The sequence below is a fragment of the Pseudomonas vlassakiae genome (assembly GCF_014269035.2).
Taxonomy (GTDB): domain Bacteria; phylum Pseudomonadota; class Gammaproteobacteria; order Pseudomonadales; family Pseudomonadaceae; genus Aquipseudomonas; species Aquipseudomonas vlassakiae.
In genome coordinates, this window is sequence record NZ_JABWRP020000006.1 from 1 (window position 1) to 56,481 (window position 56,481).

General features: G+C 59.6%; 60 protein-coding genes and 5 tRNA genes (1 of these 65 only partly in view). 62 read left to right on the forward strand and 3 right to left on the reverse strand.

The features are described 5' to 3' along the window. The first annotated feature begins 104 nt into the window (after positions 1-104). The 50 genes from birA to bfr all read left to right on the forward strand — a co-directional run bounded on the left by birA (position 105) and on the right by bfr (position 36,613). Positions 105-1,064: a bifunctional biotin--[acetyl-CoA-carboxylase] ligase/biotin operon repressor BirA gene (gene birA, locus HU738_RS09540; RefSeq protein ID WP_186603313.1), complete on the forward strand. Its 960-nt coding sequence runs from the start codon at positions 105-107 to the stop codon at positions 1,062-1,064. Beyond that, a complete protein-coding gene (locus HU738_RS09545) occupies positions 1,054-1,803 on the forward strand; it encodes a pantothenate kinase (RefSeq protein WP_186603315.1) in 750 nt (249 codons plus the stop codon). Before birA ends, HU738_RS09545 begins: the two co-directional genes overlap by 11 nt. Before the next feature lie 7 nt (positions 1,804-1,810). Further along, complete coding sequence (locus tag HU738_RS09550) at positions 1,811-2,236, forward strand: hypothetical protein (protein WP_186603317.1); 426 nt, start codon at positions 1,811-1,813, stop codon at positions 2,234-2,236. Positions 2,237-2,389: 153 nt separating this feature from the next. After that, positions 2,390-2,473 (forward strand) — tRNA-Tyr (locus tag HU738_RS09555). A gap of 24 nt (positions 2,474-2,497) precedes the next feature. Then, positions 2,498-2,571, forward strand: a tRNA-Gly gene (locus HU738_RS09560). Positions 2,572-2,600: 29 nt separating this feature from the next. Then, positions 2,601-2,676: transfer RNA gene (locus HU738_RS09565), tRNA-Thr, on the forward strand. A gap of 79 nt (positions 2,677-2,755) precedes the next feature. Further along, a complete protein-coding gene (tuf, locus tag HU738_RS09570) occupies positions 2,756-3,949 on the forward strand; it encodes an elongation factor Tu (protein WP_054881963.1) in 1,194 nt (397 codons plus the stop codon). A 54-nt stretch (positions 3,950-4,003) separates the two neighbouring features. Next, positions 4,004-4,079 (forward strand) — tRNA-Trp (locus HU738_RS09575). 44 nt (positions 4,080-4,123) lie between these two features. Further along, complete coding sequence (secE, locus tag HU738_RS09580; RefSeq protein ID WP_008089117.1) at positions 4,124-4,492, forward strand: preprotein translocase subunit SecE; 369 nt, start codon at positions 4,124-4,126, stop codon at positions 4,490-4,492. 9 nt (positions 4,493-4,501) lie between these two features. Beyond that, entirely contained in the window at positions 4,502-5,035 is a 534-nt protein-coding gene (nusG, locus tag HU738_RS09585; RefSeq protein WP_003255501.1) for a transcription termination/antitermination protein NusG, read from the forward strand. Positions 5,036-5,154: 119 nt separating this feature from the next. Then, positions 5,155-5,586 carry a 50S ribosomal protein L11 gene (gene rplK / locus HU738_RS09590; protein ID WP_003255500.1) on the forward strand — a complete coding sequence of 144 codons (432 nt, stop codon included), beginning with the start codon at positions 5,155-5,157 and terminating at the stop codon, positions 5,584-5,586. Continuing rightward, on the forward strand, positions 5,586-6,281 hold the full coding sequence (gene rplA, locus HU738_RS09595) for a 50S ribosomal protein L1 (protein ID WP_027919361.1): 696 nt from the start codon (positions 5,586-5,588) through the stop codon (positions 6,279-6,281). Before rplK ends, rplA begins: the two co-directional genes overlap by 1 nt. A gap of 198 nt (positions 6,282-6,479) precedes the next feature. Next, positions 6,480-6,980, forward strand: coding sequence for a 50S ribosomal protein L10 (gene rplJ / locus HU738_RS09600; protein ID WP_003257082.1), 501 nt, complete (start codon positions 6,480-6,482; stop codon positions 6,978-6,980). A 78-nt stretch (positions 6,981-7,058) separates the two neighbouring features. Continuing rightward, positions 7,059-7,427 carry a 50S ribosomal protein L7/L12 gene (gene rplL / locus HU738_RS09605; protein ID WP_054887147.1) on the forward strand — a complete coding sequence of 123 codons (369 nt, stop codon included), beginning with the start codon at positions 7,059-7,061 and terminating at the stop codon, positions 7,425-7,427. A 219-nt stretch (positions 7,428-7,646) separates the two neighbouring features. Beyond that, positions 7,647-11,720 carry a DNA-directed RNA polymerase subunit beta gene (gene rpoB, locus HU738_RS09610; RefSeq protein WP_054887146.1) on the forward strand — a complete coding sequence of 1,358 codons (4,074 nt, stop codon included), beginning with the start codon at positions 7,647-7,649 and terminating at the stop codon, positions 11,718-11,720. A gap of 64 nt (positions 11,721-11,784) precedes the next feature. Next, positions 11,785-15,984, forward strand: a complete 4,200-nt coding sequence (gene rpoC / locus HU738_RS09615; protein WP_176510300.1) for a DNA-directed RNA polymerase subunit beta' — start codon at positions 11,785-11,787, stop codon at positions 15,982-15,984. Positions 15,985-16,195: 211 nt separating this feature from the next. Then, the gene (rpsL, locus tag HU738_RS09620; protein ID WP_003255492.1) at positions 16,196-16,567 is read left to right on the forward strand and encodes a 30S ribosomal protein S12; all 372 of its coding nucleotides are present in this window, start codon (positions 16,196-16,198) and stop codon (positions 16,565-16,567) included. Positions 16,568-16,673: 106 nt separating this feature from the next. Continuing rightward, positions 16,674-17,144, forward strand: coding sequence for a 30S ribosomal protein S7 (gene rpsG / locus HU738_RS09625; RefSeq protein ID WP_003246741.1), 471 nt, complete (start codon positions 16,674-16,676; stop codon positions 17,142-17,144). Positions 17,145-17,174: 30 nt separating this feature from the next. Beyond that, positions 17,175-19,322, forward strand: a complete 2,148-nt coding sequence (gene fusA / locus HU738_RS09630) for an elongation factor G (protein WP_176510301.1) — start codon at positions 17,175-17,177, stop codon at positions 19,320-19,322. Between the two features lie 27 nt (positions 19,323-19,349). Continuing rightward, a complete protein-coding gene (tuf, locus tag HU738_RS09635) occupies positions 19,350-20,543 on the forward strand; it encodes an elongation factor Tu (RefSeq protein ID WP_054881963.1) in 1,194 nt (397 codons plus the stop codon). A 141-nt stretch (positions 20,544-20,684) separates the two neighbouring features. After that, positions 20,685-20,996, forward strand: coding sequence for a 30S ribosomal protein S10 (rpsJ, locus tag HU738_RS09640; RefSeq protein WP_003186070.1), 312 nt, complete (start codon positions 20,685-20,687; stop codon positions 20,994-20,996). 80 nt (positions 20,997-21,076) lie between these two features. Further along, on the forward strand, positions 21,077-21,712 hold the full coding sequence (gene rplC / locus HU738_RS09645; RefSeq protein WP_027917847.1) for a 50S ribosomal protein L3: 636 nt from the start codon (positions 21,077-21,079) through the stop codon (positions 21,710-21,712). Between the two features lie 12 nt (positions 21,713-21,724). After that, positions 21,725-22,327 carry a 50S ribosomal protein L4 gene (rplD, locus tag HU738_RS09650; RefSeq protein WP_027917846.1) on the forward strand — a complete coding sequence of 201 codons (603 nt, stop codon included), beginning with the start codon at positions 21,725-21,727 and terminating at the stop codon, positions 22,325-22,327. Beyond that, positions 22,324-22,623, forward strand: coding sequence for a 50S ribosomal protein L23 (rplW, locus tag HU738_RS09655; RefSeq protein ID WP_003255484.1), 300 nt, complete (start codon positions 22,324-22,326; stop codon positions 22,621-22,623). Before rplD ends, rplW begins: the two co-directional genes overlap by 4 nt. Positions 22,624-22,637: 14 nt before the next feature. After that, on the forward strand, positions 22,638-23,462 hold the full coding sequence (rplB, locus tag HU738_RS09660) for a 50S ribosomal protein L2 (protein WP_003255483.1): 825 nt from the start codon (positions 22,638-22,640) through the stop codon (positions 23,460-23,462). 16 nt (positions 23,463-23,478) lie between these two features. Further along, positions 23,479-23,754 carry a 30S ribosomal protein S19 gene (gene rpsS, locus HU738_RS09665; protein WP_003255482.1) on the forward strand — a complete coding sequence of 92 codons (276 nt, stop codon included), beginning with the start codon at positions 23,479-23,481 and terminating at the stop codon, positions 23,752-23,754. An 11-nt stretch (positions 23,755-23,765) separates the two neighbouring features. Further along, entirely contained in the window at positions 23,766-24,098 is a 333-nt protein-coding gene (gene rplV, locus HU738_RS09670; RefSeq protein ID WP_003103908.1) for a 50S ribosomal protein L22, read from the forward strand. A 13-nt stretch (positions 24,099-24,111) separates the two neighbouring features. Further along, positions 24,112-24,798: a 30S ribosomal protein S3 gene (gene rpsC / locus HU738_RS09675; protein WP_003255481.1), complete on the forward strand. Its 687-nt coding sequence runs from the start codon at positions 24,112-24,114 to the stop codon at positions 24,796-24,798. 12 nt (positions 24,799-24,810) lie between these two features. Continuing rightward, positions 24,811-25,224 (forward strand): 50S ribosomal protein L16, encoded by a 414-nt coding sequence (rplP, locus tag HU738_RS09680; protein WP_003255479.1) that lies wholly within the window; start codon positions 24,811-24,813, stop codon positions 25,222-25,224. Further along, positions 25,224-25,415: a 50S ribosomal protein L29 gene (rpmC, locus tag HU738_RS09685; RefSeq protein WP_002555481.1), complete on the forward strand. Its 192-nt coding sequence runs from the start codon at positions 25,224-25,226 to the stop codon at positions 25,413-25,415. Before rplP ends, rpmC begins: the two co-directional genes overlap by 1 nt. A gap of 2 nt (positions 25,416-25,417) precedes the next feature. Then, on the forward strand, positions 25,418-25,684 hold the full coding sequence (gene rpsQ / locus HU738_RS09690) for a 30S ribosomal protein S17 (RefSeq protein WP_008089812.1): 267 nt from the start codon (positions 25,418-25,420) through the stop codon (positions 25,682-25,684). A 23-nt stretch (positions 25,685-25,707) separates the two neighbouring features. Beyond that, positions 25,708-26,076: a 50S ribosomal protein L14 gene (gene rplN, locus HU738_RS09695; RefSeq protein ID WP_008089810.1), complete on the forward strand. Its 369-nt coding sequence runs from the start codon at positions 25,708-25,710 to the stop codon at positions 26,074-26,076. An 11-nt stretch (positions 26,077-26,087) separates the two neighbouring features. Continuing rightward, on the forward strand, positions 26,088-26,402 hold the full coding sequence (gene rplX, locus HU738_RS09700) for a 50S ribosomal protein L24 (protein WP_016715319.1): 315 nt from the start codon (positions 26,088-26,090) through the stop codon (positions 26,400-26,402). A gap of 20 nt (positions 26,403-26,422) precedes the next feature. Then, positions 26,423-26,962: a 50S ribosomal protein L5 gene (gene rplE / locus HU738_RS09705; RefSeq protein ID WP_003255474.1), complete on the forward strand. Its 540-nt coding sequence runs from the start codon at positions 26,423-26,425 to the stop codon at positions 26,960-26,962. A 13-nt stretch (positions 26,963-26,975) separates the two neighbouring features. Further along, complete coding sequence (gene rpsN, locus HU738_RS09710) at positions 26,976-27,281, forward strand: 30S ribosomal protein S14 (RefSeq protein ID WP_012316516.1); 306 nt, start codon at positions 26,976-26,978, stop codon at positions 27,279-27,281. Positions 27,282-27,490: 209 nt separating this feature from the next. Continuing rightward, positions 27,491-27,883 (forward strand): 30S ribosomal protein S8, encoded by a 393-nt coding sequence (gene rpsH, locus HU738_RS09715; RefSeq protein ID WP_009681971.1) that lies wholly within the window; start codon positions 27,491-27,493, stop codon positions 27,881-27,883. 12 nt (positions 27,884-27,895) lie between these two features. Beyond that, the gene (gene rplF / locus HU738_RS09720) at positions 27,896-28,429 is read left to right on the forward strand and encodes a 50S ribosomal protein L6 (protein WP_186603319.1); all 534 of its coding nucleotides are present in this window, start codon (positions 27,896-27,898) and stop codon (positions 28,427-28,429) included. Positions 28,430-28,439: 10 nt separating this feature from the next. Then, positions 28,440-28,790 (forward strand): 50S ribosomal protein L18, encoded by a 351-nt coding sequence (gene rplR, locus HU738_RS09725; protein WP_003255467.1) that lies wholly within the window; start codon positions 28,440-28,442, stop codon positions 28,788-28,790. Positions 28,791-28,793: 3 nt separating this feature from the next. Beyond that, positions 28,794-29,294, forward strand: coding sequence for a 30S ribosomal protein S5 (rpsE, locus tag HU738_RS09730; RefSeq protein ID WP_003255465.1), 501 nt, complete (start codon positions 28,794-28,796; stop codon positions 29,292-29,294). 2 nt (positions 29,295-29,296) lie between these two features. Beyond that, entirely contained in the window at positions 29,297-29,473 is a 177-nt protein-coding gene (rpmD, locus tag HU738_RS09735; RefSeq protein WP_003255463.1) for a 50S ribosomal protein L30, read from the forward strand. Positions 29,474-29,476: 3 nt separating this feature from the next. Then, positions 29,477-29,911, forward strand: a complete 435-nt coding sequence (rplO, locus tag HU738_RS09740) for a 50S ribosomal protein L15 (RefSeq protein ID WP_023382625.1) — start codon at positions 29,477-29,479, stop codon at positions 29,909-29,911. Next, entirely contained in the window at positions 29,912-31,243 is a 1,332-nt protein-coding gene (gene secY, locus HU738_RS09745) for a preprotein translocase subunit SecY (RefSeq protein ID WP_016393394.1), read from the forward strand. Between the two features lie 28 nt (positions 31,244-31,271). After that, positions 31,272-31,388 (forward strand): 50S ribosomal protein L36, encoded by a 117-nt coding sequence (rpmJ, locus tag HU738_RS09750; protein WP_002555468.1) that lies wholly within the window; start codon positions 31,272-31,274, stop codon positions 31,386-31,388. Positions 31,389-31,519: 131 nt separating this feature from the next. Beyond that, on the forward strand, positions 31,520-31,876 hold the full coding sequence (gene rpsM, locus HU738_RS09755; RefSeq protein ID WP_003255457.1) for a 30S ribosomal protein S13: 357 nt from the start codon (positions 31,520-31,522) through the stop codon (positions 31,874-31,876). A gap of 18 nt (positions 31,877-31,894) precedes the next feature. After that, the gene (gene rpsK / locus HU738_RS09760) at positions 31,895-32,284 is read left to right on the forward strand and encodes a 30S ribosomal protein S11 (protein ID WP_003255454.1); all 390 of its coding nucleotides are present in this window, start codon (positions 31,895-31,897) and stop codon (positions 32,282-32,284) included. A 15-nt stretch (positions 32,285-32,299) separates the two neighbouring features. Further along, positions 32,300-32,920 (forward strand): 30S ribosomal protein S4, encoded by a 621-nt coding sequence (rpsD, locus tag HU738_RS09765; RefSeq protein ID WP_176506975.1) that lies wholly within the window; start codon positions 32,300-32,302, stop codon positions 32,918-32,920. 22 nt (positions 32,921-32,942) lie between these two features. Beyond that, on the forward strand, positions 32,943-33,944 hold the full coding sequence (locus tag HU738_RS09770) for a DNA-directed RNA polymerase subunit alpha (protein WP_003255452.1): 1,002 nt from the start codon (positions 32,943-32,945) through the stop codon (positions 33,942-33,944). 42 nt (positions 33,945-33,986) lie between these two features. Further along, positions 33,987-34,373, forward strand: a complete 387-nt coding sequence (rplQ, locus tag HU738_RS09775; protein WP_003255451.1) for a 50S ribosomal protein L17 — start codon at positions 33,987-33,989, stop codon at positions 34,371-34,373. Positions 34,374-34,545: 172 nt separating this feature from the next. Continuing rightward, positions 34,546-35,985, forward strand: coding sequence for a catalase (locus HU738_RS09780; protein ID WP_186603320.1), 1,440 nt, complete (start codon positions 34,546-34,548; stop codon positions 35,983-35,985). Positions 35,986-36,148: 163 nt separating this feature from the next. Next, the gene (gene bfr / locus HU738_RS09785) at positions 36,149-36,613 is read left to right on the forward strand and encodes a bacterioferritin (protein WP_016715322.1); all 465 of its coding nucleotides are present in this window, start codon (positions 36,149-36,151) and stop codon (positions 36,611-36,613) included. Between the two features lie 72 nt (positions 36,614-36,685). On the opposite strand, the gene uvrA is transcribed toward bfr, so the two are convergent. Further along, positions 36,686-39,520 (reverse strand): excinuclease ABC subunit UvrA, encoded by a 2,835-nt coding sequence (uvrA, locus tag HU738_RS09790; RefSeq protein ID WP_186603327.1) that lies wholly within the window; start codon positions 39,518-39,520, stop codon positions 36,686-36,688. Positions 39,521-39,649: 129 nt separating this feature from the next. On the opposite strand from uvrA, the gene HU738_RS09795 reads away from it, so the two are divergent. Continuing rightward, positions 39,650-41,044: an MFS transporter gene (locus tag HU738_RS09795; protein ID WP_186603329.1), complete on the forward strand. Its 1,395-nt coding sequence runs from the start codon at positions 39,650-39,652 to the stop codon at positions 41,042-41,044. Positions 41,045-41,053: 9 nt separating this feature from the next. Then, on the forward strand, positions 41,054-41,596 hold the full coding sequence (locus HU738_RS09800; protein ID WP_085677073.1) for a single-stranded DNA-binding protein: 543 nt from the start codon (positions 41,054-41,056) through the stop codon (positions 41,594-41,596). A gap of 90 nt (positions 41,597-41,686) precedes the next feature. On the opposite strand, the gene HU738_RS09805 is transcribed toward HU738_RS09800, so the two are convergent. Then, the gene (locus tag HU738_RS09805) at positions 41,687-43,081 is read right to left on the reverse strand and encodes an aminotransferase-like domain-containing protein (protein ID WP_186603331.1); all 1,395 of its coding nucleotides are present in this window, start codon (positions 43,079-43,081) and stop codon (positions 41,687-41,689) included. 421 nt (positions 43,082-43,502) lie between these two features. Here HU738_RS09805 and HU738_RS09810 point away from each other — a divergent pair, with 421 nt between their 5' ends. The 10 genes from HU738_RS09810 (at position 43,503) to HU738_RS09855 (ending at position 55,942) form a co-directional block, all read left to right on the forward strand. Next, positions 43,503-44,528, forward strand: a complete 1,026-nt coding sequence (locus HU738_RS09810) for a TauD/TfdA family dioxygenase (protein WP_186603339.1) — start codon at positions 43,503-43,505, stop codon at positions 44,526-44,528. A gap of 29 nt (positions 44,529-44,557) precedes the next feature. Then, positions 44,558-45,343 carry a sulfite exporter TauE/SafE family protein gene (locus HU738_RS09815; RefSeq protein WP_186603340.1) on the forward strand — a complete coding sequence of 262 codons (786 nt, stop codon included), beginning with the start codon at positions 44,558-44,560 and terminating at the stop codon, positions 45,341-45,343. A gap of 20 nt (positions 45,344-45,363) precedes the next feature. Beyond that, on the forward strand, positions 45,364-46,125 hold the full coding sequence (locus HU738_RS09820) for an SDR family NAD(P)-dependent oxidoreductase (RefSeq protein ID WP_186603341.1): 762 nt from the start codon (positions 45,364-45,366) through the stop codon (positions 46,123-46,125). Positions 46,126-46,743: 618 nt separating this feature from the next. Next, positions 46,744-49,812 (forward strand): formate dehydrogenase-N subunit alpha, encoded by a 3,069-nt coding sequence (gene fdnG / locus HU738_RS09825; protein ID WP_186603345.1) that lies wholly within the window; start codon positions 46,744-46,746, stop codon positions 49,810-49,812. Then, complete coding sequence (fdxH, locus tag HU738_RS09830; protein ID WP_186603347.1) at positions 49,812-50,762, forward strand: formate dehydrogenase subunit beta; 951 nt, start codon at positions 49,812-49,814, stop codon at positions 50,760-50,762. Before fdnG ends, fdxH begins: the two co-directional genes overlap by 1 nt. Further along, a complete protein-coding gene (locus HU738_RS09835; protein ID WP_176506996.1) occupies positions 50,759-51,415 on the forward strand; it encodes a formate dehydrogenase subunit gamma in 657 nt (218 codons plus the stop codon). The genes fdxH and HU738_RS09835 overlap by 4 nt, the downstream gene beginning before the upstream one ends. 4 nt (positions 51,416-51,419) lie before the next feature. Further along, positions 51,420-52,340 (forward strand): formate dehydrogenase accessory protein FdhE, encoded by a 921-nt coding sequence (gene fdhE / locus HU738_RS09840; RefSeq protein WP_186603350.1) that lies wholly within the window; start codon positions 51,420-51,422, stop codon positions 52,338-52,340. A 153-nt stretch (positions 52,341-52,493) separates the two neighbouring features. Next, positions 52,494-53,921, forward strand: coding sequence for an L-seryl-tRNA(Sec) selenium transferase (gene selA, locus HU738_RS09845; RefSeq protein WP_186603351.1), 1,428 nt, complete (start codon positions 52,494-52,496; stop codon positions 53,919-53,921). Further along, entirely contained in the window at positions 53,918-55,840 is a 1,923-nt protein-coding gene (selB, locus tag HU738_RS09850; protein ID WP_186603352.1) for a selenocysteine-specific translation elongation factor, read from the forward strand. The genes selA and selB overlap by 4 nt, the downstream gene beginning before the upstream one ends. Positions 55,841-55,846: 6 nt before the next feature. Continuing rightward, a tRNA-Sec gene (locus tag HU738_RS09855) sits at positions 55,847-55,942 on the forward strand. A gap of 10 nt (positions 55,943-55,952) precedes the next feature. On the opposite strand, the gene HU738_RS09860 is transcribed toward HU738_RS09855, so the two are convergent. Beyond that, on the reverse strand, positions 55,953-56,481 hold the 3' portion of the coding sequence (locus tag HU738_RS09860; protein ID WP_176507002.1) for an asparaginase. The gene runs 458 nt beyond the window's last position; only the last 529 of its 987 coding nucleotides appear in the window; its start codon lies off the right edge, out of view — the gene reads right to left on this strand; it ends in the stop codon at positions 55,953-55,955.

Here is a 56,481-nt window from a genome sequence, read left to right on the forward strand (position 1 = left end):
CTGGGCTCAATACAGGCCTTTGTCGCAGCCATGCGCAGCCCTTTTCCTATGCAAGCCAACGACCCCTAGCTATCATGCCAGCCTTATTCCAAGTTGAGACTGGCATGCTGAAGTTGTTGAATCTCCTCAAGGATGGCCGGTTCCATTCCGGAGAAGCCTTGGGGGCAGCCCTCGGGGTGAGTCGCAGCGCCGTTTGGAAGCAGCTGCAACACCTGGAAAGTGAGCTGAACCTCACCATTCATAAAGTTCGAGGGCGTGGTTACCAGTTGGTTGCGCCGCTGAGCTTGCTTGATGCGCAGGCGATCGCTGAGCTTACCGAGGGTGAGCGCTGGCCCGTTTTCATCCACGAAACAATCGATTCGACCAACGCCGAAGGCCTGCGGCTTGCCAGTGAAGGACAGCCAGCGCCATTCCTGGTCCTGGCCGAGCGTCAAAGCGCTGGGCGTGGCCGGCGAGGGCGCATGTGGATAAGTCCATTCGCAGAAAACCTCTATTACAGCCTGGTTTTGCGCGTAGATGGTGGCATGCGTCAGTTGGAGGGGCTCAGTCTGGTGGTCGGATTGGCCGTGATGCGCACGCTGCAGGCGTTTGGTGTAAAGGACGTGGGGTTGAAGTGGCCCAACGATGTCCTGGTTCGCGGGCAGAAGATCACCGGTATTCTTCTTGAGCTAGTGGGCGATCCAGCAGACGTCTGCCATGTGGTACTTGGCATCGGCGTCAACGTGAACATGCAGGTCAATGAGCAGGTCGATCAACAGTGGACCTCGATGCGACGTGAGGTTGGAGTGACAATTGATCGCAATCGCCTGGTGGCCATGCTCAGCCGGCAACTGCAACATGAATTGGCCCGTCATCGGCGCTACGGTTTTGCGGCATTCCAGGAAGAGTGGGAGCAGTCGCACCTGTGGCAGGGGCGTAATGTATCGCTGATCGCCGGTGCCACCCGTATCGATGGTGTCGTGCTGGGGGTGGACGGGCAGGGCGGATTGCGCCTTGAAGTCGACGGTGTGGAAAAGAGCTTCAGTGGTGGTGAGCTCAGTTTGAGGTTGCGTGATGATTCTTGAGCTCGATTGCGGTAACAGCTTCATCAAGTGGCGTGTCATTCATGCTGCCGACGCCACCATTGTCGGTGGTGGCATTGTCGATTCGGACCAGGCGCTGGTAGACGAGGTTGCGGCCCTGCAATCATTGCGTCTTACCGGTTGTCGAATCGTCAGTGTGCGTAGCGAGGATGAAACCGCTGCCCTCTGCGCACTGATCGCCAAGGCTTTTGCAGTGGTTGCTCGGGTTGCAGAGCCTGCACAAGAAATGGCAGGTGTGCGCAATGGCTATGACGATTACCAGCGCCTCGGCATGGATCGCTGGCTCGCGGCATTGGGTGCGTTCCATCTCGCCAAGGGCGCCTGCCTGGTCATTGATCTGGGCACAGCGGCCAAAGCCGACTTTGTATCGGCCGATGGCGAACACCTGGGTGGCTACATCTGCCCAGGTATGCCACTCATGCGCAGCCAACTGCGTACGCATACCCGCCGTATTCGCTACGACGACGCTTCGGCTGAGCGGGCATTGAGCAGCCTTGCGCCAGGGCGCTCCACAGTCGAAGCGGTAGAGCGCGGTTGTGTATTGATGCTGCAGGGTTTTGCCCGCACGCAGCTCGAGCAGGCGCGGGCTTTGTGGGGTGAAGACTTCACGGTGTTCCTGACGGGAGGGGATGCGCCGCTGGTACGAGAGGCGGCGCCGCAGGGCAGGGTAGTCCCTGACCTGGTATTTGTCGGTCTGGCCATGGCCTGTCCACTGGACTGAGGTGCTTATGCGTTGGTTGTTTCTGCTGTTGCTGGTGCTTAACGTCTTCTATTACGTCTGGCACCAACAGGAAGCCCCGCTGAAGGCGAAGGACGTCGCGCCGTTGTCGTTGTACAAAGGAAATCAGCAAGAGATCCGTCTGCTCAAGGAGACTGGCGCATCTGCACCGGCCCGGCGACGCGATGAATGTCTGGTGGTCGGTGGACTGATGGCTCGCGATCAACTCGATGCGCTGCGACAGCGCCTGCTGAGCCTGGATATCAATGCTGTGCCGGTGTCTGGCCAGCTGCCTGGCGCTGAAGGTTCCTGGCTCAAGATTTCCCCGGAAAGCGAGCGTTTGCTGGATCAAACCGTTCTCGAGACTCTTTCCAACGATTTCAAAGACTTAAAACATAAAATTATTTTCTGCCAGGGTATTGCAACTGGTGAATAGCTTGATAGAATGGCGCCCGCTTCACAGGGAACACCACTCAGGTGGCAGAACTGGAAGCGAGTGTCAAAGCAGCTAAGTTTCAGATTTGATTGAAAAAATTTGAAAAAAAGCTTGACACTGGGACGGCAGACAAATAGAATGCCGGCCACATCTGGAGGGATTCCCGAGCGGTCAAAGGGGACGGACTGTAAATCCGTTGCGAGAGCTTCGAAGGTTCGAATCCTTCTCCCTCCACCAGTTTTAGCGAGAGCCGCAAGCTCCGCGGGTATAGTTTAGTGGTAGAACCTCAGCCTTCCAAGCTGATGATGCGGGTTCGATTCCCGCTACCCGCTCCAAGTTTGCTGGATTTTGCGCAAAGTGTTTCGCTCTTGTAGCTCAGTTGGTAGAGCACACCCTTGGTAAGGGTGAGGTCAGCGGTTCAAGTCCGCTCAAGAGCTCCATATAAACAAGGCAGATATGAAAATATCTGCCTTTGTTTTATCAGCGTAAGACTATTTTCTTCTGCGGAGGATTGTATCGATGGCTAAGGAAAAGTTTGATCGTTCCCTTCCCCACGTTAACGTCGGCACTATCGGCCACGTTGACCACGGTAAGACCACTCTGACCGCAGCTCTGACTCGCGTCTGCTCCGAAGTTTTCGGTTCGGCGGTCGTTGAGTTCGACAAGATCGACTCGGCTCCAGAAGAAAAAGCACGCGGTATCACCATCAACACCGCTCACGTCGAGTACAACTCGAACATTCGTCACTACGCTCACGTTGACTGCCCAGGTCACGCTGACTACGTGAAGAACATGATCACCGGTGCTGCCCAGATGGACGGCGCGATCCTGGTTTGCTCGGCCGCCGATGGTCCGATGCCACAAACCCGTGAGCACATCCTGCTGTCCCGTCAGGTAGGCGTTCCGTACATCGTGGTCTTCCTGAACAAGGCTGACCTGGTAGACGACGCTGAGCTGCTGGAACTGGTCGAGATGGAAGTTCGCGACCTGCTGTCCACCTACGACTTCCCAGGCGACGACACTCCGATCATCATCGGTTCGGCTCGTATGGCTCTGGAAGGCAAAGACGACAACGAAATGGGCACTACCGCTGTCAAGAAGCTGGTAGAAACTCTGGATGCCTACATCCCTGAGCCAGTTCGTGCCATCGACCAGCCATTCCTGATGCCAATCGAAGACGTATTCTCGATCTCGGGTCGTGGTACCGTTGTTACCGGCCGTATCGAGCGTGGTATCGTCCGCGTTCAGGATCCGCTGGAAATCGTTGGTCTGCGTGACACCTCCACCACCACCTGCACCGGTGTCGAGATGTTCCGCAAGCTGCTGGACGAAGGTCGTGCTGGCGAGAACTGCGGCGTTCTGCTACGTGGTACCAAGCGTGACGACGTTGAGCGTGGTCAGGTTCTGGTCAAGCCAGGTTCGGTCAAGCCGCACACCAAGTTCACCGCAGAAGTCTACGTCCTGTCGAAGGAAGAAGGCGGTCGTCACACTCCGTTCTTCAAAGGCTACCGTCCTCAGTTCTACTTCCGTACCACTGACGTGACCGGTAACTGCGAGCTGCCGGAAGGAGTTGAAATGGTAATGCCAGGTGACAACATTCAGATGACTGTTACCCTGATCAAGACCATCGCAATGGAAGACGGTCTGCGCTTCGCTATCCGTGAAGGCGGTCGTACCGTCGGCGCCGGCGTCGTAGCAAAAATTATTGAATAAGTAGTTGATTTACTTGATCAGGCCGGTATAATGGCCGGCCTGATACAGCGTTACAGGTCAGTAGCTCAATTGGCAGAGCGACGGTCTCCAAAACCGTAGGTTGGGGGTTCGATTCCCTCCTGACCTGCCATTTCACCTCGGTGTGATGGCTTTCTTCTTACAGGATCCTCCTCGATGACCCCCAAAACTGAAGCCCAAGAATCGCGTTTTGATCTGTTCAAGTGGCTGGCTGTAGTGGCTTTGGTGGTTGTTGGTGTCGTGGGTAATCAGTATTACTCCGCCTCTCCGATCCTGTATCGCGTCCTTGCACTTCTCGCCCTGGCTGCTGTCGCAGGCTTTGTAGCTCTGCAGACTGCGAAGGGTAAGTCGTTCTTTGCGCTGGCGAAGGAAGCTCGTACCGAGATCCGTAAAGTCGTGTGGCCGACCCGCCAGGAAACCACCCAGACCACGCTGATTGTTGTGGCTGTCGTGCTGGTTATGGCACTGCTGCTGTGGGGTCTTGATTCCCTGCTCGGCTGGGCGGTCTCCCTGATCGTTGGCTAAAGGTGTCCCGTGGCTAAGCGTTGGTATGTTGTGCATGCTTACTCGGGTTACGAGAAGCATGTAATGCGCTCTCTGATCGAGCGCGTGAAGCTGGCAGGCATGGAAGACGGTTTCGGCGAGATCCTGGTCCCGACCGAAGAAGTCGTTGAAATGCGCAATGGCCAGAAGCGCAAAAGTGAGCGCAAATTCTTCCCTGGCTATGTATTGGTCCAGATGGAGATGAACGAAGGGACCTGGCACTTGGTCAAGGATACCCCTCGTGTGATGGGCTTTATCGGTGGTACTGCAGACAAGCCTGCACCGATTACCGATAAAGAAGCTGAAGCTATCCTGCGTCGCGTTGCCGACGGTAGTGACAAGCCGAAGCCGAAGACGCTGTTCGAGCCGGGTGAAGTGGTTCGAGTCATTGACGGTCCGTTCGCTGACTTCAATGGTAGTGTCGAAGAGGTTAACTACGAAAAGAGTCGCCTGCAGGTCGCGGTGCTCATTTTCGGTCGCTCTACTCCGGTGGAGCTCGAGTTCAGCCAGGTCGAAAAGGTCTAGGCGGACGAAGCATCCCATACCCCGCAGCCCTGTGTGCTGCGGGGTTTTGTCGTCACTGGGATAAAACGCAAGTCATCCGGGGAGCCATCAGGCGTTCGTACCCGATTTTGGAGTAGCTCATGGCTAAGAAGATTCAGGCTTACATCAAGCTGCAAGTTAAGGCCGGCCAGGCCAACCCAAGCCCACCCGTCGGTCCAGCTCTGGGCCAACACGGTGTGAACATCATGGAGTTCTGCAAGGCCTTCAACGCCCGTACTCAGGGTCAAGAAGCCGGCCTGCCGACTCCAGTGATCATCACTGTCTACAGCGACCGTAGCTTCACCTTCGAGACCAAGAGCACCCCTGCCTCGGTTCTGCTGAAGAAAGCTGCTGGCCTGACCAGTGGTTCGGCTCGCCCGAACACCGTTAAAGTCGGTACCGTTACCCGTGCTCAGCTGGAAGATATCGCCAAGGCTAAACAGGCTGATCTGACCGCCGCTGACCTGGACGCAGCTGTACGCACCATCGCTGGCTCTGCCCGCAGCATGGGCCTGAACGTGGAGGGTGTGTAATGGCTAAGCTGACCAAGCGCCAAAAGGCAATCGCCGAGAAAATCGAAGCAGGCAAGGCCTACAACTTCGAAGAAGCCGCAACTCTGCTCGCTTCGCTGCCGGCTGCCAAGTTCGTAGAATCCTACGACATCGCCGTCAACCTCGGTGTTGACCCGCGTAAATCCGACCAGGTCGTTCGTAGCGCTACCGTGCTGCCACACGGCACTGGCAAGACCGTACGTGTTGCTGTCTTCACCCAGGGTCCAGCTGCTGAAGCCGCTCTGGCTGCCGGCGCTGACCGCGTAGGTATGGACGATCTGGCTGCCGAAATGAAAGGCGGCGACCTGAACTATGACGTCGTCATCGCATCGCCTGATGCCATGCGCGTTGTAGGTCAGCTGGGTCAGGTTCTGGGTCCTCGCGGCCTGATGCCTAACCCGAAAGTGGGTACCGTGACCCCAGACGTAGCCGGCGCTGTCAAAAACGCCAAGGCTGGTCAGGTTCGCTACCGTACCGACAAAAACGGTATCATCCACACCTCCGTTGGCAAGATCGGCTTCGAAGCTGACAAGCTGAAGGAAAACGTTGAAGCCCTGATCGCTGATCTGAAGCGTATCAAGCCGGCCTCTTCGAAAGGTATCTACGTCAAGCGCGTTACCCTGAGCACCACCATGGGCCCAGGTCTGATCATCGATCAGAGCTCGCTGAACGTGTAAGAACATGGTGGCGCGACCTGTCGCGCCACCAGTAAAAATTGGGGTCCCTGCCTGGCGGGGGCTATCCAAGACCGTAGGCGGCGCGAGCCTTAAAACCCCAGCCCACGCAGATGGTGCTCCCGATTCGTTTACCGAATCAGACACCAAAACGACATCCGGCTCCGGCCAGATGAAACGGTAAAAACCAGGAGTAAACCCGTGGCAATTAAACTCGAAGACAAGAAGGCCATCGTCGCTGAAGTCAACGAGGCTGCCAAAGTCGCTCTGTCCGCTGTCGTGGCCGATGCCCGTGGTGTGACTGTAGGCGCAATGACCGGACTCCGTAAAGAGGCCCGCGAAGCTGGCGTATACGTACGTGTCGTACGTAACACGCTGCTCAAGCGCGCTGTTGAAGGCACCGAATTCTCGATCCTCAACGACGCGTTCAAAGGCCCGACCCTGATTGCTTTCTCCAACGAACACCCGGGCGCTGCCGCTCGTCTGTTCAAAGAGTTCGCCAAGGGTCAGGACAAGTTCGAGATCAAGGCAGCTGCGTTTGACGGCAAGTTCCTTGCCGCTAACCAGATCGACGTGCTGGCAACCCTGCCAACTCGCGACGAGGCTATCGCACAGCTGATGAGCGTAATCCAAGGTGCAACCAGCAAGCTGGCTCGTACCCTGGCAGCTCTGCGCGACCAGAAAGAAGCTGCTGCTGCCTAAGGCACGCGCAACTCTTTCAAAATCATACGTTTAATTTGATGGCTGCGTAGGCTGTCACCCCAATACAGGATTTAAGTCATGTCTCTGACTAACGAGCAAATCATCGAAGCGATCGGCCAGAAAACCGTTCTGGAAATTGTTGAACTGATCAAAGCGATGGAAGAAACCTTCGGCGTTACCGCTGCTGCCGCTGTTGCCGCTGGCCCAGCTACCGCCGCTGCCGCTGTTGAAGAGCAGACCGAGTTCAACGTTGTTCTGGTTGAAGCCGGCGACAAGAAAGTGAACGTGATCAAAGCCGTTCGCGAACTGACCGGTCTGGGCCTGAAAGAAGCCAAAGAGAAAGTCGACGGCGCTCCTCAGGTTGTAGCTGAAGGCGTTTCGAAAGAAGCCGCTGAAGACGCTAAGAAGAAGCTGGAAGAAGCAGGCGCTAAAGTCGAGCTGAAGTAATTTCGACTTTGCGATGCCAGCCTGAGCGTTGAGCGAAAGGCTGATGGCTGGTGGCTTATGCCACCGGCCTTTTTCCGTTATTGGTGGCTGGTCAAGCCGGCCCCGATAACACGCTGCAAGACACCCATGTGGGTGCGCAAACCAAGGGGTTTGCACGATTTTCTGGCTGCTCCCGCCGGGAGAAGCCAAACAAGCAGGTGACCAAGCTGGGGAACGCTGATGGCTTACTCATACACTGAGAAAAAACGTATCCGCAAGGACTTTAGCAAGTTGCCGGACGTCATGGATGTGCCATATCTTCTGGCCATCCAGCTGGATTCGTATCGCGAATTCCTGCAAGCGGGAGCATCCAAGGATCAGTTCCGTGACGTCGGCCTGCACGCGGCCTTCAAGTCGGTATTCCCGATCATCAGCTACTCCGGCAATGCTGCCCTGGAGTACGTAGGCTACCGCCTGGGCGATCCCGCCTTCGATGTGAAGGAATGTGTCCTGCGTGGCGTGACCTTCGCGGTCCCACTGCGGGTCAAGGTGCGCCTGATCATCTTCGACAAGGAATCGTCGAACAAAGCGATCAAGGACATCAAAGAGCAAGAAGTCTACATGGGTGAAATCCCCCTGATGACTGAGAACGGTACCTTCGTTATCAACGGTACCGAACGAGTAATCGTTTCCCAGCTGCACCGTTCGCCTGGTGTGTTCTTCGACCACGACCGTGGCAAGACGCACAGCTCCGGCAAGCTGCTGTACTCCGCTCGCATCATCCCTTACCGCGGTTCGTGGCTGGACTTCGAGTTCGACCCGAAAGACTGCGTGTTCGTGCGTATCGACCGTCGCCGCAAACTGCCGGCCTCGGTGCTGCTGCGCGCGCTGGGCTACAGCACGGAAGAAGTACTCAACACCTTCTACACCACCAACGTGTTCCACATTTCGGGCGAGAAGCTGAGCCTGGAACTGGTACCTCAGCGTCTGCGTGGTGAAGTCGCGGTCATGGACATCCATGACGGCGCTGGCAAGGTCATTGTCGAGCAGGGTCGTCGCATCACTGCGCGTCACGTCAATCAGCTCGAGAAGGCTGGCGTCAACCAGCTGGACGTGCCGATGGAATACGTCCTCGGTCGCACCACCGCCAAAGCCATCGTTCATCCGGCTACCGGCGAGATCCTGGCCGAGTGCAACACCGAGCTGACCACCGAGCTGCTGATCAAGATCGCCAAGGCTCAGGTTGTCCGCATCGAGACCCTGTACACCAACGACATCGATTGCGGTCCGTTCATCTCGGATACCCTGAAGATCGACACCACCAGCAACCAGCTGGAAGCTTTGGTCGAGATCTACCGCATGATGCGTCCAGGCGAGCCGCCGACCAAGGATGCTGCCGAGACCCTGTTCAACAACCTGTTCTTCAGCGCCGAGCGTTACGACCTGTCTGCCGTCGGCCGCATGAAGTTCAACCGTCGCATCGGTCGTACCGAGATCGAAGGTTCGGGCGTGCTGAGCAAAGAAGACATCGTCGAGGTTCTGAAGACCCTGGTCGATATCCGTAACGGCAAAGGCATCGTCGACGACATCGACCACCTGGGTAACCGCCGCGTTCGTTGCGTTGGCGAGATGGCCGAGAACCAGTTCCGCGTTGGCCTGGTACGTGTTGAGCGTGCGGTCAAGGAACGTCTGTCGATGGCCGAAAGCGAAGGCCTGATGCCGCAGGACCTGATCAACGCCAAGCCGGTAGCGGCGGCGGTGAAGGAGTTCTTCGGTTCCAGCCAGCTCTCGCAGTTCATGGACCAGAACAACCCGCTCTCCGAGATCACCCACAAGCGTCGTGTCTCTGCACTCGGCCCTGGTGGTCTGACCCGTGAGCGCGCCGGCTTCGAAGTCCGTGACGTACACCCGACCCACTACGGTCGCGTGTGCCCGATCGAGACCCCTGAAGGTCCGAACATCGGTCTGATCAACTCCCTGGCCGCCTATGCCCGCACCAACCAGTATGGCTTCCTGGAAAGCCCGTACCGTGTGGTGAAGGAAGGCGTGGTCAGCGATGACATCGTGTTCCTGTCGGCCATCGAAGAAGCGGATCACGTGATCGCTCAGGCTTCGGCTGCGATGAACGAGAAGAAGCAGCTGATCGATGAGCTGGTAGCGGTCCGTCACCTGAACGAATTCACCGTCAAGGCGCCGGAAGACGTTACCCTGATGGACGTTTCGCCGAAGCAGGTAGTTTCCGTTGCCGCGTCGCTGATTCCGTTCCTCGAGCACGACGACGCCAACCGTGCGTTGATGGGTTCGAACATGCAGCGTCAAGCTGTACCGACCCTGCGTGCTGACAAGCCGCTGGTAGGTACCGGCATGGAGCGCAACGTTGCCCGTGACTCCGGTGTCTGCGTGGTTGCTCGCCGCGGTGGTGTGATCGACTCGGTCGACGCCAGCCGTATCGTCGTTCGTGTTGCTGACGACGAAGTCGAGACCGGTGAAGCAGGTGTGGATATCTACAACCTGACCAAGTACACCCGTTCGAACCAGAACACCTGCATCAACCAGCGTCCGCTGGTGAGCAAAGGTGACAAGGTCCAGCGTGGCGACATCATGGCTGACGGCCCGTCCACCGACATGGGTGAACTGGCGCTGGGCCAGAACATGCGCATCGCGTTCATGGCGTGGAACGGCTTCAACTTCGAAGACTCCATCTGCCTGTCCGAGCGTGTGGTTCAGGAAGACCGCTTCACCACCATCCACATCCAGGAACTGACCTGTGTGGCGCGTGACACCAAGCTTGGCCCAGAGGAAATCACTGCGGACATCCCGAACGTGGGTGAAGCCGCTCTGAACAAGCTGGACGAAGCCGGTATCGTCTACGTGGGTGCCGAAGTTGGCGCTGGCGACATCCTGGTTGGCAAGGTCACGCCTAAGGGCGAAACCCAGCTGACGCCGGAAGAAAAACTGCTGCGCGCCATCTTCGGTGAAAAGGCCAGCGACGTTAAGGACACCTCCCTGCGTGTGCCGACCGGCACCAAGGGTACCGTCATCGACGTGCAGGTCTTCACCCGTGATGGCGTGGAGCGCGACAGCCGCGCCCTGTCCATCGAGAAGATGCAGCTGGACGAGATCCGCAAGGACCTCAACGAAGAGTTCCGCATCGTCGAAGGTGCAACCTTCGAGCGTCTGCGTGCTGCCCTGAACGGCCAAGTGGTCGACGGTGGCGCGGGCCTGAAGAAAGGCACCGTGATCACCGACGAAGTCCTGGACGGTCTGGAGCACGGCCAGTGGTTCAAACTGCGCATGGCCGAAGATGCACTGAACGAGCAGCTGGAAAAGGCTCAGCAGTACATCGTTGACCGCCGCCGTCTGCTGGACGACAAGTTCGAAGACAAGAAGCGCAAGCTGCAGCAGGGCGATGACCTGGCTCCAGGCGTACTGAAGATCGTCAAGGTCTACCTGGCAATCCGCCGTCGCATCCAGCCGGGTGACAAGATGGCCGGTCGTCACGGTAACAAGGGTGTCGTCTCGGTGATCATGCCGGTAGAAGACATGCCGCACGACGCCAACGGTACTCCGGTTGACGTGGTACTGAACCCGCTGGGTGTACCTTCGCGTATGAACGTCGGTCAGATCCTTGAAACCCACCTGGGCCTCGCGGCCAAAGGACTGGGCGAGAAGATCGACCGCATGATCGAAGAGCAGCGTAAAGCCGCTGAACTGCGCACCTTCCTCACCGAGATCTACAACGAGATCGGTGGTCGTCAGGAGAACCTGGACGAGTTCACCGACGAAGAGATCATCGCCCTGGCGAACAACCTGAAGAAAGGCGTGCCAATGGCTACTCCAGTCTTCGACGGTGCCAAGGAGCGTGAGATCAAGGCCATGCTGAAACTGGCAGACCTGCCAGAAAGCGGCCAGATGGTGCTGTTCGACGGCCGTACCGGCAACAAGTTCGAGCGTCCTGTGACCGTTGGTTACATGTACATGCTCAAGCTGAACCACTTGGTGGACGACAAGATGCACGCGCGTTCCACTGGTTCCTACAGCCTGGTTACCCAGCAGCCGCTGGGTGGTAAGGCGCAGTTCGGTGGTCAGCGTTTCGGGGAGATGGAAGTGTGGGCGCTGGAAGCATACGGCGCGGCATACACCCTGCAAGAAATGCTCACAGTGAAGTCGGACGACGTGAACGGCCGTACCAAGATGTACAAGAACATCGTGGATGGCGATCACCGTATGGAGCCGGGCATGCCCGAGTCCTTCAACGTGTTGATCAAAGAGATCCGTTCGCTCGGTATCGATATCGATCTGGAAACCGAATAACACGTGACGCGAAGGGGAGTGGGGCAGGTAATGCCCGCTCCCTGCTCCGCCAGGAGGAAAGGCCTTGAAAGACCTACTGAATTTGCTGAAAAACCAGGGTCAAGTCGAAGAGTTCGACGCCATCCGCATCGGTCTGGCGTCGCCTGAAATGATCCGTTCGTGGTCGTTCGGTGAAGTTAAGAAGCCGGAAACCATCAACTACCGTACGTTCAAGCCTGAGCGTGACGGCCTGTTCTGCGCCAAGATCTTTGGCCCAGTCAAGGACTACGAGTGCCTGTGCGGCAAGTACAAGCGCCTCAAGCACCGTGGCGTGATCTGCGAGAAGTGCGGCGTTGAAGTTGCCCTGGCCAAGGTTCGTCGTGAGCGCATGGCGCACATCGAACTGGCCTCGCCGGTTGCCCACATCTGGTTCCTGAAGTCGCTGCCGTCCCGTATCGGCCTGCTGATGGACATGACCCTGCGTGACATCGAGCGCGTGCTCTACTTCGAGAGCTACGTCGTGATCGACCCAGGCATGACCACCCTCGAGAAGGGCCAGCTGCTGAACGACGAGCAGTACTTCGAAGCGCTCGAAGAGTTCGGTGACGACTTCGACGCCCGCATGGGTGCCGAGGCTGTCCGCGAGCTGCTGCACGCCATCGACCTGGAGCACGAGATCGGCCGCCTGCGTGAAGAGATTCCGCAGACCAACTCGGAAACCAAGATCAAGAAGCTGTCCAAGCGCCTGAAGCTGATGGAAGCGTTCCAGGGCTCGGGTAACCTGCCTGAGTGGATGGTCCTGACCGTCCTGCCAGTACTGCCGCCGGACCTGCGTCCGCTGGTACCGCTGGATGGCGGCCGCTTCGCGACCTCCGACCTGAACGACCTGTATCGTCGGGTGATCAACCGTAACAACCGTCTGAAGCGCCTGCTCGATCTGTCGGCGCCGGACATCATCGTGCGCAACGAAAAGCGCATGCTGCAGGAAGCGGTCGACGCCCTGCTGGACAACGGCCGTCGCGGTCGCGCCATCACTGGCTCGAACAAGCGTCCGCTGAAGTCCCTGGCCGACATGATCAAAGGTAAGCAAGGTCGCTTCCGTCAGAACTTGCTCGGTAAGCGTGTGGACTACTCCGGCCGTTCGGTAATTACCGTAGGCCCGACCCTGCGTCTGCACCAGTGCGGTCTGCCGAAGAAGATGGCCCTCGAGCTGTTCAAGCCGTTCATTTTCGGCAAGCTGGAAATGCGTGGTCTGGCGACCACCATCAAGGCTGCCAAGAAGATGGTCGAGCGCGAGCTGCCAGAGGTATGGGACGTTCTCGCCGAAGTGATTCGCGAACACCCCGTGCTGCTCAACCGTGCACCGACCCTGCACCGTCTGGGTATCCAGGCATTCGAACCGGTACTGATCGAAGGTAAGGCCATCCAGCTGCACCCGCTGGTCTGCGCCGCGTACAACGCCGACTTCGACGGTGACCAGATGGCCGTCCACGTGCCGCTGACGCTGGAAGCCCAGCTCGAAGCACGTGCGCTGATGATGTCGACCAACAACATCCTGTCGCCAGCCAACGGTGAGCCAATCATCGTTCCGTCGCAGGACGTTGTACTGGGTCTGTACTACATGACCCGTGAAGCCATCAATGCCAAGGGCGAAGGTCGCGTATTTGCCGACCTGCAGGAAGTCGACCGCGTATTCCGCGCCGGCGAAGCTGCCCTGCACGCGAAGATCAAGGTTCGTATCAACGAAACCGTGAAAGAGCGTGACGGTTCGGTGGTCAAGAATACCCGCATCGTCGACACCACCGTCGGCCGTGCGCTGCTGTTCCAGGTTGTACCGGCAGGCCTGCCGTACGACGTGGTCAACCAGCCGATGAAGAAAAAGGCGATCTCCAAGCTGATCAACCAGTGCTACCGCGTGGTTGGTCTGAAAGAGACCGTTATCTTCGCTGACCAGCTGATGTACACCGGTTTCGCCTACTCGACCATTTCCGGCGTTTCCATCGGTGTTAACGACTTCGTTATCCCGGACGAGAAAGCCCGCATCATCGGTAACGCTACCGACGAAGTGAAGGAAATCGAGAGCCAGTACGCTTCCGGCTTGGTCACCCAGGGCGAGAAGTACAACAAGGTCATCGACTTGTGGTCGAAGGCGAACGACGAAGTGTCCAAGGCGATGATGGCCAACCTCTCGAAAGAGAAGGTCATCGACCGCGATGGCAACGAAGTCGACCAAGAGTCCTTCAACTCGATGTACATGATGGCTGACTCGGGTGCGCGGGGTTCCGCAGCCCAGATCCGTCAGCTGGCTGGTATGCGTGGCCTGATGGCCAAGCCGGACGGCTCGATCATCGAGACGCCGATCACCGCGAACTTCCGTGAAGGTCTGAGCGTACTCCAGTACTTCATCTCGACCCACGGTGCTCGTAAGGGTCTGGCGGATACCGCACTGAAGACTGCGAACTCCGGTTACCTGACTCGTCGTCTGGTAGACGTTGCGCAAGACTTGGTCGTGACCGAGATCGACTGCGGCACCGACCAGGGCCTGCTGATGACCCCGCACATCGAAGGCGGCGACGTGGTCGAGCCGCTGGGTGAGCGTGTACTGGGCCGTGTCATTGCCCGTGACGTGTTCAAGCCAGGCACCGAGGACGTCATCGTTCCGGCCGGTACCCTGGTCGACGAGCAGTGGGTCGAGTTCATCGAGCTGAACAGCATCGACGAAGTGATCGTGCGTTCGCCGATCAACTGCGAAACCCGCTTCGGTATCTGCGCCAAGTGCTACGGTCGCGACCTGGCTCGTGGTCATCAGGTGAACATCGGTGAAGCTGTCGGCGTCATCGCTGCACAGTCGATCGGTGAGCCGGGTACCCAGCTGACCATGCGTACGTTCCACATCGGTGGTGCTGCAAGCCGTACCTCGGCTGCCGACAGCGTCCAGGTGAAGAACGGCGGTATGGTGCGCCTGCACAACCTGAAACAGGTTGAGCGTGCCGACGGTAACCTGGTTGCCGTATCGCGTTCCGGCGAGCTGGCCATTGCCGACGAATTCGGTCGTGAGCGTGAGCGCTACAAGCTGCCTTACGGTGCGGTGATCTCGGTCAAGGAAGGTGACAAGGTCGAAGCTGGCGCCATCGTCGCCAAGTGGGACCCGCACACCCACCCGATCGTTACCGAGCTGAAAGGTACCGTGACCTTCGTGGGCATGGAAGAGAACATCACCATCAAGCGTCAGACGGATGAGCTGACCGGCTTGACCAACATTGAAGTGATGGACGTCAAGGATCGCCCTGCCGCAGGCAAGGAAATCCGTCCGGCAATCAAGATGGTCGACGCCGCTGGCAAGGACCTGTACCTGCCAGGTACCGACGTACCTGCCCAGTACTTCCTGCCGGCCAACGCCCTCGTGGGTGTGGCTGACGGTGCTCAGATCGGTGTTGGTGACGTTATCGCGCGTATTCCGCAGGAAACGTCGAAGACCCGTGACATCACCGGTGGTCTGCCACGCGTTGCCGACCTGTTCGAAGCGCGCCGTCCGAAGGAAGCCTCGATTCTGGCTGAAGTCAGCGGCACCATCGCGTTCGGCAAGGAGACCAAGGGCAAGCGTCGTCTGGTCATCACTCCGACCGACGGCAGCGAGCCGTACGAAGAGCTGATTCCGAAGTGGCGCCACCTGAACGTCTTCGAAGGCGAACAGGTAAACCGCGGCGAAGTTATCTCCGACGGCCCGAGCGATCCGCACGACATCCTGCGTCTGCTGGGTGTGAGCGCGCTGGCGAAGTACATCGTCAACGAGATCCAGGACGTTTACCGTCTGCAAGGCGTTAAGATCAACGACAAGCACATCGAGACCATCCTGCGTCAGATGCTGCGCAAGGTCGAGATCGCCGAGTCGGGTGACTCCAGCTTCATCAAGGGCGACCAGATGGAACTGACCCAGGTGCTGATGGAAAACGAGCGCCTGGCAGCGGAAGACAAGTTCGTCTCCAAGTACACCCGCGTGCTGCTGGGTATCACCAAGGCCTCGCTGTCGACCGAATCGTTCATCTCCGCGGCTTCCTTCCAGGAAACCACTCGCGTACTGACCGAAGCGGCTGTAACCGGCAAGCGCGACTACCTGCGCGGCCTGAAAGAGAACGTGGTCGTGGGTCGTCTGATCCCGGCTGGTACTGGTCTGGCCTACCACAGCGAGCGCAAGCGTCGCCGTGATGCCGACAAACCGCTGCGTGTGAGCGCCAGTGAGGTGGAAGCCGCACTGACCGAAGCGCTGAACTCCAGCGGCAACTAAGTACAGGGCAGGGCCCCGGCAAACCTCGAACGACCATCGCTGACATGAAATGTTGCCGATGATCGGGCGAGGAGGGCCGGGGCCTCGTCTTGACTGGGTGCAAGATCCTCCGTAGACTTTTGTACCCTTAAATTTGGTGAGGCTCCGTCTCGCCAATTTTTGGCTTTCTTGCAAGACAATAGAGTCGCAAGACAATCAGTGGAGCTAGTAGATGGCAACTATCAACCAGCTGGTACGTCAGCCGCGTAAGCGTTCGGTCGAGAAGTCCGACGTTCCTGCGCTGCAGAACTGCCCGCAGCGTCGTGGCGTGTGCACCCGCGTGTACACCACCACGCCGAAAAAACCTAACTCGGCACTGCGTAAAGTATGCCGTGTGCGTCTGACCAACGGTTTCGAGGTTTCCTCGTACATCGGTGGTGAAGGCCACAACCTGCAAGAGCACAGCGTCGTCCTGATCCGTGGCGGCCGTGTAAAAGACTTGCCAGGTGTTCGTTACCACACCGTTCGCGGCTCTCTGGATACTTCGGGCGTTAAAGGCCGTAACCAGGGTCGTTCGAAATACGGTACCAAGCGTCCGAAGTAATCGGCCGTTTGCAGACATCCATTTTTTTGAGTCGATAAGAGTAAGGTCGGGCAGGGGTCGAAGACCCGCGTCCCGGGCTAACCTGAAGACCGTTTGAGGGCTTATCATGCCAAGACGTCGTGTAGCAGCAAAACGTGAGATCCTTGACGATCCGAAGTACGGATCGCAGATCCTCGCCAAGTTCATGAACCACGTGATGGAAAGCGGCAAGAAGGCCGTAGCCGAGCGCATCGTTTACGGTGCCCTGGATACCGTCAAAGCACGCAAGAACAGCGACCCCCTGGAAATCTTCGAGAAAGCTCTCGACGCCATCGCTCCGCTGGTCGAAGTAAAGTCCCGCCGTGTCGGCGGTGCCACTTACCAGGTTCCGGTTGAAGTTCGTCCATCCCGTCGTAACGCTCTGGCAATGCGCTGGCTCGTAGACTACGCCCGCAAGCGCGGCGAGAAGTCGATGGCTCTGCGCCTGGCCGGCGAGCTGCTGGATGCTGCCGAAGGCAAAGGTGCTGCGGTCAAGAAGCGTGAAGACGTGCACCGTATGGCTGAAGCCAACAAAGCGTTCTCGCACTACCGCTTCTAATTCAAGCATCAATTATTTTGCGAGGGCTTTATGGCTCGTACTACAGCAATTAACCGCTACCGTAACATCGGTATCTGCGCCCACGTTGACGCGGGCAAGACTACCACTACCGAGCGGATCCTGTTCTACACAGGTCTGAGCCACAAGATGGGCGAGGTGCATGACGGCGCCGCGACCACCGACTGGATGGTGCAGGAGCAGGAGCGCGGTATCACCATTACCTCCGCTGCCGTTACCACCTTCTGGAAAGGTTCCCGTGGTCAGTACGACAACTACCGCGTAAACGTCATCGACACCCCCGGCCACGTTGACTTCACCATTGAAGTTGAGCGTTCGCTGCGTGTACTCGACGGCGCGGTCGTAGTGTTCTGCGGTACTTCCGGCGTTGAGCCACAGTCCGAAACCGTATGGCGTCAGGCCAACAAATACGGCGTTCCACGTGTTGTCTACGTGAACAAGATGGACCGTGCCGGTGCCAACTTCCTGCGCGTTGTCGGCCAGATCAAGAACCGCCTGGGTCACACCCCGGTTCCGATCCAGCTGGCTATCGGTGCAGAAGACGATTTCCAGGGTCAGGTCGACCTGATCAAGATGAAAGCCATCTACTGGAACGAAGACGACAAGGGTACTACCTACCGTGAGGAAGAAATTCCTGCGGATCTGGTCGACCTGGCTAACGAATGGCGCAACAACATGGTTGAAGCCGCCGCCGAAGCCAGCGAAGAGCTGATGAACAAGTACCTTGAAGAAGGTGAGCTGACCGTCGAAGAAATCAAGGCAGGCCTGCGCGCGCGCACCCTGGCCAGCGAGATCGTTCCGGCTGTCTGCGGTTCGTCGTTCAAGAACAAGGGCGTTCCCCTGGTTCTCGACGCCGTCATCGACTTCCTGCCTGCTCCGACCGAGATTCCTGCGATCAAGGGTATCCACCCTGATCTGGCCGAAGTGCCGAAGGATGAAGTCACTCCTGAGCAGTACGACGAGCGTCACGCCAGCGATGACGAGCCGTTCTCGGCTCTGGCATTCAAGATTGCCACCGACCCGTTCGTTGGTACTCTGACCTTCGTCCGCGTTTACTCGGGCTTCCTGACCTCTGGTGACTCCGTCATCAACTCGGTCAAGGGCAAGAAAGAGCGCGTTGGTCGTATGGTGCAGATGCACGCCAACCAGCGTGAAGAAATCAAGGAAGTACGTGCAGGCGACATCGCTGCTCTGATCGGCATGAAGGACGTCACCACCGGTGACACCCTGTGCAACGCCGACAAGCCGATCATCCTCGAGCGCATGGACTTCCCTGAGCCGGTAATTTCGCTCTCCGTAGAGCCGAAAACCAAGGCTGACCAGGAGAAGATGGGTATCGCTCTGGGCAAGCTGGCCCAGGAAGACCCGTCGTTCCGCGTCAAGACCGACGAAGAAACCGGCCAGACCATCATCTCCGGTATGGGCGAGCTGCACCTGGACATCCTCGTTGACCGCATGAAGCGCGAGTTCAACGTCGAAGCCAACATCGGTAAGCCGCAGGTTTCGTACCGCGAGAAGATCACCAAGTCCAACGTCGAAATCGAAGGCAAATTCGTTCGTCAGTCGGGCGGCCGTGGTCAGTTCGGTCACTGCTGGATCCGTTTCTCGGAGCCGGATCAGGACGACAAGGGCAACATCACCGAAGGTCTGGTGTTCGCCAACGAAGTCGTTGGTGGTGTGATTCCTAAGGAATACATCCCTGCGATCCAGAAGGGTATCGAAGAGCAGATGAAAAACGGCGTTGTTGCCGGTTATCCTCTGATCGGCCTGAAGGCCGCGGTATTCGATGGTTCGTACCACGACGTCGACTCCAACGAAATGGCGTTCAAGATCGCTGCTTCGATGGCAACCAAGCAACTGGCCCAGAAGGGCGGTGGCGTGGTTCTCGAGCCGATCATGAAGGTCGAAGTTGTAACCCCGGAAGACTACCTGGGTGACGTGATGGGTGACCTGAACCGTCGTCGTGGTCTGGTACAGGGTATGGATGAGTCGGTCTCTGGCCGCGTCGTCCGCGCTGAAGTTCCGCTCGGAGAGATGTTCGGTTACGCGACCGACGTTCGTTCCATGTCTCAGGGTCGCGCAAGCTACTCCATGGAATTCTCCAAATACGCCGAAGCTCCGTCGAACATCGTCGAAGCACTCGTTAAAAAACAAGGCTAATCCCCTTTAGGCAAGAGGTTCACTGTCGTGGCTAAAGAAAAATTTGATCGTTCCCTTCCCCACGTTAACGTCGGCACCATCGGCCACGTTGACCACGGTAAGACCACTCTGACCGCAGCTCTGACTCGCGTCTGCTCCGAAGTTTTCGGTTCGGCCGTCGTTGAGTTCGACAAGATCGACTCGGCTCCAGAAGAAAAAGCACGCGGTATCACCATCAACACCGCTCACGTCGAGTACAACTCGAACATTCGTCACTACGCTCACGTTGACTGCCCAGGTCACGCTGACTACGTGAAGAACATGATCACCGGTGCTGCCCAGATGGACGGCGCGATCCTGGTTTGCTCGGCCGCCGATGGTCCGATGCCACAAACCCGTGAGCACATCCTGCTGTCCCGTCAGGTAGGCGTTCCGTACATCGTGGTCTTCCTGAACAAGGCTGACCTGGTAGACGACGCTGAGCTGCTGGAACTGGTCGAGATGGAAGTTCGCGACCTGCTGTCCACCTACGACTTCCCAGGCGACGACACTCCGATCATCATCGGTTCGGCTCGTATGGCTCTGGAAGGCAAAGACGACAACGAAATGGGCACTACCGCTGTCAAGAAGCTGGTAGAAACTCTGGATGCCTACATCCCTGAGCCAGTTCGTGCCATCGACCAGCCATTCCTGATGCCAATCGAAGACGTATTCTCGATCTCGGGTCGTGGTACCGTTGTTACCGGCCGTATCGAGCGTGGTATCGTCCGCGTTCAGGATCCGCTGGAAATCGTTGGTCTGCGTGACACCTCCACCACCACCTGCACCGGTGTCGAGATGTTCCGCAAGCTGCTGGACGAAGGTCGTGCTGGCGAGAACTGCGGCGTTCTGCTGCGTGGTACCAAGCGTGACGACGTTGAGCGTGGTCAGGTTCTGGTCAAGCCAGGTTCGGTCAAGCCGCACACCAAGTTCACCGCAGAAGTCTACGTCCTGTCGAAGGAAGAAGGCGGTCGTCACACTCCGTTCTTCAAAGGCTACCGTCCTCAGTTCTACTTCCGTACCACTGACGTGACCGGTAACTGCGAACTGCCGGAAGGCGTTGAAATGGTAATGCCAGGTGACAACATTCAGATGACTGTTACCCTGATCAAGACCATCGCAATGGAAGACGGTCTGCGCTTCGCTATCCGTGAAGGCGGTCGTACCGTCGGCGCCGGCGTCGTAGCCAAAATCATCGAGTAATCACTCGACCGATTGAAAAAACCCCCGCTCAGCGGGGGTTTTTTTTATTGGGTTGACACTAAATTGGGGCGTCTATAGAATCACGCCTCCTTTTAGCGGGCGTAGTGCGTCCGTTGGGAACAGCCTGGAGTCTGAAATCCAATGCAAAATCAGCAAATCCGTATCAGGTTGAAGGCTTTCGACCATCGCCTGATCGACCAATCCACCCAGGAAATCGTGGAAACCGCGAAACGTACTGGTGCACAAGTGCGTGGTCCAATTCCACTGCCTACCCGCAAAGAGCGTTTCACCGTTCTGGTCTCCCCGCACGTCAACAAAGACGCGCGTGACCAGTACGAGATTCGCACTCATAAGCGTGTTCTGGACATCGTCCAGCCAACGGATAAAACCGTTGACGCGCTGATGAAGCTCGATCTGGCGGCAGGTGTGGAAGTACAGATCAGCCTCGGCTAAGACTTCGGTCTAGTCGTGTAACGCTCTGAAATGGGCGGCCATAGCGGGTGAAAGCCCCGTACACTCATGAGGTTTACAACATGACTATTGGTGTAATCGGTCGCAAGTGCGGTATGACCCGCATTTTCACCGAAGAAGGTGTCTCCATTCCGGTCACGGTCATTGAGATCGAGCCGAATCGTGTCACCCAGTTCAAAACTGAAGAAACCGATGGCTACCGTGCAGTGCAAGTCACTGTCGGCGAGCGTCGTGCTTCGCGTGTGACTGCCGCTCAGGCAGGTCACTTCGCCAAGGCCAACGTTGCCGCTGGTCGCGGTGTCTGGGAGTTCCGTCTTGAAGAAGGCGAGTTCCAGGCTGGCGACTCGATCAAAGCTGAACTCTTCACTGCAGGCCAGCTGGTTGACGTTACTGGTCAGTCCAAAGGTAAAGGCTTCGCCGGTACCATCAAGCGCTGGAACTTCCGTGGCCAGGACAACACCCACGGTAACTCCGTGTCGCACCGTGTCCCAGGTTCCATCGGCCAGTGCCAGACTCCTGGTCGTGTGTTCAAGGGCAAGAAAATGTCCGGTCACATGGGCGCCGAGCGCGTGACTGTTCAGTCCCTGGAAGTAGTTCGCGTAGACGCTGAGCGCAACCTGCTGCTCGTCAAGGGTGCCGTTCCTGGCGCTACTGGCGGCGACGTGGTTGTACGTCCAGCTGTCAAGGCTCGCGGTTAAGGGGATACTGACATGCAACTTAATGTAAATGACGCTCAGGCGATCGAAGTTTCCGAACTGGCTTTCGGTGGCGAATTCAACGAGACGCTGGTACACCAAGCAGTCGTAGCCTACATGGCTGGCGGCCGTCAGGGCACCAAGCAGCAGAAGACCCGTTCCGACGTGGCCGGTGGCGGTAAGCGCCCATGGCGTCAGAAGGGTACTGGCCGTGCTCGTGCTGGTACCACTCGTGGTCCGATCTGGCGTGGCGGTGGTGTAACCTTCGCAGCTCGTCCTCAAGATCACTCGCAGAAGCTCAACAAGAAGATGTACCGCGCAGCCCTGCGCTCCATCCTCGCTGAGCTGGTGCGTAGCGACCGTCTGGTCGTGGTTCAGGACTTCGCTGTTGAAGCGCCGAAAACCAAAGATCTGCTGAACAAGCTGAACGGCATGGGTCTGAACGACGTACTGATCGTTTCCGACGCTGTTGATCAGAACCTGTACCTGGCTGCTCGCAACCTGCCGCACGTCGACGTACGTGACGTTCAAGGTTCCGACCCGGTCAGTCTGATCGCATACGAGAAGGTGTTGATCACCGTCTCGGCCGTGAAGAAATTCGAGGAGCTGCTGGGATGAACCAGGAACGCGTATTCAAAGTCCTCCTTGGCCCGCACGTTTCCGAGAAGGCTACCGTTCTGGCTGAGAAAAAAGGCCAGTTCGTATTCAAGGTTGCTACCGATGCAACCAAGCTGGAAATCAAGAAAGCTGTCGAAGGCCTGTTCAACGTAAAAGTTGAAAACGTGTCGACTGTTAACGTTCTGGGTAAAACCAAGCGTACCGCACGTGGTCTGGGCAAGCGTAATGACTGGAAGAAGGCGATCGTCTCCCTTCAGCCAGGCCAAGATCTCGATTTCAGCAGCAGTGCTGAGTAAGGAAGGGGTGCATCATGGCAATCGTTAAATGCAAACCGACTTCCCCTGGCCGCCGTTTCGTGGTCAAGGTGGTCAACAAGGAGCTGCACAAAGGCGCTCCTCACGCACCGCTGATCGAGAAAAAATCGAAGTCTGGTGGTCGTAACAACAATGGCCGCATTACCACTCGTCACGTTGGTGGTGGTCACAAGCAGCATTACCGTCTGGTCGACTTCCGTCGCAACGACAAAGATGGCATCCCAGCCACTGTCGAGCGTATCGAATACGATCCAAACCGTACTGCTCACATCGCCCTGCTGTGCTACGCAGACGGTGAGCGTCGCTACATCATCGCCCCTAAAGGCGTAAGTGCTGGCGACCAGCTGATCGCAGGTGCCCTGGCCCCAATCAAGGCCGGTAACTCCCTGCAGCTGCGCAACATTCCAGTAGGTAGCACCATTCACGGCATCGAACTGAAGCCGGGTAAAGGTGCTCAGATCGCACGTTCCGCTGGTGCTTCGGCTCAGCTGATCGCTCGTGAAGGTGTCTACGTGACCCTGCGTCTGCGCTCTGGTGAAATGCGTAAAGTCCTGGCTGAGTGCCGTGCGACCCTGGGTGAAGTCTCGAACTCCGAGCACAGCCTGCGTTCGCTGGGTAAAGCTGGTGCCAAACGCTGGCGCGGCGTTCGCCCAACCGTTCGTGGTGTTGCCATGAACCCGGTTGACCACCCACATGGTGGTGGTGAAGGTCGTACCTCCGGTGGTCGTCATCCGGTATCGCCATGGGGCTTCCCAACCAAGGGTGCGAAGACCCGCGGTAATAAGCGTACCGACAACATGATCGTCCGTCGTCGCAAGTAACTAGAGGGATACGACAGTGCCACGTTCTCTGAAAAAAGGTCCTTTTATCGATCTTCACCTGTTGAAGAAGGTCGAAGTGGCGGTGGAGAAGAACGATCGCAAGCCAGTTAAAACCTGGTCGCGCCGTTCGATGATCCTGCCACAAATGGTCGGTCTGACCATCGCGGTTCACAACGGTCGTCAGCATGTCCCAGTTCTCGTGAACGAAGACATGGTCGGCCACAAACTGGGCGAGTTCGCCGGTACCCGCACCTATCGCGGGCACGTGGCTGACAAGAAAGCCAAGCGTTAAGGGGTAAGGAAATGGAAGTAGCCGCTAAGTTGTCGGGCGCTCGCATCTCCGCCCAGAAAGCCCGCTTGGTCGCCGACCAGATCCGCGGGAAGAAGGTGGGCGAAGCGCTCAACCTGTTGGCCTTCAGCAGCAAAAAAGCCGCTGAAATCATGAAGAAAGTCCTCGAGTCGGCCGTAGCCAACGCCGAACACAACGAAGGCGCAGACGTTGATGACCTGAAGGTCTCCACCGTCTTCGTCAACGAAGGGCGTTCGCTGAAGCGCATCATGCCACGTGCCAAAGGCCGTGCTGATCGCATCGTCAAGCGGTCTTGCCATATCACTGTCAAGGTTGCGGACAAGTAACGGAGTCGATCAGATGGGTCAGAAAGTACATCCCACTGGCATTCGCCTGGGAATCGTCAAGGAGCACACCTCCGTCTGGTACGCAGACGGTGCTACTTACGCAGATTACCTGTTGAAGGATCTGAAAACGCGTGAGTACCTCCAAGACAAACTAAAAAGCGCGTCCGTAAGCCGTATCGATATTCATCGTCCGGCTCAAACTGCACGCATCACCATCCACACCGCTCGTCCAGGTATCGTTATCGGGAAGAAGGGTGAAGATGTCGAGAAGCTGCGTCAGGACCTGACCAAGCAGATGGGTGTGCCTGTGCACATCAACATCGAAGAGATCCGCAAGCCGGAACTCGACGCTATGCTGGTTGCGCAGAGCGTAGCTCAGCAGCTGGAACGCCGCGTAATGTTCCGTCGCGCCATGAAGCGCGCCGTACAGAACGCCATGCGTATTGGTGCCAAGGGCATCAAGATCCAGGTGAGCGGTCGTCTCGGCGGTGCTGAGATTGCTCGTACCGAGTGGTATCGCGAAGGTCGTGTGCCGCTGCACACCCTGCGTGCCGATATCGACTACAACACCTACGAAGCTCACACCACTTACGGTGTGATCGGTGTGAAGGTTTGGATCTTCAAAGGCGAAGTTATTGGTGGTCGCCAAGAAGAACTGAAACCACAAGCACCAGCGCCTCGTAAAAAAGCTGCTAAGTAAGGGGTACGCCAAATGTTGCAACCAAAGCGTACAAAATTCCGCAAGCAGATGACTGGCCACAACCGTGGTCTGGCACTGCGCGGTAGCAAAGTCAGCTTCGGCGAATTCGCCCTGAAAGCTGTTGCTCGCGGTCGCCTCACCGCTCGCCAGATCGAGTCCGCACGTCGTGCGCTGACCCGTCACGTCAAGCGTGGCGGTAAGATCTGGATCCGTGTGTTCCCGGACAAGCCGATCTCCAAGAAGCCTCTCGAGGTTCGTATGGGTAAAGGTAAAGGTTCCGTGGAATACTGGGTTGCCCAGATCCAGCCAGGCAAAGTCCTGTACGAGATCGAGGGTGTTTCTGAAGAGCTGGCGCGCGAAGCTTTCGCCCTGGCTGCTGCAAAGCTGCCTCTCGCCACCTCCTTTGTTAAGCGGACGGTGATGTGATGAAAGCGAATGAACTTCGTGAAAAATCTGCACAGCAACTGAATGAGCAACTGCTCGGCTTGCTGCGCGACCAGTTCAATCTGCGTATGCAGAAGGCAACTGGCCAGTTGGGGCAGTCGCACCTGCTCTCGCAAGTTAAGCGTGACATCGCTCGCGTGAAAACTGTGCTTAACCAGCAGGCAGGTAAGTGATCATGGCTGAAGCTGAAAAAACCGTCCGTACGCTGACTGGCCGTGTCGTCAGCGACAAAATGGACAAGACCATCACCGTTCTGATCGAGCGTCGCGTAAAGCACCCGATCTACGGTAAATACGTTAAGCGTTCGACTAAGCTGCACGCGCACGACGAATCCAACCAGTGCAAAATCGGCGACAAGGTTTCCATCCGTGAAACCCGTCCGCTGGCCAAGACCAAGTCCTGGGCACTGGTTGAAGTCCTCGAACGCGCTGTTGAAGTCTAAGGGCTAAGGGTCGGAGAAATTTTATGATTCAGACTCAATCCATGCTCGATGTGGCCGATAACAGCGGCGCTCGTCGCGTCATGTGCATCAAGGTTCTCGGCGGTTCGCACCGCCGTTACGCCGGCATCGGTGACATCATCAAAGTAACCGTCAAGGAAGCAATTCCACGCGGTAAGGTCAAAAAAGGCCAAGTGATGACTGCTGTTGTCGTCCGTACCCGTCACGGTGTACGTCGCGCTGACGGTTCCATCATTCGTTTCGACGGCAACGCTGCTGTTCTGCTGAACACCAAGCAAGAGCCGATCGGCACTCGCATCTTCGGGCCAGTGACCCGTGAACTTCGTACTGAGAAGTTCATGAAGATCGTCTCGCTCGCCCCTGAAGTGCTGTAAGGAGATCCGACATGCAAAAGATTCGTCGTGACGACGAGATCATCGTGATCGCCGGCAAAGACAAAGGTAAGCGCGGTAAGGTGCTGAAGGTTCTGGCTGATGACCGTCTGGTCGTCGGTGGTGTGAACCTGGTCAAGCGTCATACCAAGCCTAACCCGATGGCGGGCGTTCAGGGCGGTATCGTCGAAAAAGAAGCGCCTCTGCACGCTTCCAACGTTGCCATCTTCAACGGCGAAACCAACAAGGCTGACCGCGTTGGTTTCAAAGTAGAAGACGGTAAGAAAATTCGTGTCTTCAAGTCGACCCAAAAAGCGGTTGATGCTTGAACACTGCTAGGTAGAAGACCATGGCACGACTGAAAGAGATTTACCGGAACGAAATCGCTCCTAAGCTTAAGGAAGAACTTAAGCTGTCGAACGTGATGGAAGTTCCGCGCGTTACCAAGATCACCCTGAACATGGGTCTGGGCGAAGCGATCGGCGACAAGAAAGTCATCGAGCACGCTGTTGCCGACCTGGAAAAGATCACCGGTCAAAAGCCGGTCGTGACTTTCGCTCGTAAATCCATCGCGGGCTTCAAAGTCCGTGAAGGGTGGCCGATCGGCGTCAAGGTGACCCTGCGTAGCGACAAGATGTACGAATTCCTGGACCGCCTGCTGGCGATCTCCCTGCCTCGGGTACGCGACTTCCGCGGCCTGAATGCCAAGTCCTTCGATGGCCGTGGCAACTACAGCATGGGCGTGAAAGAGCAGATCATCTTCCCGGAAATCGACTACGACAAGATCGATGCTCTGCGCGGTTTGGACATCACCCTGACCACCACTGCTCGTTCGGATGACGAAGGCCGCGCTCTGCTGCGTGCATTCAAATTCCCGTTCCGCAACTGATTGGAGTAGGAAAATGGCCAAGAAGAGCATGAAGAACCGCGAGCTGAAGCGTCAGCTCACGGTAGCCAAGTTCGCCAAAAAGCGTGCTGAGCTGAAAGCGACCATCGTCAACCTGAACGCCTCTCCAGAAGAGCGTTTCGCTGCCGTTGTCGCTCTGCAGAAGCAGCCACGTGATGCCAGCGCTGCGCGTCTGCGCAACCGTTGCCGCCTGACTGGTCGTCCTCACGGTGTATACCGTAAGTTCGGCCTGGGCCGTAACATGCTGCGTCAAGCTGCAATGCGCGGTGACGTACCAGGCCTGGTCAAAGCCTCCTGGTAATCGCTACAGGTGTGATCCCGGTGGACGGGGAGCAATCTTCCGACCATCGGTGACCTCGCCAACAAACAAGCCCCCTCGTGGGGCTTGTTTCGTTTCTGCCTTATGTCTAGAATGACCGGCTCACCTGAGCCTGGGTTTTTTACCCTGCCCGCTCGGGTGGTTGTGATAGCCGCAAGGCTAATATTTCTTGTATCAGGAGCATCTAGCCCATGAGTATGCAGGACCCGTTAGCGGACATGCTAACTCGCATCCGTAATGCCCAGATGGCTGAAAAGTCCGTCGTAAGCATGCCTTCCTCCACCCTGAAGGTCGCGGTTGCCAAAGTTCTGAAGGACGAAGGTTACATCGCTGGCTACCAGGTTACTGGTGAAGCCAAGCCTTCCCTGTCGATCGAACTGAAGTACTTCGAAGGCCGTCCGGTCATCGAGGAACTGAAGCGCTCCAGCCGTCCAGGCCTGCGCCAGTACAAGTCCGTCGCTGAGCTGCCGAAAGTACGTGGCGGCCTGGGCGTGTCTATTGTCTCCACCAACAAAGGTGTGATGACTGATCGCGCTGCGCGCGCTGCCGGTGTCGGCGGCGAAGTTCTCTGCACAGTGTTCTAAGGGGGGATAGACATGTCTCGCGTCGCTAAGAACCCCGTTAAGCTGCCAGCAGGCGTCGAAGTCAAATTCGCCGGCCAGCAGCTTTCGGTGAAGGGTGCCAAAGGTACTCTCGAACTGAACGTTCACTCGTCTGTTGAAGTTACCGAAGAGTCTGGTGAGCTGCGTTTCGTCGCTCGCAATGGTGACCAGCAAGCTCGCGCCATGGCCGGTACTACCCGCGCTCTGGTCAACAACATGGTCCAAGGCGTAAGCCAAGGCTTCGAGCGCAAGCTCCAGCTGGTCGGTGTTGGTTACAAGGCACAGGCCAAAGGCACCGTCCTGAACCTGGCCCTGGGCTTCTCTCACCCAGTGGACTACGAACTGCCAGCCGGCATCACCGCTGAAACTCCTAGCCAGACCGACATCCTGATCAAGGGTATCGACAAGCAGCTGGTAGGTCAGGTGGCCGCTGAAATCCGCGGGTTCCGTCCGCCAGAGCCTTACAAGGGCAAGGGTGTGCGTTACGCGGACGAAGCAGTCCGTCGTAAAGAAGCCAAGAAGAAGTAGGGCCTAGCAAATGACCGACAAAAAAGTTATTCGACTGCGTCGCGCTCGCAAAGCACGTCTCAAGATGCACGAACTCGAAGTCGTGCGCCTGTGCGTGTTCCGCTCCTCGCAGCACATCTACGCCCAGGTCATTTCGGCCGACGGCAGCAAGGTTCTGGCAAGCGCCTCGACCTTGGACAAAGACCTGCGTGATGGCGCCACTGGCAACATCGACGCGGCCACTAAGGTTGGCAAGCTGGTAGCTGAGCGCGCGAAAGCCGCCGGTGTATCTCAAGTTGCCTTTGACCGTTCCGGCTTCAAGTACCATGGCCGCGTCAAAGCGCTGGCTGATGCTGCTCGTGAAGGCGGGCTGGAGTTCTAAGTTATGGCAAATAACGATCAAAAGCGCGACGAAGGCTACATCGAGAAGTTGGTTCAAGTTAACCGCGTAGCTAAAACCGTAAAAGGCGGCCGTATCTTCACCTTCACCGCACTGACCGTGGTGGGTGATGGCAAGGGTCGCGTTGGTTTCGGCCGTGGCAAGTCGCGCGAAGTACCTGCTGCGATCCAGAAAGCCATGGAAGCTGCACGTCGCAACATGATCCAGGTTGACCTGAAGGGCACCACCCTGCAGTACGCCACCAAGGCCGCCCACGGCGCCTCGAAGGTTTACATGCAGCCTGCTTCGGAAGGTACCGGTATCATCGCCGGCGGTGCAATGCGTGCCGTCCTGGAAGTTGCTGGTGTTCAGAACGTCCTGGCCAAGTGCTACGGTTCGACCAACCCAGTGAACGTGGTTTACGCCACCTTCAAGGGTCTGAAAGCCATGCAATCTCCTGAGTCCATTGCTGCCAAGCGCGGCAAGAGCGTTGAGGAGATCTTCTAATCATGGCAACCGTAAAAGTAACGCTGATCAAGAGCGTCTCGGGCCGCCTGCCTAACCACAAACTGTGCGTTAAAGGTCTGGGTCTGCGTCGCATCGGTCACACTGTAGAAGTCCAGGATACTCCCGAGAACCGCGGGATGATCAACAAGGCTTACTACATGCTGAAGGTCGAGGGTTAATCGATGAAACTCAATGATCTGAGTCCAGCGCCGGGTTCCCGTCGCGAGAAGCATCGTCCAGGTCGTGGTATCGGTAGCGGTCTGGGTAAGACCGGCGGCCGTGGCCACAAAGGTCAGACCTCCCGTTCCGGTGGTTCGATCGCTCCTGGCTTCGAAGGCGGTCAACAGCCGCTGCACCGTCGTCTGCCGAAATTCGGCTTCGTTTCCCTGAAAGCCATGGACCGCGCTGAAGTGCGTCTGTCCGAACTGGCCAAGGTGGAAGGCGACGTGGTTTCCGTACAGTCCCTGAAGGACGCCAACGTGATTGGCCAGAACGTACAGCGTGTGAAAATCATGCTGTCTGGCGAAGTCACTCGCGCAGTCACCATCAAGGGCATCGCAGCCACCAAGGGTGCGCGTGCGGCTATCGAAGCAGCTGGCGGCAAATTCGAGGAATAAATGGCTAAGCAAGGTGCTCTCTCTTCGCTCGGTAAGGGCGGGATGTCGGAACTCTGGGCTCGTCTGCGCTTTCTGTTCATGGCGATCATCGTCTATCGGATAGGTGCGCATATCCCGGTTCCTGGCATCAATCCAGACCGTCTGGCGGATCTGTTTCGGCAGAATGAGGGGACCATTCTTAGCTTGTTCAACATGTTTTCCGGTGGCGCGCTTGAGCGCATGAGCATCTTTGCATTGGGGATCATGCCGTACATCTCGGCATCGATCATCATGCAGCTGATGACGGCGGTCAGCCCGCAACTGGAGCAGTTGAAGAAGGAAGGTGAAGCTGGCCGTCGCAAGATCAGCCAGTACACCCGCTACGGCACCGTTATCCTGGCACTGGTTCAAGCCATTGGCATGTCCATTGGCCTGGCCAACCAGGGCGTGGCGTTTTCTGTAGGGCTCGGCTTCTATGTCGTTGCTGTCTCCACCTTCGTGGCAGGCGCGATGTTCATGATGTGGCTGGGTGAGCAGATCACCGAGCGCGGTGTGGGTAACGGTATCTCGATGTTGATCTTCGCAGGTATCGTTGCCGGTCTTCCGAGAGCAATCGGGCAGTCTTTCGAGTCTGCACGCACAGGCGATATCAACATTTTCGCCCTGGTCGCAATCGGTTTGCTTGCAGTAGCGATCATCGGTTTCGTGGTGTTCATTGAGCGTGGTCAGCGTCGTATCGCCGTTCACTACGCCAAGCGTCAGCAGGGCCGCAAGGTCTTTGCCGCGCAGACCAGCCACTTGCCGCTGAAGGTGAACATGGCAGGGGTTATCCCGGCCATTTTCGCGAGCAGCATTCTGCTGTTCCCGGCTTCGCTGGGTGCCTGGTTCGGTCAGTCCGAAGGTATGGGCTGGCTGCAGGACATCTCGCAGTCGATCGCTCCTGGTCAGCCGTTGAACATTCTGCTGTTTAGTGCAGGGATCATTTTCTTCTGCTTCTTCTACACAGCGTTGATGTTCAACCCGAAAGACGTAGCGGAAAACCTGAAGAAGTCCGGTGCCTTTATTCCGGGTATCCGTCCTGGTGAGCAGTCCGCACGCTACATTGATGGCGTTCTGACTCGTCTGACCATGTTCGGTGCTCTTTACATGATGGCCGTCTGCCTTCTGCCCCAGTTCCTGGTGGTGGCAGCAAATGTGCCGTTCTACCTTGGCGGGACCTCGTTGCTGATTGTGGTAGTGGTTGTGATGGACTTCATGTCCCAAGTACAATCGCACCTCGTTTCGCACCAGTACGAATCCCTGATGAAGAAAGCCAACCTGAAAGGCTACGGTGGCAGCGGTCTGCTGCGCTGATACGCCCCTAAGGTTCGAGGAGTCGGTAATGAAAGTTCGTGCATCGGTGAAAAAGCTGTGCCGCAACTGCAAGATCATCCGTCGCGAAGGCGTCGTACGAGTGATCTGCAGCGCGGAACCGCGTCACAAACAGCGCCAAGGCTGAGTGTGATCTGCGCTTCAAACCCAGCAGCTAGTGTGCTGCTGGGTTGATTATTCGTTTCTACAGCGATATTATCTCGCGCCCTATTTCTTGGCTTCCGGGGCGTAGGTAGCTGTCAATTGGAGTCCCACTGAATGGCCCGTATTGCAGGCGTCAACATTCCAGATAACAAGCATACTGTTATCTCGCTGACCTACATCTATGGTGTCGGTCGCACTACTGCACAGAAGATCTGTGCAGACGCTGGTGTCAACCCAGCCGCAAAGATCAAGGATCTGAGCGACGAGCAAATCGAAACCCTGCGTGGCGAAGTCGCGAAGTTCACCACCGAAGGTGACCTGCGTCGTGACATCAACATGAAGATCAAGCGCTTGATGGACCTGGGTTGCTACCGCGGCCTGCGTCATCGTAAAGGTCTGCCGGTTCGCGGTCAGCGCACCAAGACCAACGCACGCACCCGTAAGGGCCCGCGTAAGCCGATCCGCAAGTAATCGCCCAGGAATATAGACATGGCAAAACCTGCTGCTCGTCCTCGTAAAAAAGTCAAAAAGACAGTGGTTGATGGCATCGCCCACATCCATGCGTCTTTCAACAACACCATCGTGACCATCACCGACCGTCAGGGCAACGCACTGTCCTGGGCTACTTCCGGTGGTTCGGGTTTCCGTGGTTCGCGCAAATCCACCCCGTTCGCAGCTCAGATCGCTGCTGAGCGTGCTGGTCAAGCTGCGCTGGAATATGGCCTGAAGAACCTCGACGTCAACGTCAAGGGCCCAGGTCCAGGTCGTGAATCCGCCGTTCGTGCATTGAACAGCTGCGGCTACAAGATCGCCAGCATCACCGACGTGACGCCTATCCCGCACAACGGGTGCCGTCCGCCGAAGAAGCGTCGCGTGTAATCAGGAGACAGAAGAATGGCACGTTACATTGGTCCAAAATGCAAACTGTCTCGTCGTGAAGGCACCGACCTGTTCCTGAAGAGCGGCGTTCGCGCTCTGGAATCGAAGTGCAACATCGAAGCAGCCCCAGGTATCCACGGTCAGCGCCGTGGCCGTCAGTCCGACTACGGTACCCAGCTGCGCGAGAAGCAAAAAGTCCGTCGTATCTACGGTGTTCTGGAGCGTCAGTTCCGCGGTTACTACCAAGCTGCTGCCTCGAAAAAAGGCGCAACCGGTGAGAACCTGCTGCAACTGCTCGAGTGCCGTCTGGATAACGTCGTTTACCGTATGGGCTTCGGTTCGACTCGTTCCGAATCCCGTCAGCTGGTTTCGCACAAGGCAATCAGCGTCAACGGTAAGACTGTAAACATTCCATCCTACCAAGTTCGTCCGGGTGACGTGGTCGCGGTTCGCGAGAAGTCGCTGAACCAGCTGCGCATTGTTCAAGCCCTTGAACTGTGCGCCCAGCGTGGCCGCGTTGAGTGGGTAGAAGTAGATTCTGCTAAGAAGTCGGGCGTTTTCAAGAACGTTCCTGCTCGCGGCGATCTGTCTGCCGACATCAACGAAAACCTGATTGTCGAGCTCTACTCCAAGTAAGGGCTAGAAAATAGGTGCATCCATGCAGATTTCGGTAAATGAGTTCCTGACTCCCCGCCATATTGATGTGCAGGTAGTCAGTCCGACCCGCGCCAAGATTACGCTCGAGCCTCTCGAGCGTGGTTTCGGCCATACCCTGGGCAACGCGCTGCGCCGCATCCTGTTGTCCTCCATGCCTGGCTGTGCAGTAGTCGAGGCCGAGATCGATGGCGTACTCCACGAGTACTCCGCGATCGAAGGTGTTCAGGAAGACGTCATTGAAATCCTGTTGAACCTGAAAGGCCTGGCTATCAAACTGCACGGTCGTGACGAAGTTACGCTGACCTTGTCGAAAAAGGGTTCGGGGGTGGTTACCGCTGCCGATATTCAGCTGGATCACGATGTCGAGATCGTCAACCCCGATCACGTAATCGCGAACCTGGCGTCCAACGGCGCCCTGAACATGAAGCTCACCGTAGCTCGTGGTCGTGGTTACGAGCCGGCTGACTCCCGTCAAACCGACGAAGACGAAAGCCGTAGCATTGGCCGTCTGCAGCTGGACGCTTCGTTCAGCCCGGTGCGTCGTATCGCCTATGTGGTCGAAAACGCCCGTGTTGAACAGCGTACCAACCTGGACAAGCTGGTCATTGATCTGGAAACCAACGGCACCCTGGATCCTGAAGAGGCTATCCGCCGCGCTGCGACCATCCTGCAACAGCAGTTGGCCGCGTTCGTCGACCTCAAGGGTGACAGCGAGCCTGTCGTAGTCGAGCAGGAAGACGAGATCGATCCGATCCTGCTGCGCCCGGTTGACGACCTGGAACTGACTGTACGTTCGGCCAACTGCCTCAAGGCGGAGAACATCTACTACATCGGCGACCTGATTCAGCGTACCGAAGTAGAGCTGTTGAAGACTCCTAACCTGGGCAAGAAGTCCCTGACTGAAATCAAGGACGTCCTGGCCTCTCGTGGTCTGTCTCTCGGCATGCGCCTCGACAACTGGCCGCCTGCAAGTCTTAAGAAAGACGACAAGGCGACCGCCTGATCGTCGTAATCACCGAACGTAGTGTTTGGTAAGGAATGAATCATGCGTCATCGTAAAAGTGGACGTCACCTGAGCCGTACCAGCTCTCACCGCAAGGCTATGTTCCAGAACATGGCAGTGTCGTTGATCGAGCACGAGCTGATCAAAACCACCCTGCCGAAAGCCAAGGAGCTGCGCCGCGTTGCCGAGCCGCTGATCACCCTGGCCAAGGAAGACAGCGTTGCTAACCGTCGTCTGGCCTTCGATCGTACTCGTTCGAAGTCCGCTGTTGGCAAACTGTTCAACGACCTGGGCAAGCGTTACGCCACCCGTCAGGGCGGCTACCTGCGCATCCTGAAGTGCGGTTTCCGCGCTGGCGACAACGCGCCTATGGCGTACGTCGAGCTGGTTGATCGTCCGGTCGGCGGTGCTGTAGAAGCTGCTGAGTAAGACGTTCTGTCTGCTACAGAGAACCGGGCCTAGTGCCCGGTTTTTTGTTCTTGCAGGTATTATTTATTTCTATTGATGTAACTCATGTAATGAATTTGTTCTGAGATAACCGCTCATCGATACTTCTTCTCAAGCCGTTAAGCCGGCACTCGAAGACCGATAAGGAGAGCCCATGAGCAAACTTCTCACCACCGCCAGCGGTGCACCTGTAGCCGACAACCAGAATTCCCGCTCCGCCGGCCCGCGTGGCCCGCTGCTGCTCGACGACTTCCACCTGATCGAGAAGCTTGCCCACTTCAACCGCGAGAACATCCCTGAGCGCCGTGTGCATGCGAAAGGTTCGGGTGCCTACGGCACCTTCACCGTCACCCGCGATATCACCTCGTATACCAGTGCCAAGCTGTTCGAACAGATTGGCAAGCAGACCGAGACCTTCCTGCGCTTCTCGACGGTCGGCGGCGAGCGTGGCTCGGCGGATACCGAGCGCGATCCGCGTGGCTTTGCGGTCAAGTTCTACACCGAGGAAGGCAACTGGGACATCGTGGGCAACAACACCCCGGTATTCTTCATCCGCGATCCGCTCAAGTTCCCGGATTTTATCCACACCCAGAAGCGTCACCCGCAAACCAACCTGAAGAACGCCCAGATGATGTGGGACTTCTGGTCGCATTCGCCCGAGGCCCTGCACCAGGTCACGATCCTGTTCTCCGACCGCGGCATTCCGGACGGTTACCGGCATATGCACGGTTTTGGCAGCCACACCTACAGCCTGATCAATGGCCAAGGCGAGCGCACTTGGGTCAAGTGGCACTTCAAGACTCAGCAAGGTATCAAGAACCTGACGCCGGCCGACGCAGCACGCCTGGCCGGTACCGACCCGGACTACGCCCAGCGTGACCTGTTCGAGGCCATCGACCGGGGTGACTTCCCGCGCTGGACCGTGTGCATCCAGGTGATGAGCGAGGCCGAGGCGGCCAACCGCGACGAGAACCCGTTCGATGTAACCAAGACCTGGTCGCAAAAAGACTACCCACTGATCGAAGTCGGGGTGCTGGAGCTCAACCGCAACCCGCTCAACTATTTCGCCGAGGTGGAGCAGGCGGCATTCGGCCCGAGCAACATGGTCCCGGGTGTCGGCTTGTCCCCTGACCGCATGCTGCAGGGCCGCGTATTCGCTTACGCCGATGCACACCGCTACCGTGTGGGTACCAACCACCAGCAGCTGCCGGTGAACGCCCCACGTAGCCCGGTGAACAGCTACCAGCGCGATGGTTCGATGGCCATGGGCAGTTACGGCAGTGCGCCGAACTACGAGCCCAACAGCTACGCCGATGCGCCGAAGCAGTCGCCACGTTACGCCGAACCCGCACTGGCTCTCAGCGGTGCGGCGGACCGCCACAATCACCGCGAGGACAACGATTACTACAGCCACGCCGGTGCGCTGTTCCGCCTGATGAGTGACGAGCAGAAGGCACTGCTGATCAGTAATATCGCCGGCACCATGGCGGGCGTCAGCGAAGACGTGATTCAGCGCCAGTTGCAGTACTTCTACAAGGCTGACCCGGCCTACGGCGAAGGCATCGCCAAGGCATTGGGGGTTAATCTCGCCTAAGTCGAAGTGATAAGAAGAACCGCCCTCATTTGGGCGGTTTTTCAATGAATATCACTACTGTTTAACCGATTTTTTGCTTCTAATTGCGCGTTTTTCAGTGACCGCGCGCAAAAGCTGGTTCACACTATGTGCATCAGTCGTTTTCACAGGGAGAAGCAGGGCGATGCAAGGTCACCCGGACGTTATCAACTACCTCGTCACGTTGCTGAAGGGCGAACTGGCGGCTCGCGACCAGTACTTCATCCACTCACGCATGTACGAAGACTGGGGCCTGACCAAGCTCTACGAGCGTATCAACCACGAGATGGAAGAAGAGACGCAGCACGCTGATGCCCTGATGCGTCGTATCCTCATGCTCGAAGGCACTCCAGACATGCGCGCGGATGATCTCGAAGTGGGCAGCACCGTGCCGGAGATGATCGAGGCCGACCTCAAGCTCGAGTACAAGGTGCGTGGCGCTCTGTGCAAAGGCATCGAGCTGTGCGAACTGCACAAGGACTACATCAGCCGCGACATCCTGCGCGCGCAGTTGGCTGACACCGAAGAAGATCACACCTACTGGCTGGAGAAGCAGCAGGGTCTGATCAAGGCCATCGGTCTGGAGAATTACCTGCAGTCGCAGATGTAAGTTATCCACAGCGTCACGAAAAAGCCCCTGGCACCAACGGTACCAGGGGCTTTTTCATGCCCGTGCCAACCGTCAGGCCCGGTCACGCTCCAGCAGCGGCTTGAGGTAGTGCCCGGTATAAGACTGCTTCATCTTGGTCAGCTCTTCAGGTGTCCCGCAGGCGATGATCTGCCCGCCCTTGGAACCACCCTCCGGCCCCAGGTCCACCAGCCAGTCGGCCGTCTTGATCACATCCAGGTTGTGCTCGATCACCACCACGGTGTTGCCGTGGTCACGCAGGCGATGCAGAACGTCCAGCAGCTGCTGGATGTCGGCGAAGTGCAACCCGGTAGTCGGCTCGTCGAGGATGTAGAGGGTCTTGCCGGTGTCACGCTTGGACAACTCGCGAGACAGCTTCACCCGTTGTGCCTCGCCACCGGACAGTGTGGTCGCCGATTGCCCCAGCTTGATGTACGAAAGCCCCACGTCCATCAGCGTCTGCAGCTTGCGCGCCAGCGCTGGTACCGCGTCGAAGAACGCACGGGCATCCTCGATGGTCATTTCCAGCACTTCATGGATGTTCTTGCCCTTGTACTTGATCTCCAGAGTTTCGCGGTTGTAGCGCTTGCTCTTGCAAACGTCGCAGGGCACGTAGATGTCCGGCAGGAAGTGCATCTCGACCTTGATCAGGCCATCCCCCTGGCAGGCTTCGCAACGACCACCCTTGACGTTGAACGAGAAGCGCCCCGGACCGTAGCCGCGCGAGCGCGATTCCGGCACGCCGGAGAACAGCTCGCGAATCGGCGTGAAAATACCGGTGTAGGTAGCCGGGTTCGAGCGCGGTGTGCGGCCGATCGGGCTCTGGTCGATATCTACCACCTTGTCCAGGTGCTGCAGGCCGTCGATGCTGGTGTGCGGCGCAGCTTCCAGGGTGCTCGCGCCATTCAGGGCGGTGGCCGCGAGGGGGAACAGCGTGTTGTTGATCAGCGTCGACTTGCCCGAGCCGGACACGCCGGTCACGCAGGTCAGCAGGCCGATCGGGATTTCCAGATCGACGTTCTGCAGGTTGTTGCCACGTGCGCCCTTGAGCTTGAGCTGCAGTTTCTTGTCGCGCGGGGTGCGCTTGGCGGGCACGACGATCTTCTTGCGCCCGGACAGGTACTTGCCGGTCAGCGAGTCAGGGTGGTCCATGACCTCCTGCGGCGAGCCCTCAGCGACGATCTGGCCACCGTGCACGCCGGCACCCGGGCCGATGTCCACCACGTAGTCGGCCAGACGTATGGCGTCCTCGTCGTGTTCAACCACGATCACCGTGTTGCCCAGGTCGCGCAGGTGGTTGAGGGTGGCCAGCAGGCGGTCGTTGTCCCGTTGATGAAGGCCGATGGACGGTTCGTCGAGGATGTACATGACCCCGACCAGGCCGGCACCGATCTGGCTGGCCAGGCGGATACGCTGGGCCTCACCGCCAGACAGCGTATCGGCGCTGCGGTCGAGGGTCAGGTAGTCGAGGCCGACGTTGACCAGGAACTGCAGGCGCTCGCAGATCTCCTTGAGGATCTTTGCCGCGATCTCGCCGCGCCGGCCGGTCAGGCTCAGGTCAGCGAAATAGCTGCTGGCCTCACCGATCGGCAGGTTGGTCACCGCTGGCAGGGTCTTCTCGCCAACCCACACGTGGCGGGCTTCGCGGCGCAGGCGGGTGCCGCGACAGTCCGGGCAGGGCTGGGTGCCGAGGAACTTGGCCAACTCTTCACGCACGGTGGCCGACTCGGTCTCGCGATAGCGGCGTTCGAGGTTTGGCACGATGCCTTCGAACGGGTGCGAGCGCTTGACGATATCGCCGCGGTCGTTGAGGTACTTGAAGTCGACGCTCTGCTTGCCGCTGCCTTGAAGGATCACCTTCTGGTGCTCGGCTGACAGTTCACCGAACGGCTCTTCCAGGCTGAAGCCGTAATGTGCGGCCAGCGAGCCGAGCATCTGGAAGTAATACACGTTGCGCCGGTCCCAGCCGCGAATCGCGCCTTCGGCCAGGGTCAGCTCGCTGTTGACCAGGCGCTTGGTATCGAAAAACTGTTTCACCCCGAGGCCGTCGCAGGTCGGGCAGGCACCGGCCGGGTTGTTGAAGGAGAACAGCTTCGGCTCCAGCTCGCTGATCGCGTGGCCGCACACCGGGCAGGCGAAGCGCGCGGAGAAGATCATCTCCTCGCCGGGCTCGTCGTCCATGGGCGCTACCAAGGCGATGCCGTCGGCGAGCTTCAGCGCGGTTTCGAACGACTCGGCCAGGCGCTGCTGCAGGTCGGCGCGGACCTTGAAACGGTCCACTACCACATCGATGCTGTGCTTCTTCTGCTTGTCCAGCTTCGGCAGGTCGTCCAGCTCATGAAGCTTGCCGTTGACCCGCGCACGCACGAAGCCCTGGGCGCGCAACTCGTCGAATACCGCCAGGTGCTCACCCTTGCGTTCGCGCACGACCGGCGCCAGCAGCATCAGCTTGCTGCCTTCCGGGCGCTCCAGTACCAGGTCGACCATCTGGCTGATCGTTTGCGCTTCCAGAGGGATGTCGTGGTCCGGGCAGCGCGGCGTACCGACGCGGGCGTACAGCAGGCGCAGGTAGTCGTAGATCTCGGTGATGGTGCCGACCGTTGACCTTGGGTTGTGCGATGTCGACTTCTGCTCGATGGAAATCGCCGGCGACAGGCCTTCGATGGTGTCGACGTCGGGCTTTTCCATCATCGACAGGAATTGCCGGGCATAGGCCGACAGCGATTCCACGTAGCGGCGCTGGCCTTCGGCGTAGAGTGTGTCGAACGCCAGGGACGACTTGCCGGATCCGGACAGGCCGGTGATCACGATAAGCTTGTCCCGCGGCAGGGTCAGGTCGATGTTCTTCAGGTTGTGGGTGCGTGCCCCACGAATCAGGATCTTGTCCACTGCGGCCTCGCTCGGCGGGCATAAACAAGGAAGTATACGGCGCGCTGCCAGTACGCGGCAAAGCGTCGCGTAGATGCCGTCAAGCTGTCGGACTGATAGAATCGCCGCCGGTTCACACGAGGTTTATCCATGCACGACACCCACAACGAGCGCATGAGCAGCGGCGAAACCCGCGCTGCTGGCGGCCTGGCCCTGGTCTTTGCCTTTCGTATGCTGGGCATGTTCATGGTCTTGCCGGTGCTGGCCACCTACGGCATGGACCTGGCCGGCGCTACCCCTGCGCTGATCGGCCTGGCCATAGGCGCCTATGGCCTGACCCAGGCGGTATTGCAGATCCCGTTCGGGATGATTTCCGACCGCATTGGCCGCCGGCCGGTCATTTACCTGGGGCTGGTGGTGTTTGCCCTGGGTAGCCTGTTGGCGGCTCAGGCAGACTCCATCTGGGGGGTGATCGCCGGGCGTATCCTGCAGGGCGCGGGGGCGATTTCCGCGGCGGTCATGGCCTTGCTCTCGGACCTGACCCGCGAGCAGCACCGGACCAAGGCGATGGCGATGATCGGCATGAGCATCGGCCTGTCGTTTGCCGTGGCCATGGTCATAGGCCCATTGCTCACAAGCCACTTCGGCTTGTCAGGATTGTTCCTGGCCACCGCAGGACTTGCCCTGGTGGGTATCCTGCTGATCACCTTTGTCGTACCCAATACCCACAGCACATTGCAGCACCGCGAGTCGGGTGTGGCGCGCCAGGCCCTCGGCCCGACCCTGCGTCATCCGGACCTTCTGCGCCTGGATGCGGGCATTTTCATCCTCCACGCCATCCTCATGGCCAGCTTCGTCGCGCTGCCCCTGGCCTTCGTCGAACGCGGCGACCTGCCCAAGGAGCAGCACTGGTGGGTATACCTGACCGCGTTGCTGATCTCATTTTTTGCAATGATCCCGTTCATCATCTACGGCGAAAAAAAGCGCAAGATGAAACGCGTCCTGGCCGGTGCGGTCAGTGTCCTGCTGCTGACGGAAGTGTTCTTCTGGCAGTGGGCTGACGGTTTGCGCGGACTGGTGATTGGCACCGTGGTATTCTTTACCGCATTCAACCTGCTGGAGGCCTCGTTGCCTTCGCTGGTGAGCAAGGTGTCGCCTGCTGGTGGCAAGGGGACGGCGATGGGGGTGTACTCCACCAGCCAGTTCCTCGGCGCTGCCCTGGGAGGCATCCTCGGTGGCTGGCTGTTCCAGCACGGCGGGCTGAACATGGTGTTCCTTGGTTGCGCAATCCTGTGTGCCATCTGGTTGGTCGTCGCCTTGCGCATGAACGAGCCGCCCTATGTGACCAGCCTGCGCATGCCGCTGACGCCAGAGGCCGTTCGGGAAGCCGGCTTGACCGAGCGCCTGATGGCCGTGCCGGGTGTGACCGACGCCGTGGTGGTGGCAGATGAAGCCGCCATCTATATCAAACTGGATACGAAAATTTTGGACCGTGCGACCCTCGAGCGACTGGTGAATCCAGCCTCATCGGCGTGCGAAGCCTAGGAGAACGTTATGGCCCGTGGGGTTAACAAAGTCATTCTGGTCGGCACGTGTGGCCAGGATCCCGAAGTCCGCTACCTGCCCAACGGTAACGCCGTGACCAACCTGAGCCTGGCCACCAGCGAGCAGTGGACCGACAAGCAGTCGGGCCAGAAGGTCGAGCGTACCGAGTGGCACCGTGTCTCGCTGTTCGGCAAGGTTGCCGAAATTGCCGGCGAGTACCTGCGCAAAGGTTCGCAGTGCTACATCGAAGGCAAGCTGCAGACCCGCGAATGGGAAAAGGACGGTATCAAGCGCTATACCACCGAAATCATCGTCGACATCAACGGCACCATGCAGTTGCTCGGCGGTCGTCCGCAGGGCCAGCAGCAGGGCGGTGACCCGTACAACCAGGGTGGCGGCAACTACGGTGGCGGCCAACAGCAACAGTACAACCAGGCCCCGCCACGCCAACAGGCTCAGCGCCCGCAGCAGCAACAGCGCCCGGCGCCGCAGCAGCCAGCACCGCAACCAGCGGCTGACTTTGACAGCTTCGATGACGACATTCCGTTCTGATTGAACGGTCAGGCGTCTGGCTGGCACAGAAACCCAGGGCATTTGCCCTGGGTTTTTTTATGCCTATATTTCCGTGTTCCTGCGGTCGACTCAATAAAACAACCGGGGCTCTGACGAATCCAGCAGGCTCGCCAGTTTGGTCAAGGCAAACCCCAATTCCTGGCGGGTTGGGGCCATCAAGGCAATGCGTACCCCGCACGTGGCATGGCTGCGCTCGGGCAGGAACTGGCTGCCACTGACTACCGTAACGCCATTGTTGCGCGCCAGATTGGCGAACTCGTCGCTGGTCCAGGGTTCGGGCAGCTCCAGCCAGATATGGAAGCTGTTGGCTTGGCTGCGGATCCTGTACTTGCCGAGGATCTCGCATGCCATATGCTGGCGTGCAGCCGCTTCTTCCCGTTGTACCTGCACCAGCTGGTCGGCCATGCCACTGTTGATCAGGTTGCTAGCCAGCTGCGCCATCAATGGCGAAGGCATCCAGACACTGCTGCGCACCATCGACGACAGCCGCGAGAGGGTTTGCGGCGGGGCATACAGGTAGCCGATGCGCAGCGCCGGCAGCACGCTTTTGGACAGGCTGGTGAGGTACACCGAACGTTCAGGGGCATAGGCGGCAAGCGGCTTGTAATCCGGGGAGGGTTCGAGAAAGCCGTAGATGTCGTCATCGACAATGAACAGGTCGAACTCGCGAGCGATCTGTGCGATGGCCTCGCGCCGTGCTTGGGGCATGATCGAGTTGGTCGGGTTCTGGTGCGTAGTGACGCAAACCAGCAGCGAAGGGCGGTACTCGATGCATGCCGCACGCAGTGCTTCGGGAATCAGGCCGAACTCGTCCATGGCCACGCCGCGCAGGCGGCGGCCCATGCTGTGGGCCAGGGAGATGATGCCTGGATAGCAGAACGACTCGCACAGCACCACGTCATCGCTCTTCGAGAGGCTGCTGATGGCCACCAGCAGGCCGTGCTGGGCGCCGGACGTCAGCACTACTTGCTGCCAGCTGGCTTCGGGGAGCCAACGCCTGATCCAGGCCGCGCCGGCCTGCTTGTGCGTCGCATGGCCGCCCTCGGTGACATAGTCCAGCACCTGGGCCAGGTCGGGCGCTTGGGCCAGCTCGTTGATGGCGCCGCGTAGCCAGTCGGTCATGTGCGCGTCGTTGGGCTTGATGATCGACAGGTCGATCTGCCCGTTGTCGCGCTCGACGAGGGCGGCCCCAGGACGCGCAGGCGGGGCGGCGGGCTGCGCCTGTGGTTGCGGCAGCACGAAGGTTCCGCGCCCGACTTCGCCCACCACCAGGCCACGCTTGGCGGCTTCGTCATAGGCTCGGCCGATGGTACCGGGTGTGACGTCCAGTGACTCGGCGAGGTCCTTGAGGGTTGGCAAGCGTTCGCCAGCCACCAGCCGGCCGCTGCCGATGTCCTGCTCCAGGGCATCGGCGATCATCAGGTAGACCGGCTGCGCCAGGTCGCTGTAGTGAGGAACCCACATAGAAATGGCACCAGAATCTGCGAGAGCCCGGAAGCCTAGCACGAATGGTCTGATGCCAGTAATTGTGTTTTCTTACAGGTAAATTGCATCGATTAAATCGCTTCGATCTTACGTTATCCGGCTTTTCAGCTGATGGACGCCAGTCGTGCAAGCTGGCTTTGATTGGGCGTTTTCATATCAAACTTGAAATAAATCTTCTAAAAATCAATAGGTTAATAGCGTAGATTCATTTGCGTGTTTGCGTCATCGATAAAATGCATTGAGTCGATGTTATTTTTGTAATTACAATGATTGAGTCGATTCAATGCGCAGGCCGTCCCCCGGCATGCTCGATCGTCCCGCTGTGACCGGCTTCATAAAACATCAACATCTGCCGACGACACCGACTGGCCTCAGCCAGCAACATGGAATATCACTGCAAATGGAAAGTGCACACCTGCATCAAGGCGCCGAGTTTCAAGCCTCACTGGAGATCCGTCTGCCCTGGGTCATCTCCAGCGCCTGGCAAACCCTGCTGAACAACACACCGCTCGACTTCGAGACGAACAAAGAACTTTATCCGCAGCTCAAGGACCAGGCGCAGGACGTGTTGGGCAAGGCGCTGTGCCAACAGATCCATGGCTTTGTCGCGGATCCGTACCAGACCAGCATGATCGTGCGTAACTGCCCGCGGGACCGTGATATCCCGCCCACGCCATACTCGGGGGTGCTCAGTCCGCGCAGCACCCCGGTTGCATGCCTGGTCAGCCTGACCATGCAGAGCCTGATGGGGATCAACCCTGTGGTGTACGAGGGCGAAAACGACGGCCGGCTGTTCCGCCATGTCATCCCGTCGCGCCATTCCTCCAGCCACAAGAGCTCCCATGGCTCGCGGCTGCGCTTCTCCTATCACGTGGACAACCCGGACCTGCCGCTGTCATCCGAGCCCCTCGGCGCCGCTTCGTGCTGCCCGGAGTACCTGTCGTTCTTCGGCATGCGCTGCGACCCGCGCATCAGTACCACGCTGGTCAGTCTCGATGCCGTGGTGGCGGCACTGCCCGCGACCACGGTGCGCGAGCTGTGCCTGCCACAATTCGAGATCCGCCGCCCGGACTCGTTCAGTGGCAACCGCCGTTGCACGGCCGAACTCCCGGTGCTGGTGCGTGGCCATGCCGGTGAGTGGTTGTGCCGTTTCGACAGCGAGAACACGCACGGTCTCAACCTGCGCGCCGAGCAAGCGCTGGCCAGCTTGCGCGGTGTGCTGGAAACCCGCCGCTTCGATGAACCGCACCTGCTGCTGCCGGGCGACTTCATGGTCTTCAAGAACCAGCGTGTGCTGCATGCCCGCGATGGCTTCGAGCCGCAGAACGATGGTGCTGACCGTTGGCTGCTGCGTCTGTTCGCGGTCAACGACCTTAACCGCGTGCATTTCGCCCGGGCCGACCACCTCTACGAAGTGCTCTCCTGATTTTTTACTGACTCGACGGACGTACCGATATGGAACTGTTAGGCGCCTTCTGGGCGGAACACTGGTTGCTGGCGATCCTGATGCTGGGCGCTATTGCATTCGTTGCAGGCTTTGTCGACAGTATCGCGGGGGGTGGCGGGCTGTTTCTGGTGCCGGGCTTTCTGCTGGTGGGCATGCCACCGCAGGTTGCCCTGGGGCAAGAGAAGCTGGTCAGCACCCTGGGCACCCTCGCGGCCATCCGCAACTTCCTGGCCAACAGCAAGATGGTCTGGCAGGTAGCGCTGGTCGGGGTGCCGTTTTCATTGATCGGGGCTTACCTGGGCGCGCACCTGATCGTGTCGATCCCGCAGGAACTCGTGGGCAAGATCATCCTGGCGCTGATCCCGTTCGGCATCCTCATCTTCCTCACCCCCAAGGACCGCCCGGTGGAGGAGCGCGAGCTGTCGCCGCGCATGCTGTTCACCGTGGTTCCGCTGACCTGCCTGGCCATCGGCTTCTACGACGGCTTCTTCGGTCCCGGCACCGGCAGCATGTTCATCATCGCGTTCCACTACCTGCTGCGCATGGACCTGGTCTCCAGCTCCGCCAACTCCAAGACCTTCAACTTCGCCTCCAACATCGGCGCGCTGGTGGCGTTCGTCATGGCGGGCAAGGTCGTTTACCTGCTGGCGCTACCGCTGGTGGCCTGCAACATCCTCGGCAACCACCTGGGCAGCGCCCTGGCCCTGCGCAAAGGCAATGAAGTGGTGCGCAAGGCGCTGGTGTTCTCGATGCTCTGCCTGTTTACCAGCCTGGGTGTGAAGTACCTGGCCTGACCCTTCCAAGGAGATAACTGATGAAAACTGCATTCGTGACCGGCGCGTCTTCGGGCTTTGGCCGGGCCATCTGCCGCACCCTGATCGGCAAGGGTTACCGTGTGATCGGCGCCGCCCGGCGCATGGACAAGCTGCAAGCGCTGGAAGCCGAGTTGGGCGTCAATTTCATTGCGCTGGCGCTGGATGTCACCGATCCGCAGTCGATCGAGGCGGCGTTCGATCAGGTCCGTGACGCCTCGCTGCAGATCGACCTGCTGGTGAACAATGCCGGGCTGGCGCTGGGCGTCGACCGTGCCCAAGCCAGCAGTAGTGCGAACTGGCAGCAGATGATCGACACCAACGTCACCGGCCTGGCCATGGTGACCCACAAGGTCCTGCCGCAGATGGTGGAAGCCGACAGCGGCATGATCATCAACATGGGGTCGATTGCCGGCACTTATCCGTACCCGGGCGGCAATGTGTATGGCGCCAGCAAGGCCTTCGTCCGCCAGTTCAGCCTCAACCTGCGCGCCGACCTCGCAGACACCCGCGTGCGGGTGAGCAATATCGAACCGGGCTTGTGCTCGGGCACCGACTTCTCGGTGGTGCGGCTGAACGGTGATCTTGATGCCGTGCAAGCGCTGTACCGCGACGTGGAGGCCATCCTGCCCGAGGATATCGCCGCTACGGTGGCCTGGATTGCCGAGCAGCCGGGGCATGTGAATATCAATACCGTCGAGATCATGCCGGTGGCCCAGAGCAGTGCGGCGCTCAATGTGGCGCGTAATCTGCCGCGGTGTTGAATGGCGTATGCAATGACCTGACTGGGGCCTACTCAACGTTACCCTCAGCCCCAGCCGACTCAAGCCCTCAAGAATGCGCAACCCGCCGCCTCCAGTGAGGCGGCTCCCTAAACCACAACGTGTCCGCCAATGAAGCAGCAATGCTTTCAAGAGAAAGTAGTTCTTGTTCCTGCGGGAAGAGACTTTCGGAAATTACCGGCCCATATGAGCAGCTTCTTGAGAAAGGTAACCAGCACCTGAATCTTTCTCATGGATTGGAGGTGGCAGCCGTACGCGAGAGTGAGAAAACCGAGAGAAGCTAGCAAAGGCTCGGCCAGGCGTAAGCCCGACGTACGGCCACCATGATGGTGCTGCTAGCTAATCGATCGGGTTCTCATGCCCGGTCGCCGGAGCGACCCGAAAAGGTGCCTTACGGCTGATTGGTCGCGGGTGGGGTCAGCCGGCAGCCGCAACGCAACCTCCAGACACAATCGATCCCCACCCCCCGTGATCCATGTCATCGCACCTTCGCGATTCTTGACTAGTCTTACCCATTGGCGGCCATCAATTAGCCGCCACCGTGACTACCAAGAGGCGCCGGCCATGTTCCGTGCGTCCAAACCTGATCAGGAGTGCACGATGGATCTCAACCGTCGGCAGTTCTTCAAGGTCGCCGCTGTCGGCCTTGGAGGCTCGAGCCTGGCGGCGTTGGGCATGGCCCCGACGCCGGCCTTCGCCGAGCAGGTGCGTCACTTCAAGCTGGCGCATACGAAGGAAACCCGCAACACCTGCCCCTACTGCTCGGTCGGCTGCGGCCTGATCATGTACAGCCAGGGCGATGCGGGCAAGAACGTCAAGCAGAACATCATCCACATCGAAGGCGACGCCGATCACCCGGTCAACCGTGGCACCCTGTGCCCCAAAGGTGCCGGCCTGCTCGACTTCATCCACAGCCCCAGCCGCCTCAAGTACCCCGAGGTGCGCAAGCCGGGCAGCAATGAGTGGGTGCGGGTCAGCTGGGACGAGGCGCTCGACCGCGTTGCCGACCTGATGAAAAAGGACCGCGACGCCAACTTCATCGAGAAGAACGCCCAGGGGCAAACGGTCAACCGCTGGCTCACCACCGGTTTCCTCGCTGCTTCCGCCGCCTCCAGCGAGGCTGGCTACCTGACCCACAAGGTCGTCCGCGCTACAGGCATGCTGGGGTTCGACAACCAGGCACGTGTCTGACATGGCCCGACGGTGGCAAGTCTTGCCCCGACGTACGGCCGTGGCGCCATGACCAACCACTGGTCCGATATCGCCAACGCGAATCTGGTCCTGGTGATGGGTGGCAACGCAGCAGAAGCGCACCCGTGCGGCTTCAAATGGGTGACCGAAGCCAAGGCGCACAACCAGGCGCGGCTGATCGTGGTCGACCCCAGGTTTACCCGTACCGCTTCGGTGGCGGACTACTACGCGCCGATCCGTACCGGTACCGACATCGCCTTCATGGGCGGGCTGATCAATTACCTGCTGAGCAATGACAAGATCCAGCACGAGTACGTGCGCAACTACACCGACGTGTCGTTCATCGTCAAAGAAAACTACGGCTTCGAGGACGGGCTGTTCAGTGGCTACGACGAGGCCAAGCGCGTGTATGCGGATAAATCCGGCTGGGGCTACGAGCTGGGCGAGGACGGTTTCGCCAAGGTCGACCCGACCCTGCAGCATCCGCGCTGCGTGTTCCAGCTGATGAAGCAGCACTACAGCCGTTACACCCCGGAACTGGCCAGCATGACCTGCGGCATGCCGCAGGACGCCATGATGAAAGTCTGGGAAGAGATCGCCACCTGCTCGGTACCGGGCAAGACCATGACGATCCTCTACGCACTCGGCTGGACGCAGCACTCCATCGGTGCGCAGATCATCCGCAGTGCGGCCATGGTCCAGCTGCTGCTGGGCAATGTCGGCATGCCGGGTGGCGGGGTCAACGCCCTGCGCGGGCACTCCAACATCCAGGGCCTGACCGACCTCGGCCTGCTGTCCAATTCGTTGCCGGGTTACCTGACCTTGGCAGGCGACGCCGAGCAGGACTACGCCGCCTATATCGACAAGCGCGCTTCCAAGCCGCTGCGCCCGGGGCAGCTGTCGTACTGGCAGAACTACGGCAAGTTCCACGTCAGCCTGATGAAGGCCTGGTACGGGCCGAACGCGACGGCGGAAAACAACTGGGGCTATGACTGGCTACCCAAGCTCGATGTGCCGGCGTACGACGTGCTGCGCATGTTCGAAATGATGAGCCAGGGCAAGGTCAACGGCTACATGTGCCAAGGCTTCAACCCGATCGCTGCGCTGCCGGACAAGAACCGCGTCACCGCCGCTCTGGGCAAGCTCAAGTGGCTGGTGATCATGGACCCGCTGGCCACCGAAACCTCGGAGTTCTGGCGTAACGCCGGGCCGTTCAACGATGTCGACACGGCCAATATCCAGACCGAGGTGATCCGCCTGCCCACCACCTGTTTCGCCGAGGAGGACGGTTCTCTGGTCAACAGCAGTCGCTGGCTGCAGTGGCACTGGAAGGGCGCCGACGGCCCGGGCGAGACCCGCACCGACGTGCAGATCATGAGCGAGTTGTTCATTCGCCTGCGCCAGCGTTATCAGGCCGAAGGCGGGGCCTATCCTGACGCCATCATGAACATCCACTGGCCGTACAAGATTCCTGAAGAGCCCTCACCGGAGGAGCTGGCCAGGGAGATGAACGGCTGGGCAGTGACTGATGTCACCGACCCGACCGGTGCGGTCGTCAAGGCTGGCCAGCAACTGTCCGGCTTCGGCCAGCTCAAGGATGACGGCAGTACCGCCTCCGGCTGCTGGATTTTCGCCGGCTGCTGGACCGAGCAAGGCAACCAGATGGCCCGCCGCGACAACAGCGACCCGTATGGCATGCACCAGGTGCAGAACTGGGCCTGGGCCTGGCCGGCCAACCGCCGCATCCTCTACAACCGCGCGTCCAGCGACCCGCAAGGCAAGCCGTGGGACCCAGACAAGAAGCGCCTGGTGTGGTGGAACGGCAAGGCCTGGACTGGCACCGACGTGCCTGACTTCAAGGTCGACTCGCCACCCGAGGCGGGGATGAACCCGTTCATCATGAACCCCGAAGGTGTGGCGCGGTTCTTCGCCATCGACAAGATGGCCGAAGGCCCGTTCCCCGAGCACTACGAGCCGTTCGAGACGCCGATTGGCATCAACCCGCTGCACCCGCAGAACAAGAAGGCCACCAGCAACCCGGCAGGGCGGATCTTCGATTCGGTGTGGGACACCCTTGGCAAGCACGAGGAGTTCCCCTATGCGGCCACCACTTACCGGTTGACCGAGCACTTCCACTTCTGGAGCAAGCACTGCCGCCTCAATGCCATCGCCCAGCCCGAGCAGTTCGTCGAGATCGGCGAGGTGCTGGCCAACGAAAAAGGCATCAAGGCCGGTGACCGGGTGCGGGTGTCGAGCAAGCGTGGTCACATCGATGCGGTGGCGGTGGTGACCAAGCGGATTCGCCCGCTGCAGGTCAACAACCAGACGGTGCACCAGATCGGCATTCCGCTGCACTGGGGCTTCACCGGGACCACGCGGCATGGCTACCTGACCAACACCCTGGTGCCGTTCCTCGGTGACGGCAACACCCAGACGCCAGAGTCCAAGTCGTTCCTCGTCAAAGTGGAGAAACTCTGATGGCCAGCCAAGACATCATCGCCCGCTCGGCCACCACTACCGTTCCGCCTTCGGTACGCCAGCTGGACGAGGTCGCCAAACTGATCGACACCACCAAGTGCATCGGTTGCAAGGCCTGCCAGGTGGCGTGCTCGGAGTGGAACGAACTGCGTGACGAGGTCGGCCACAACCACGGCACCTATGACAACCCCCAGGACCTCACCGCCGAAACCTGGACCCTGATGCGCTTCACCGAGCACGAGCGCGACGACGGCAACCTGGAGTGGCTGATTCGCAAGGACGGCTGCATGCACTGCGTCGAGCCGGGCTGCCTGAAGGCCTGCCCAAGCCCGGGCGCGATCATCAAGCATGCCAACGGCATCGTCGACTTCAACCAGGACCACTGCATCGGCTGCGGCTACTGCATCACCGGCTGCCCGTTCAACATCCCGCGCATCTCGCAGAAGGACCACAAGGCGTACAAGTGCACCCTGTGTTCCGACCGCGTGACCGTGGGCCTGGAGCCGGCCTGTGTGAAGACCTGCCCGACCGGGGCGATCGTGTTCGGCACCAAGGAGGAGATGAAGGTGCATGCCGCCGAGCGTATCGTCGACCTCAAGTCACGCGGCTTCGAGCAGGCCGGGCTGTACGACCCGGACGGTGTCGGCGGCACCCACGTGATGTATGTGCTGCACCACGCCGACACACCGAAGCTGTACGCCGGCCTGCCGGACCAACCGGTGATCAGCCCGCTGGTGGGCTTGTGGAAGGGCTTCACCAAACCGCTGGCGCTGTTGGCGATGGGCGCGGCGGTGCTGGCCGGGTTCTTCCATTACGTGCGGGTTGGGCCGCAGCGTGTGGAGGAGGACGAGCAGCCCACAGCGCCGAACGACAGCGTGCACCAGGTGGACCCGTCGGTCCATGTCTATGATCCGACCAAGCCCGGCGGGCAAGGGGAGCAGCGGCCATGAACGACAACAAACCGATCCTGCGCTACAACGCCAATGAGCGGACCAACCACTGGATCGTCGCCATCCTGTTCATGACGGCAGGTCTTTCCGGGCTGGCATTGTTCCATCCGGCACTGTTCTGGCTCAGCCATCTGTTTGGCGGCGGGCCATGGACACGCATCCTGCACCCGTTCCTGGGCGTGGCGATGTTCGTGTTCTTCCTTGGCTTGGTGTTCCGTTTCTGGCGCGCCAACTTCATCACCGCCAACGACCGCCTGTGGCTGCGCCGCGTGGACCGGGTGATGCTGAACCAGGAGGAGGGCGTGCCACCGATCGGCAAGTACAACGCCGGGCAGAAGCTGCTGTTCTGGACCCTGCTGGTGTGCATGCTGGTGTTGTTGCTCAGCGGCGTGGTGATCTGGCGCGCGTATTTCAGCCAGCTGTTCGGTATCGAGGTCATTCGCCTGTCGGCGCTGGCCCATGCACTGGCGGCGTTCGTGCTGATCCTCAGCATCATCGTGCACATCTACGCCGGTATCTGGATCAAGGGCTCGATCGGCGCCATGCTGCATGGCGGGGTCAGCCGCGCCTGGGCACGCAAGCACCATGAGTTGTGGTACCGCGAAGTGACCGGCGACAAGACGCCGGGCAATCACGGACGGAAAGAAGGATGAGCGCTTGAGCACGATACTCGAACCCGGGCAGATCGAAGCGTCGGCAGTGATGCCGCCGTTTCTGCACCTGCCGCCTGCCAATCTGTTTGCACTGCGCGCAGCGCGCCTGGAGCACTTGGCTGAGGGCAATGCCCTTGGCGATTACCTGCGGCTGATCGCTCAACTGTGCCGCGTCCAGCAGCAGCTTGTGGATAACCCTCCCGGTGGGTTGCCGGTGGCTGAGGAACGTCAGCGCCTGTGCATAAGTCATGGCCTGCCACCGCTGGCAGCTGACAGCCTGGTGCGTGAAGGGCCGTGGCTGGTCTGGTTGCAGGCCTTGCTGATGCACTTGGACAGTGAGGCCAGTGGCGCGCTGGGCGAGGCGCTGCAAGCCCTGCGCGACAGTGAAGATAGTCAGCGCAAGGGCTGGGGTATTGCGTTGCTCGCTGGCCAGTATGATGCGGTGCCGGCGGCGCTGGTGCCGTTCATTGGCGCCGCCTTGCAGGCCGCCTGGTCGAGCTGGTTGCTGGCGCTGCCAGCCCCCGAGCTGAAGCCCGCCGGTAGTCTGGCGCAGTGCCCGGCCTGCGGTTCGCCAGCGATGACGGGGGTGGTGCGCAACCGTGGCAAGCACAACGGTCTGCGTTACCTGGCCTGTTCGCTGTGTGCCTGTGAGTGGCATGTGGTGCGGGTCAAGTGCGTGTATTGCGATTCGAGCAAGGATTTGCGTTACAGCAACCTCGAAGATGATCGCCATGCCCCGGGCAAGGCGCCGCTGCGCGCCGAATGCTGCCCGGGGTGTGAGAGCTACCTGAAACAGCATTATCTGGAGAACGATGCGGCGGCCGAGCCGCTGGCCGACGACCTGGCCAGCCTGGCGCTGGATATCCGCCTGGACGAGGAGGGCTTCCATCGCCTGGCACCCAACCTGATGCTCGCGCCCGGGTAGTGTCTACACTGTAATACCGAGTCGCCTGCTTCGCGGGTAAACCCGCTCCCACAAGGTGCCGCGCAAACCTGAAGGCTGGCGCGGGACCTGTGGGATCGGGTTTACCCGCGAAAGGGCCATCAAAGACAACGGATCAGTCCAAGGTAGTACTGCATGTCCTCCAGCCTAGCCAGCGACACCCCACGCTTGCCCTCCATCGACAACCTTCTGCGCCACCCGGCCTGCCTTGTACTGATCGACCGCCACGGCCGCGACATCGTGCTGGCCACCCTGCGCCAATTGCTCGATGACCTGCGCGATCCCGCCCGTCACGGCCAACTCGACGCCGCCGAACTGGCCGCTGAAATCCTCCTCGGGCGTGCTGGCGAACGCCTTTCGATCCAGCAACGCAGCCAGGTCCGCCGCGTATTCAACCTCACCGGCACCGTGCTGCACACCAACCTGGGTCGCGCGCTGCTGCCCGAGGAGGCCATCGAGGCCATGCAGACCGCCGCCCGCTATCCCCTCAACCTGGAGTTCGACCTGGCCACCGGCAAGCGCGGCGACCGTGATGACCTGATCGAAGGCCTGATCCGCGAACTGACCGGCGCCGAGGCCGTCACCGTAGTCAACAACAATGCCGCTGCCGTGCTGCTGGCGCTCAACAGCCTGGGTGCGCGCAAGGAAGGCATCATCAGCCGTGGCGAACTGATCGAGATTGGCGGTGCCTTCCGCATTCCCGACATCATGGCAAGAGCCGGGGTGAAGCTTCACGAAGTCGGCACCACCAACCGCACCCACGCCCGCGACTATGAAGCCGCCATCGGCCCGCGTACCGGCCTGCTGATGCGCGTGCACTGCAGCAACTACAGCATTCAGGGTTTCACCCATCAGGTACCGACTGCCGACCTGGCGCATATCGCTCACCAGCATGACTTGCCACTGCTCGAAGACCTCGGTAGCGGCAGCCTGCTTGACCTCACGCGCTGGGGCCTGCCCGCCGAACCGACGGTGCGCCAGGCCTTGGCTGATGGCGCCGATATCGTCACGTTCAGTGGCGACAAGCTGCTGGGCGGCCCCCAGGCCGGGATCATCGTCGGTCGCAAAGCCTTGATCGCCAGGATCAAGAAGAACCCGCTCAAGCGCGCACTGCGGGTCGACAAGATCACCCTCGCCGCACTCGAGGCGGTGCTGGCGCTATACCGCAACCCCGACCGCCTGGCCGAACGCTTGCCGAGCCTGCGCCTGCTGACCCGCGGCCAGGCCGAGATCCAGGCCCAGGCCGAACGACTGGCTCCCGAGCTCAAGGCGCACCTTGGTGAGCAATGGCAAGTCGGTGTCGAGCCGGCGCTGGGCATGATCGGCAGCGGCAGCCAGCCAGTGGCGCGGCTGCCCAGTGCAGCGCTGTGCCTGCGCCCACTGGTGTCGAAGAAGCTGCGCGGGCGCAGCCTGCATGTGCTGGAGCGTGCCTTGCGCGACCTGCCGGTGCCGGTGCTTGGGCGCATCGCTGGCGACGCCCTGTGGCTCGACCTGCGCCAGCTCGACGATGAAGCCCAATGGCTGGCGCAGTTGCCGGCCCTGCAACTTGGGCCCGTGCAATGATCGTCGGCACCGCCGGCCACATCGACCACGGCAAGACCGCGCTGCTTCAGGCCCTCACCGGCCAGGCCGGGGACCAGCGCCAGGAAGAGCGCGCGCGTGGCATGACCATCGACCTCGGCTACCGCTACGCGGCGCTGGCCGAAGGGGCGGCCTTGACCGGCTTCATCGATGTGCCGGGCCATGAGCGGTTCATCCACAACATGCTGGCCGGCGCCCATGGCATCGACCTGGTGCTGCTGGTGGTGGCCGCCGACGATGGGGTGATGCCACAGACCCGTGAGCACCTGGCGATCATCGAGCTGCTGGGGATTCCCCAGGCGCTGGTGGTGATCAGCAAATGTGACCGGGTCGAGCCCGCCCGTTTGGCAGAAGTGCAGGCGCAGGTCAGGGAGTTGCTGGCAGCGGGGCCTTATGCCAAGGCACGGCAGTTCCCCGTGTCGAGCATCACCGGGCAGGGTATCGAGGTGTTGCGTCGGGCCTTGCTGGAGGCCGAGGTGCGGGTGCGGCAGCGCAGCGCACGCGGGGGCTTTCGCCTGGCGGTCGATCGCGCCTTCGCCGTGACCGGTGCCGGGGTGGTGGTGACTGGCACGGCACTGGCCGGGCGTGTCAGTGCCGGCGACACATTACTGCTGGGCAAGGCCGGCAAGCCGGTACGGGTGCGTGGCTTGCACGCGCAGAACCAGGTGGCGTTGGTGGCCGAGGCCGGCCAGCGGGTGGCGTTGAACATTAGCGCCGAGCGCCTCGCGGTAGAGCACGTGCACCGAGGCGACTGGCTGGTGCCGGAATGGCTGCATGCGCCCAGCGTGCGAGTCGATATCGAACTTTGCCTGCTTCCCGGTGAAACCCGCCTGTTCGAGCATTTCAGCGCGGTACATGTGCACCTTGGTACTCAGGATGTGACGGCACGGGTGGCTTTGCTCGAAGGTGAAACCCTGGCTGCCGGCCAGCGCATGTTTGCCCAGCTGCTGCTCAACGCACCGTTGCAGGCGGTACATGGAGACCGCCTGGTGCTGCGCGACCAGCGTGCCCAGCGCACCCTGGGCGGCGGCAAGGTGCTCGACCCGTTCGCGCCCAGTCGGCAGCGCCGTAGTGAACAACGCCTGAGCCAACTGCAGGTGCTGCGTGATGCCGATGGCCTGGAGGAGGCCCTGCCGGCCTTGCTCGCCAGTGCGCTCGGTGGCCTTGACCCGCAGCGCCTGGAGCGCCAGTTCAATCGCCAGCGCGATACCTGGCTGTTGCCCAATGACGTGTTGGTGGTAGCCACGCGCCAAGGCCCGCTGCTGTTTGCCCAAGGCCAATGGCAAGCACTGAGGCAGCAGGTGCTGGAGCAGCTGGCCCGCTTCCATGAGCAGGAGCCTGACCAGCTCGGCCCGGACCGCGACCGCCTGCGCCGCTTCGCTGCCTTGCCGCTTGAGCGCCCGGCGTTTGTCAGCTTGCTCGATGAGCTGCTCAATGACGAAATGATCGCCAGCAGCGGTCCCTGGCTGCATCTGCCTGATCACAAGGTGCAGTTGAGCGCCGTCGACAGCGCGCTATGGGAGCGGCTGCAGCCGAAGTTGCTCGCAGGGGAATATGACCCACCTTGGGTCCGGACGCTGGCCACCGAAGAACAGTGCGCGGAGGCGGATGTGCGCCTGTTGCTGCGCAAGCTGGCCCGGCTGGGCCTGGTACATCAGGTGGTGCGCGACCTGTTCTATCCTGAGGTAACGCTAAGGCGCATGGCAGAGCTGCTGCTGCGGCAGGCCAACGACACGCCAGTAGTGCAGGTTGCTGCGTTTCGCGATATGTTGGGCATCGGTCGCAAGCGCAGTGTGCAGATTCTCGAATACTTCGACCGTATCGGCCTGACCCGTCGGGTGGCCGACCAGCGCTACATCCGCGCCGACAGCGCGCTGGCCCAACAGCAGGCCAGGCACTGAGTTCAAGGAAGGCAATCGCGCCCGGTGGCGCGGCCGGGCTTCAAACCCGGTTGGGGACGGCAGCCGTTCCCGGGCAGGTTCGACTCCCGCTGCCTTCCGCCATTTTCCGGTTTCAGGCCCGCTCGCCGCAAAGGTCCAGTGCGAACCATTGCTCCACCGCGTCTACATCCAGCCCAGCACCCAGCAGCGCAAACATCTTGCCCAGCGCCGCTTCGCGGGTCATGCCGCCAGCACTGACCAGTCCAGCCGCGCGCAGGCGGTTGCCTGCCGCATAGGTATCGAACACGACCGAACCTTCGGGGCACTGGCTGATGGCAGCCAGCAGCACACCCCGCTGGCGCGCTGCACGCAGCACTGCCAGCAGCGCCTGATCATCCGACGGGCCGGTGCCACTGCCATAGCATTCCAGCAGCAACCCCTGCACGCCGCTGTCGAGCAAGCCCTTCAGATGCCCGGCTTGCAAGCCCGGATACACCGGCATCACTGCCAGGTTGACTGGCTGACGCTGCTGGCGATAGCTCAGGGCGGCAGGCAATTCGGCGGCACGCTCGCCTTCACGGTGGCGCGGCAGTGCAGCGAAGGCGTCGAAGGCCTCGCTGCGCAGCTTCGAAGCCCGGCAGCCATGCAGCAGCTGGCCATGG

Coding starts and splice junctions, on each gene's coding strand:
- birA (WP_186603313.1), top strand. CDS start 105: ATGCTGAAGTTGTTGAATCTCCTCAAGGATGGCCGGTTCCATTCCGGA.
- HU738_RS09545 (WP_186603315.1), top strand. CDS start 1,054: ATGATTCTTGAGCTCGATTGCGGTAACAGCTTCATCAAGTGGCGTGTC.
- HU738_RS09550 (WP_186603317.1), top strand. CDS start 1,811: ATGCGTTGGTTGTTTCTGCTGTTGCTGGTGCTTAACGTCTTCTATTAC.
- tuf (WP_054881963.1), top strand. CDS start 2,756: ATGGCTAAGGAAAAGTTTGATCGTTCCCTTCCCCACGTTAACGTCGGC.
- secE (WP_008089117.1), top strand. CDS start 4,124: ATGACCCCCAAAACTGAAGCCCAAGAATCGCGTTTTGATCTGTTCAAG.
- rplK (WP_003255500.1), top strand. CDS start 5,155: ATGGCTAAGAAGATTCAGGCTTACATCAAGCTGCAAGTTAAGGCCGGC.
- rplA (WP_027919361.1), top strand. CDS start 5,586: ATGGCTAAGCTGACCAAGCGCCAAAAGGCAATCGCCGAGAAAATCGAA.
- rplL (WP_054887147.1), top strand. CDS start 7,059: ATGTCTCTGACTAACGAGCAAATCATCGAAGCGATCGGCCAGAAAACC.
- rpoB (WP_054887146.1), top strand. CDS start 7,647: ATGGCTTACTCATACACTGAGAAAAAACGTATCCGCAAGGACTTTAGC.
- rpsL (WP_003255492.1), top strand. CDS start 16,196: ATGGCAACTATCAACCAGCTGGTACGTCAGCCGCGTAAGCGTTCGGTC.
- rpsG (WP_003246741.1), top strand. CDS start 16,674: ATGCCAAGACGTCGTGTAGCAGCAAAACGTGAGATCCTTGACGATCCG.
- fusA (WP_176510301.1), top strand. CDS start 17,175: ATGGCTCGTACTACAGCAATTAACCGCTACCGTAACATCGGTATCTGC.
- rpsJ (WP_003186070.1), top strand. CDS start 20,685: ATGCAAAATCAGCAAATCCGTATCAGGTTGAAGGCTTTCGACCATCGC.
- rplC (WP_027917847.1), top strand. CDS start 21,077: ATGACTATTGGTGTAATCGGTCGCAAGTGCGGTATGACCCGCATTTTC.
- rplD (WP_027917846.1), top strand. CDS start 21,725: ATGCAACTTAATGTAAATGACGCTCAGGCGATCGAAGTTTCCGAACTG.
- rplW (WP_003255484.1), top strand. CDS start 22,324: ATGAACCAGGAACGCGTATTCAAAGTCCTCCTTGGCCCGCACGTTTCC.
- rplB (WP_003255483.1), top strand. CDS start 22,638: ATGGCAATCGTTAAATGCAAACCGACTTCCCCTGGCCGCCGTTTCGTG.
- rplV (WP_003103908.1), top strand. CDS start 23,766: ATGGAAGTAGCCGCTAAGTTGTCGGGCGCTCGCATCTCCGCCCAGAAA.
- rpsC (WP_003255481.1), top strand. CDS start 24,112: ATGGGTCAGAAAGTACATCCCACTGGCATTCGCCTGGGAATCGTCAAG.
- rplP (WP_003255479.1), top strand. CDS start 24,811: ATGTTGCAACCAAAGCGTACAAAATTCCGCAAGCAGATGACTGGCCAC.
- rpmC (WP_002555481.1), top strand. CDS start 25,224: ATGAAAGCGAATGAACTTCGTGAAAAATCTGCACAGCAACTGAATGAG.
- rpsQ (WP_008089812.1), top strand. CDS start 25,418: ATGGCTGAAGCTGAAAAAACCGTCCGTACGCTGACTGGCCGTGTCGTC.
- rplN (WP_008089810.1), top strand. CDS start 25,708: ATGATTCAGACTCAATCCATGCTCGATGTGGCCGATAACAGCGGCGCT.
- rplX (WP_016715319.1), top strand. CDS start 26,088: ATGCAAAAGATTCGTCGTGACGACGAGATCATCGTGATCGCCGGCAAA.
- rplE (WP_003255474.1), top strand. CDS start 26,423: ATGGCACGACTGAAAGAGATTTACCGGAACGAAATCGCTCCTAAGCTT.
- rpsN (WP_012316516.1), top strand. CDS start 26,976: ATGGCCAAGAAGAGCATGAAGAACCGCGAGCTGAAGCGTCAGCTCACG.
- rpsH (WP_009681971.1), top strand. CDS start 27,491: ATGAGTATGCAGGACCCGTTAGCGGACATGCTAACTCGCATCCGTAAT.
- rplF (WP_186603319.1), top strand. CDS start 27,896: ATGTCTCGCGTCGCTAAGAACCCCGTTAAGCTGCCAGCAGGCGTCGAA.
- rplR (WP_003255467.1), top strand. CDS start 28,440: ATGACCGACAAAAAAGTTATTCGACTGCGTCGCGCTCGCAAAGCACGT.
- rpsE (WP_003255465.1), top strand. CDS start 28,794: ATGGCAAATAACGATCAAAAGCGCGACGAAGGCTACATCGAGAAGTTG.
- rpmD (WP_003255463.1), top strand. CDS start 29,297: ATGGCAACCGTAAAAGTAACGCTGATCAAGAGCGTCTCGGGCCGCCTG.
- rplO (WP_023382625.1), top strand. CDS start 29,477: ATGAAACTCAATGATCTGAGTCCAGCGCCGGGTTCCCGTCGCGAGAAG.
- secY (WP_016393394.1), top strand. CDS start 29,912: ATGGCTAAGCAAGGTGCTCTCTCTTCGCTCGGTAAGGGCGGGATGTCG.
- rpmJ (WP_002555468.1), top strand. CDS start 31,272: ATGAAAGTTCGTGCATCGGTGAAAAAGCTGTGCCGCAACTGCAAGATC.
- rpsM (WP_003255457.1), top strand. CDS start 31,520: ATGGCCCGTATTGCAGGCGTCAACATTCCAGATAACAAGCATACTGTT.
- rpsK (WP_003255454.1), top strand. CDS start 31,895: ATGGCAAAACCTGCTGCTCGTCCTCGTAAAAAAGTCAAAAAGACAGTG.
- rpsD (WP_176506975.1), top strand. CDS start 32,300: ATGGCACGTTACATTGGTCCAAAATGCAAACTGTCTCGTCGTGAAGGC.
- HU738_RS09770 (WP_003255452.1), top strand. CDS start 32,943: ATGCAGATTTCGGTAAATGAGTTCCTGACTCCCCGCCATATTGATGTG.
- rplQ (WP_003255451.1), top strand. CDS start 33,987: ATGCGTCATCGTAAAAGTGGACGTCACCTGAGCCGTACCAGCTCTCAC.
- HU738_RS09780 (WP_186603320.1), top strand. CDS start 34,546: ATGAGCAAACTTCTCACCACCGCCAGCGGTGCACCTGTAGCCGACAAC.
- bfr (WP_016715322.1), top strand. CDS start 36,149: ATGCAAGGTCACCCGGACGTTATCAACTACCTCGTCACGTTGCTGAAG.
- HU738_RS09795 (WP_186603329.1), top strand. CDS start 39,650: ATGCACGACACCCACAACGAGCGCATGAGCAGCGGCGAAACCCGCGCT.
- HU738_RS09800 (WP_085677073.1), top strand. CDS start 41,054: ATGGCCCGTGGGGTTAACAAAGTCATTCTGGTCGGCACGTGTGGCCAG.
- HU738_RS09805 (WP_186603331.1), bottom strand. CDS start 43,081: ATGTGGGTTCCTCACTACAGCGACCTGGCGCAGCCGGTCTACCTGATG.
- HU738_RS09810 (WP_186603339.1), top strand. CDS start 43,503: ATGGAAAGTGCACACCTGCATCAAGGCGCCGAGTTTCAAGCCTCACTG.
- HU738_RS09815 (WP_186603340.1), top strand. CDS start 44,558: ATGGAACTGTTAGGCGCCTTCTGGGCGGAACACTGGTTGCTGGCGATC.
- HU738_RS09820 (WP_186603341.1), top strand. CDS start 45,364: ATGAAAACTGCATTCGTGACCGGCGCGTCTTCGGGCTTTGGCCGGGCC.
- fdxH (WP_186603347.1), top strand. CDS start 49,812: ATGGCCAGCCAAGACATCATCGCCCGCTCGGCCACCACTACCGTTCCG.
- HU738_RS09835 (WP_176506996.1), top strand. CDS start 50,759: ATGAACGACAACAAACCGATCCTGCGCTACAACGCCAATGAGCGGACC.
- selA (WP_186603351.1), top strand. CDS start 52,494: ATGTCCTCCAGCCTAGCCAGCGACACCCCACGCTTGCCCTCCATCGAC.
- selB (WP_186603352.1), top strand. CDS start 53,918: ATGATCGTCGGCACCGCCGGCCACATCGACCACGGCAAGACCGCGCTG.